Below are 55,057 nucleotides of genomic sequence, written 5' to 3'. Positions count from 1 at the left end.
CGTGCACCTCTCCCGCTTGCGGGGGAGGGTAGGGGTGGGGGTGTTTCCGCAGAGAAGGTCCTCGAGCGGAGAGAGCCCCCACCCGCCGCACGTGGGACGATGCTTCGCATCGCCCGGCGCGCGTCGACCTCCCCCGCAAGCGGGAGAGGTGCACCTTTTCCGTGGCTCGGACGGCAATCATTCGGCGAAAGCTACAGCACGAGAGATCAGACGCGAAGCGCCCGTCACTTGTCGAGCCATGCGTCCTTGAAGCCGTCATTGACCCCGATTCCCGTGGTGATCAGGTTCTTGACCTTGCACCGCATGATGGTCGGGAATTGCAGCTCGAGCATCCAGGCCACCGGCACGTCCTCGACCAGGATCTTCTGCGCCTTCTCGTAGATCTCCTTGCGCTTGGAGTCGGGGGTCGCGACCGCGCCGTCGGCGAACAGCTTGTCGATCTCGGGATTGGAATAGCCCTCGACGTTGTTGAACATCTGGCCCTTGGCGATGGCGCTGGAGACGTAGTTGCGGCCGACGCCGAGCGCGGGATCGCCATACTGGTAGAGATAGGTGAAAGCGATGTCGTAGTCCCAGTCGCCGATCTTCTGGTTGCCGCCGGCGACGTCGGTGGCGATGGTCTCGATATTCATGCCGACGTCCTGGAGGTTCTGCTTCACGGCTTCACCCCAGCGCTGCCAGGTCTCGCCATAGGCGAGCGGCAACAGGCGGATCTTCTCGCCCTTGTAGCCGGCTTCCTTCAAGAGCGCCTTGGCCTTGGCCGGATCGTACGGATATTTCTTCACGTCGTCGGTGTAGTATTTGATGGTGGAGGCGGACGGGCCGGTCGCGACCTTGCCGAGCCCGTTCCAGATCACGTCCTTGGCGAAGTCGCGGTCGATCGCATACATGATCGCCTGCCGCACCCGCTTGTCCGCGAGCGGACCCTGGCGGTTGTTCAGCCACAGCCAGGCCAGCGGCGAGAAGAACTCCCAGCCGGCGCCGGTGACGCAGGTGTCCTTCAGCTTGGACAGCCGCGGCACGTCGAAATTCTCCACCGAGCCGCCGGGCAGCACGTCGACCTTGCCGGTCTCATACGCCACCGAGCGCGCCGCGGCGTCGGGAATGATCTGCCAGTAGATCTCGTCGAGATAGGGTTTGCCCTTCTCGTGATAGTTCGGATTCTTGACCAGGCGGATGAACGAGCCCTTCTGCCATTCCCTGAACATGAAGGGGCCGGTGCCGACAGGGGCGTTGTTGTAGGGATTGGTCTTCCAGTCGGTGCCTTCATAGAGATGCTTGGGCACCATCGGCATCGAGCCGACCTCGAAGATGCCGAGGAACGGGCCGAACGGCTGCTTCAGCGTGAAGACGACAGTGTAATCGTCGGGCGCCTCCACCTTGTCGACCTGCGCGAGGTTGTTGCGAGCGCGCGCGTGGGTCTGCTTCAGCATCTCGACCGAGAACAGCACGTCGGCGGCGGTGAAAGGCTTGCCGTCGTGCCAGGTCACGCCCTTCCGGAGCTTGAACGTGTAGATCTTGGCGTCCTCGCTGACGCTCCAGCTCTCGGCGAGCTCCGGCTGCGGTTCGAGCTTCGGGCTGTAGCGCAGCAGGCCCTCGAAGATGTTGCCCGAGACCATCTGCACCGGGCCGTTCTGGACCATCGCCAGCATCAGGCCGGGCGGCTCGGGCTGGATCACCGCATTGATCACACCTCCGGTCTTCGGCTCTTGCGCCAGTGTCGGAGCCGTGAGGCCGCAAGCCAGGAGGAGACCAAGCAACACTCGTTTCGGCATGTCGTATCTTTCTCAAGCGAGACCAGCCGTCAACGCTTCGCACGCCATGGCGCGCAAAGCTACGGCCGGTCCATCCCAGTCCCCATCCGATATCGAGGCTCACATAGTCCCGTTCGGCGCCGCAAGATGAAAGTCGCGACAGTGCTCGCACAAAAAATGTACAGCGCGTCCTGTTTTCTGCATACCTTCGCGCACGGCGGATCGGCCCGCTCCGGGCGATCAGGCGGCCTTACTCCTGTCGAGAGACTGCGAAGGCGTTGCACAAGCCTGCGCCTGCGACCAAAAGCATCAGGCGGTCATGATGCGCTGAGAGCCCGTCGCCGCCCAACCGGCCAGGAATAAAGTGGATCGCCCTGCGATAGGTCAGAGGCGGCCCCGCTCTGGATTTGATCCGGATCAAAGCCAAGCCGCCGCTTTTGCGATCGAATAGCAACTGGCGACGCGGCGCTGTGCGTTCTGAGCCGTGAGACGCGTGAGACGATCGATGGGCTTCTAGGCCACGAATATCCCTGCGGTTGACGATAGCGGTCCTGATGTCGCCGGCCTCGAGCTGCCGCCCGATGCGGGCGTGCAGCATTGTCTGCAATTGCTCAGCGATGCCGGTCTGCGACCGACGCGCCAGCGCCTTGCGCTCGGCCAATTGCTGTTCCTGCGCGGCCATCGTCATGTCACCGCCGAGAGCCTGTTCGAAGAAGCGATGGCGGCGAGCGCCTATCTGTCGCTTGCGACCGTCTATAACACGCTGAACCAGTTCACCGAGGCCGGCCTCTTGCGCCGGATCGCGGCCGACGGCATCAAGTCGTTCTTCGACACCGACACATCGGTGCATCCACACTTCTATCTCGAGGGCGAGGATGTGCTGGTCGATGTTGCCGAAGGCCTCGCCTTCACCAAGATTCCGGAGGCGCTTCCCGGCCACGAGATCGCGCGGCTCGACGTCATCGTCCATTTGCGCCGCAAGCGCGCGTAGCGCCGGGGTAAGAGAAGCCGCCTAGCGCAGCCCCGCGCGCCGAAATCCTTCCAGATAGTGCTCGCGATCCCCGTCATTGGCCCACGGAAGTTGCGTCGCGATCCAGTGCAGCGAGATGTCGGGCTGGGTGCGGCGGAGCTCGCCCAGCGCCGTCTCCGCAAGCGTTCCGTCACCGGTCATGCCGGCGGAGACCGCGAGCACGCGGTAGGCGCCGGTGAGATCGCCGCGATGGCGGATCGCCTCGCGCGCCAGCGCGATGGCCTCGTCATAACGGTGTTCGGTGAAGCGCGCATAGCCCGCGATGCCGTGATAGATCGCCAGCGACGGATCGCGCGGTGACAGCCGGATCGCCCTTTGAGCAGCCTCGAACGAATCCTTGGGACGTCCGGCATAGGACAGCGCCAGCGCGTAATAACCCTGCGCCAGCGAGAAGTTCGGATTGAGCGCGAGCGCCTGCTCGAACTCGGACAGCGCGTCCGCGAGCCTGCGTGTCGAGAAGCAGACGCTGCCGAGCGCGACATGCGCCCAGGCATCTTCATGGTCGCAGCGCACCGCGGCCAGCGCGGCGGCTTCCGCCACCGGCGCCACGGTGGCCAGCTCGGCCCAGCCGAGATGCACGCCCAACATGTAATTCGCCGCCAGCACCGACAGCGCCTGGCCGTAATTCGGATCGATCCCGATCGCGCGTTCGAGCAGCGTCCGTGCGGTCTCGTGATCGCGCCGGGTCACGCGCCAATAATGCGACAACGCCCGCATCAGGAAATCCCAAGCGTCCAGGCTCGCAGGTCCCTTGCGGTGGGCGCGAAAACTCTCGGCCGCGTGAATCTGCGGTTCGATCGCCGCGGCGATCGCGTTGGTGATCTCGTCCTGGACGGCGAAGACGTCGACCAGCTCGCGGTCGTAGCGCTCGGCCCACAGATGGCTGCCTGACGTGGCATCGTTGAGCTGCGCGGTGATGCGCAGCCGATTGCCCACCTTGCGCACGCTGCCTTCGACGACGTAGCGGACGCCGAGCTCATCCGCGATCTGCCTGAGGTGGACTGCGCGTCCCTTGTAGGTGAAGGACGAGTTGCGGGCGATCACCATGAACCAGCGCTGCTTCGACAGCGCCGTGAGGATATCCTCGCTGATGCCGTCGCCGAAATAGTCCTGCGCGGGATCGCCGCTCATGTTCTCGAAGGCGAGCACCGCGATCGCCGGGCGGTCCCCCACGCGCGAGGGGGCGGGCCTGGCTTCGGCTGGCACGATCGACGCTGCCACATCTTCCCGGACCTCGCCGACGAAACGAAAGCCCTTGCGCGGAATGGTCTTGATCAGCCGCTGCGTCGCGCCGTCGTCACTGATCGCCTTGCGCGCGGCGTTGATGCGGCTGTTCAGCGCCGAATCCGAGATGATGCGGTCGCTCCAGATCTGGCTGATCAGGTCATCCTTGCTGACCACACGCGCGCGTTGCGCGACGAGATAGAGCAAGAGATCGAACACCTGCGGCTGCAACGGCACGGCTGTCCCGCCACAGGTCAGTTCCCGCAGGTCGCCGTCGAGCACGTTGTTTTCAAAGCGAAATCGCACGTTTCTGTCGTCTCAAGCAAAAATCAAAGTCGTCTCAGGCGAAAATCAACCGTCCGCGAAAGTCTGGGGGCGTCCGATCCGGCATGGTGCGAAGACCAAACAGTGCCGATGCCTCGGCACAACGGAGCGTTCTATGACCCAACTTGATCACCAGGTTCATTCTATCAGCCCGGAGGTTGCGGGCTCACGCATTTTCAGGTTCATCGCCTTTCTGTACGGAATTGCGGCATATCTCGTGTTTTTCGTCACCATTCTCTACGCCATCGGCTTCGTCATGGGGCTGGTGGTGCCCAAGACCATCGATACCGGAGCCGACACACCGATGGCCGAAGCCGTCATCGTCAATCTCCTCCTGATGTCGCTGTTCGCCCTTCAGCACAGCGTGATGGCGCGCAAGCAGTTCAAGGAGTGGTGGACGCAGTTCGTCCCCAAGCCGGTCGAGCGCTCGACATATGTGCTGTTCGCGAGTCTGTCATTGCTGCTCCTGTTCTGGCAGTGGCGTCCGTTGCCTGCGATCGTATGGAATGCCGAGAACCCGGATCTCGCCGTGACGTTGGTCACGCTGTCCTTCGCTGGGTGGATCCTGGTGTTCACCAGCACCTACCTGATCAATCATTTCGAATTGTTCGGATTGCATCAGGTGACCAACCATCTGGTCGGCAAGGAGATGACGCCGCCGCGCTTCAGGACGCCGCTGCTCTACAATTTCGTCCGCCATCCGATCTATCTCGGTTTCATCATTGCGTTCTGGGCGGCGCCGACCATGACCGCGGGACATCTGCTGTTTGCGGTCGTCACCACGCTCTACATCTTCGTCGGCATCGCGCTGGAGGAGCACGACCTCGTCGCTCTCTTCGGCGACGAGTACCGGCAGTACAAACAACGGGTGTCGATGCTTATTCCCTGGCGCCGGTCACTCTAGCCTCGTCGCGGCATTGCGCGCGTCCGCCGAACGGAGGACGCTTGGCCGCGCCGGCTGAGGTATGAGAGCATCTCACATACCCGTCCCCTCAACGTCCCGCGGGGTGATGTCCCCCTTCACCCCGACACCTCTCCCCGCATTCCCATCGGTCCCGACATATTGTGGACGAGGAGCGGGGAGAGGATTTCTTCCTCTTCATCAAACGGAGACGACCCAATGAAACATGTCGGAAACTGCTTCTGTGGCGCGGTCACGATCGAGGTCACGGGCGCACCGGAGGCGATGGGCTATTGCCATTGCCGTTCCTGCCGCTCCTGGTCGGGCGGCCCGGTCAACGCCTTCAGCCTGTGGAAGCCCGAGGCCGTGCGCGTCGCCGGAGGCGCCCAGAATGTCGAGACCTTTGCCAAGACGCCGCTCAGCGAGCGCAAATATTGCAAGAAGTGCGGCGGCCATCTCATGACCAACCATCCGCCGCTCGGCCTGGTCGACGTCTTCACCGCCACCATCCCGACGCTCGCCTTCGCGCCCGGCGTTCACGTCAACTATGCCGAGACCGTGCTGCCGATGCGCGACGGCCTGCCCAAGCTGAAGGATTTTCCGGCCGAGTTCGGCGGCAGCGGCGAGATGATGCAGGAGTAGCGGCGCCGGGTTTCGAGAGGGCGGCAGCACGCCGCTCCTCTCTTCTTCGCGGGAAAGGCGACGGATCAGCCGCCGCGCGATTCGACGACCTTGCGGCAGCTGTCCGAGAGCTTCGACTTGTTCACGCGCAGGCAGGCATTCATCTGCGGCGGCTTGCCGATATGTTCGGCGCAGAATTTGCTGGCATCGCCACGGCAGGCCATTTGCTCCTGGACCGATGGACCGGATTGCGCAGCAGCGGGCAGGGCGGAAGCGGCGAGCAGCAGCGCGGCAACAGCTGAAATCTTCATAAAGCACCTCTTTGGAATCGACGTTGGTCCCGACCGGGATCAATCGGGCCGGACCATCTCGCGAAGGCCGTGCATGGGTCCATGCCATGTTCATGGCGTCGGCCCGGTGTCCGGCCGCAGCGACCCCCATCTTCATGGCATGTATCCGCGCGCCGTCTTTTGTCATTCAGGCTGCACCTCGGCTGCGAAACCCGGTGATTGCATCGGGGCGCCGAACGGGAAGCAGGAGAGCAAAGGATGTCGAAGAGAGCTGGAGCGCTGAGTGCGGGGCTGACGGTCATGGCGCTGGCCGGCGCGGCGATGGTGTCGCTGGGCACGAGCCCGGCACAGGCGGTGGTCTATTGCAAGACGGTCGGCGTGCCCAAGGGCTGCGTGGTGCGGCCGACGGCGGCCGTGGTGGTCGCGCCGGGAGCGCCGGGAGCGCCGGGAGCGCCGGTCGCAAGGGCCGCGGTCGCAACGCGCGGCGTCGGCGCGCCCGGGGTCGGCGTGCGCGCGGGAACGCCGATGAATCGCGGCGGCCCGGTCAATCGCGTCGGCGTGCGCTGATATTTCCATTCGATTGAATTGATTGCATCGCCTCGGGCCCAGGGCGCCCTGCGGACGAACCCCCCGTCCTCCGCCGGCAAATCACCCGGCCCGTTCCCTCTCTCCGCGCGTCCCACACGTTTTGGAGAGGGGGCTTTTCAGCCCGCAGCCGCGTCGCTGTCGGGAAAATGCTGCGGCAATTGCAGCCGCACCCGCGTGCCGGAAGCATCGGAACTCAGGTCGAGCACCGCGCCGCAGCGCGCGGCGCGATTTCCCATGTTGCGCAAGCCGCGCGCGGTCTGGCCGGTGCGCCCGGCTTCGCCATTGCCGGCCAGCGAAAAGCCTTGGCCGTCGTCGGTCACGCTGATCAGGCCGTACGGCCCCTCGCTTGCATCGAGCGTCTCGATGGTGACCGCGATGCGGTGTGCCTGTGCGTGCTTGACCGCATTGGTCACGGCCTCGTCGAGGATGCGCACGATCTGGATGACGTGCCATGGCCTGAGTTCAGGGTGCAGCGGCAGGCCCTGCGGGGTCGCCACGCGCCAGTCGAGCGTGATGTCGTGCGGTCGCAATTGCGCGCTCGCGCGCTCGCGCCAGGAGCCGAGCGCGAGCATCAGGTCGCCACCGATGTCGTCCATGGAATCGATGACGAGACGCAGATCCTTCAACGCGGCACGGGCGGCTTCGGTGATGGTCGCGCCCTCATGGCCGCGCTCGGAGAGAGCGACGATGCTGACGAGCTGGCCGCCGAGGCCGTCATGCAGGTCACGCATCAGTCGCGTGCGCTCATTGGCGAGCGCGGCGGCGCGCGCGCGCTCCTCCTCGCGGACGAAGCTCGCCTTCAGCCGCTCCTCGGCTTCGCGAACGCGCGTCACCAGCTGGCCGGCGAAGCTGTCGACCTGGTTCAATGCGCGGGCAAAGCGCCAGGTCAACCCGGCCCCGATCGCGACCAGCATCGCCGAATAGGACAGGCGCGAGACGAAGATGCGATCGTTGCTCACGATCTCGAGCACCGTGAGCATGTCCTGGACCCAGCAGACCAGCACGATGGTGACGGCGCAGCCGATCGTGAAGCTTGCCGCATCCTGCCGCCGGACGACCGCAGTCGCGGTCACCCAGGCCATCAGAAACAGGCAAAGCCCGACGGTGGGGATGCCGAGCACCAGAAAGAGGATGCGCGGCAGCGGCGGGCCCCCGATCAGCCCGACCACGAACACGACGAGGCCTGGCACGAACAGCAGCATGCCGTAGCGCGGCCAGCGCCAGCCGAAGAACAGCACGCCGAACATGACGACCAACGCACTCTCGATCGGCGCGGACGCCAGCAGCACCGCGGCAAGCCGCGACGTGGCGGCCGGCGGAACCGGCGGCGGTACGTACGCCTGCACCACGCCGAGCACCATCGCAGCCGCCAGCACGCCGTAGACCGGCTCGCGGCGCCGCATCAGCCACATGATCGCGAGGATGACGGCGAGGATCGACTGCCAGGCCGAAAACACCACGGGGAGGGTGACAAACAGCAGCGTCCGCGTCTCATAGGCTGGCCGCAAGGCGGCATCCGGCCCGACATAGACAGTGTCGAGAAAACCCTTCAACGGGCCCCACACGAACAGGCGCACCGTGATCTCGTTGGCGCCCTCGCGCAGCAGCGAGGCGGGGATTGCTGCGATCTGCGGCGTGTTGCGGTCGGGCCGGTTGGCATTGGCGTCGCGCCGGGAATCGAGCACGACGACGCCGTCGACGGCGACCTCCACCGCGTTGCTGAAGCGCGGCAGATAGACCGACCATCCCGATGCCGCTTCGCCGCGCCGGAACGTGAAGCTGCCGGTGTAGAGCGGCGGGTCGTCCAGGGAATAGCGCGAAGCCGTGAAATGCGGCAGCGTTACGGGGCGCGCCACGCCGTCCTCCCGCAGCGAAAATCCGCTCAGCGCAAAATCGTCGGGGTCGTTCGGCTGCAGCAGCCGCAGCCCGAGAATGGTGGCGATCACGATCAGCGCCTGCAGCAGCAGATAGGGCACGAGGCGCGAGGCGATCAGCCGGCGCCGCGGCCGCGTGGGTGCTTTCGTAGCTGCCTTTGTAGGTGCTTTGGCCGCGATCTCGCTCACAGCTTGATCAGGCCCTGCTGCACCGCTTCGAACACCGCTTCGCTGCGCGTGTGCACCTCGAGCTTGCGATAGATGTTCTTGATATGGCCGGGCACGGTCTGCTTGGACAGGCCGAGATGGCTGGCGATCTCGGCATAGCTGAAGCCTTTTGCGATGCCCCAGAGGATGTCGATCTCGCGCGGCGTCAGCCTGGCGGTGTTGAGCGCCGGGCCGGGCGGCGGCTCCGCCGAATTTGGCGCGGCACCTTGGGTTCTTCGCACGATGAAGCGCGCGATCGAGGCCGAGATCGGCGAATGGCCGGCGACCAGATCGCGCACCGTGGTGGCGATGTCGGTGGGGAAGGCGTCCTTGAGCAGATAGCCGGTGGCGCCGACCGTGATCGCCGAGATCACGCTTTCCTCGTCGCCGAGGGCCGAGATCACCATGATCTCGGTGTCGGGGAAGCGCTGCCTCATCTCGCGGATCAGCTCGATGCCGTGGCCGTCGGGCAGGCGCAGATCGGTCAGCAGCACGCGGGGCGCGCCGCCGGCAAGGACGGAACGGGCTTCGCCGAGCGTGCCGGCGCTGCGCACCTCGTAGCCAGCCTTGACCAGCGCATCCTGCAGCCGCCAGCAGGTCGGCGCGTCGTCCTCGACGAGGAGGATGGTGATGGCTTCACCCGTCTCGCCCTGTTCAGTCATGATCATGGTCCCGCGACCCGCGTGTCCCCCGCGGCGCAAGGCAAGTTTAGCCGCCGGACGCGGGCAGCGACACCCATAATCATGGGGGCGGGGATGCCCCGTGTCCAAGTCGCGGCGCCGGAGAGCTCCGAGGCCTCAGTTGCTCGCCAGCGGTAATGCCGGCTTATCCGGCGGCATCGGTGGGGCCGGCAGGCGCTGGACCTTGATCTTCGCAGTGCCGCTATTGTTTCGGTAGAAGAGATCGTGCGGCCCCTGGATCGCATCGAGCCAGGACGGGATCCACGACTCCGGAAGCAGCCGCGGGAATATCTGGACGGCGTCATTGACGTAGAAGAACAGCTCGCCGGACTCGGGCGCCACGAATTCGGCGACGACGCGGCCTGTCAACAGCTGCTTCGTCCAGATCTGGCTTGCCTCGGCGAGCATGGCCGGTGGAATCGGTTCGAATTTGCCGAGTCCGTCGAGCCTCCCCTTGAACTCGGGCGTGTCGTCGAGCCGCACGGGGTACCTGTTGCGGCTCCTGCTGATGTCGTCCTCCGCGGGCAGGGTCGGCTTCATGCGGCGGGGAAATTCGTCGGCCGGCGTCACATTGACTGCCTTGAGCGGCAGGTCATTGATGCCTTTGCTGCCGACGCGCACCACGGGCTGGAACCAGTCCGCCGCGAACAGACGACGCTCCGGCAGCACAACGTAGTGGTGCGGCTCGTAGGTCGCAAATCCGTTCACGCCGCTCATGATGGTACGGTCGAACCATGGCTCTTTGATCTCGAGAAAGACGCGGTATTTGCGGCCCTTCTCGACGGCAAGCCCGCTCCACCAGCAAAAGTCCCGGGTGTCGAATAACGCGCGCGCGTCGACCGGCTCGTCCGTCACCGGCGTGCCGGTCTGCAACGCGGCAGAGCCCTTGACCACAGGCGGCGAGCAGACCGAGCCGAGCGCGAGACGTCCGGTGAACAGGCTGCCCGACACGATCAGCGCGGCCGAGCCGAAGATCGCGATCAGGAAGACCGCCGGCACCAGTCCCCTGGTGATGACGCGCTGCGCCGGGCTGGCGTTCAGGCGCATCCAGTGTCCGAACCGCATCAACGGCCCCGGCTTGTCGATGTGCTCCATGCTCGCCCTGCGGCGCGACGTGTTCCAGGCGAGACGCGCCCGCTCCTCGATGTCGTCACGCAACGTTCCGTTCTTGTGCCAGATCCACCAGGTGACGATCACCACGATCGAGGTCAGGAAGGGATAGTAGGTCGCGATGTTGAGCCAGGGGGCCGCATAGGACGGCAGCACGTCTCGCAGCAGATTGGTCAGCGGCGCCACCACTGCGCCCATCACCCAGTCGATATTGGTGATGAAGGACAGTGCGCCAGTGCCCTCCAGGGCGCGGTCTTCGGACCACTGCACCAGCGCGTGCGCGATCCACGGCCAGGCGGCGATCACGCCGGCCATGAACAATAGCGAGAAATAGGCGACGCGCCGCCACCACACGGTGTCGCGCGTGAGGCTCGACATGGTGGCGTCGGGCGTGCTCATCGCGGTAAAGGCTTTCGCCTCCTCCTCGCGTCGAGGGCCCGTCGCCTTTGCCAGATAGGCCGCTTTCAGAGCCTCGCGCGCATGCTGCTCGTCGAGATCCTTGGTCTCTCTCTCGGAACGCAGCGGCAACCTCGTTCCGTCCGGCAGCAGCACCAGGCAGTTCGCCGGAAGCATGATCGGCGCGTAATCGTCGCAGCCGAGCAGCATGCGCTCGATGACGGCGAAGTGCACCACCGGCAGCCCGCCATTCACGTCGCCGCCGAGGATCGGACGCGGCCCGTAGCGGTACAGCACCGCTGCGCCGCTGCGGGAATCATGCCGCGGCCCGAGCGCCGATTGATATTCCCCGAAATGCTCGATCTCGCCGTCCTGGAAGCGCAACCGGTCGCCGAGCTGCTCGACCATCCAGACCAGCGGCACGAAGGACAGCGTGGATTCCGGATAGCCGCCGCCGATATCGGAATGGACGCCCGTGAACCACACTTCCTTGACGATCTGCCCCTGCGCCAAATGGCTCTGGTCGATCCGCAGCGGATGGAAGGTGGTGCGTTCGTCGTCGAGCGCGAGCGCATGACAGGCGTGCCTGACCTTGTGCGACAGCCGGTGATTGCGGAACGAGATCGGCCAGATCGCCCAGTCGATGGCGAGGCGGAGCTCCTCGACCGGAACACCGAACGCCTCGACGGTGTCGAACAGGCCGAGGAATGCGATCTCGACCTCGCTGCGCCCGTTCATTTTGCCCCGCACCTCGGCATAGCTACGGTGCCCGCAAAGCCAGTGATAGACGAACAGCAGGAAGTCGCGGATCCAGCGCGTGACCCAGATCGTCGGCAGGCTCTTGGTCCAGGGCACGGTCTCGCGCCGGTACTCGCGCCAGGCGGCTTTGACGTTACGCCCCATCTCGGCATGCGACACCGGCGTGTCGTCGATCTCCGCCGGCACCAGGCCCTGGCTCGCGATCAGCGCCGCCAGCGTGCGCGCGGTAAAGGCGCCGCGGCTGAAGCCGAAGATGTAGATGTCGTCGCCGGGACGCCAGTTCCAGCACAGGAAGCGATAGAGCTTGCGGACGTTGCCGGGGACGCCGACGCCGGTGGCGCCGTCGAGCGCGGCAAGCGGTGCCCAGCCGGCAGTGCCGACACCCTTGATGTAATGCGCGATCTGATCCGGCTGGGTATGGTCCAGGGCTTCATAGAGACGCCAGACGCTGGATTCCTGCGTGGTGAACGCATTGCCGGTGCCGTCGGCGAACAGCACCAGCTTGCGCCTTGGCAGGCCCGCGCCCGCGCCGGCATTCCTGTCTTGATCGCTGGGCGCGCGTTCTGGCCTCGGAGAATCGGCGTTCCCCCCGACATCATGATGCGTCATGGGCCCCTCCGGCAATTCGACAAGGAAAGCGTCAGGCCAAACCGGGCATCATTTCTCGGAATCAATCAATGGTTGAAATATCTGAATCATGAAAATACAGGTGCATTCTGCGCACAGTCCCGTTGAGGTAGCAAGCGGGATCATGCGGCGTCGCTGCTTCCAGCGGGTCGTTGCGTGGCGACAGACTGTGCTGGATGTGCTGACGCCGTTACGAGAGATCCACCCGCGGCGGCGGGTAGCGCCGCGCCAACAGCGATAGCGACAGATCCCGCTCGTCCGCAGGCAGCTCAAGATAGGCCAGCACCAGCGGCCGCTTCCAGTCGCCGACGCCGAAATCCATCGCCATCCATTTCTGCGGCTCGGGGCCTTCGAGGCCCCGGACCCAGACGAAATAGCGGGGGAGGTCGTCGGCATCCGTCTTGCGTGTCCTGGCCATCAAACTGTCCGCTGCATCACATCTGCTGCCACAGGATATAGGGACTGGCGCGGCGAAGTGGAACGGGGCAGGGCAGCCGCTTATGGCCTGCTGGGCGTCTCGAAGGATGGCCGCAGGAAAATCATAGCCCAAACCTCAAGAGCCGGCCCAAAAGATTCTGGTTGACCGAAATTCGGAAATATCGTATGTGTCGCTCATCCCGGCCCAAGGATAAGGGGCGTTTCGCGATCGTCACGATGCGCGGGCCGGGTAGCGGTGGACGTGGAGTGCATCGGCGCGCCAGCAATCGCAGGGCGGGTTTGGCCCGTGAGCGGTTGAGCAGCGCGCACACGACCGGTGCGGTCCGCGTACGGCAAAAGCGTGTCGTCCTGACGCCCGGGGTCTGTGCGTCAAGGCTTGCGGTGATGTGAGCTGCCCGACCGGGCGTGCGCATCAGCCATCCGCAAGGCGACGGGGGCAATAGTGCATCGCTCCCCGGGGAGAGCGCGCCATAAGCCGTAAAACCATTGCGCAGGGAAAGGCCGGGATGTCCTGGGCTGCCCTGTATGCCGCTGTGCATTTGTCTTCGCAATTTGCGCGCAGCGGACCGCGGGTGCCAGCCGGCGCCCGGCCTTCCCTGCGCCCTTTCCAAGGAAGGGGCGTCAAGAGAAGCACAGGACTCGGGCGTCATGCGTCGCGAGGCCGAAGAGGCGTGTCCTGTTATCTAGAAATTGAAGTGGGCCCGCTGGTCCTGACGATCACCGCCACAACTCGCAGGTCGCCACGCGGTTGATGTCGGCGAGCCGGCGAGCGGCGTTTCCGTGCAGATCGAGGCTTTCGACCAGCGTCAGCAGGCGCCGATAGGCGACCTCGGCAATGTCGACCGGCAGCGGGGCCTCGTCAAAGGCCTCGACATAGCTGCCGATGACACCGCTGAGCAGGCGGCACAGGCCGCGCTGGGCGGGATCGTGCTGGCCGAGCGTCTCGAGCTTCTGCTGGAAGCTCTGGAAGGTCCGCAAACCGTGGTGTTGCTGCGAAAGCCACGCGTGCAGGTCGTTCATATGAGCTCCTTCGAGTGACGGAAGAAGCTACCGGTTTATACAGTGGAGATGCGGGGATGACTAGGGTGGGGAGAGCGAGTGTGTCGAGCTAGTCCGCCTTCGCCAAGGCTTCGGCGCGACAGCCTTTGGCCGCTTCGCATGGATATGGCTGCGCCCGGCTTGCCGAGCCATAGCTGCGAAGCAGCGAAGGCTGGTGCCCCTGGCCGGAATCGAACCAGCACTCCTTGCGGAACTCGATTTTGAGTCGAGCGCGTCTACCAGTTCCGCCACAGGGGCCCTCGGTCGGCCCTTGCAGGGAGCGTCGCGAAGCCGGCGGACTATAGCCATGGACAAAGCGGGGTCAACCCGCGCCAAAGTGATGTCAGCCGTTCTCGACAGCCGCATGGACCGGGGCTAGAGGCTTAAGGGCGCGACCTATCGGAAAGAGGCTGACGTGACGACCCAGAGTGCCGCCATACCTGCATTCAAGCCGGCTGCCAGCGGCTCCGCGCTGATGGCCTCGCTGCTCGTCACGCTGATTGCGGCCGCGACCATCGCGGGCGCCTGGTTCTTCCAACTCGTGCTGGAAATCCTGCCCTGTCCGCTGTGCCTGGAGCAGCGCTACGCCTATTACCTCGCGATTCCGCTCGGTGCGCTCACGGCGCTGGCGGCGCGGAGCGGCGCGCCGCGGCCGCTGCTGCTGGCGGGGCTGGCGATCCTCGCGCTGGCGACGCTCGCCAATGCCGGTCTCGGCACCTACCATTCCGGCGTCGAATGGGGTTTTTGGAAAGGGCCGACCGATTGCTCCGGTCCCGTCGTCAATCTCGGCAATGCCGGCGATCTCTTTTCAAAGCTCGACACCGTGAAGGTGGTGCGCTGCGACGAGGTGCAGTGGCGCTTCCTCGGCCTCTCGCTCGCCGGCTACAACGTCCTGATCTCGCTGCTCATGGCCGCGATTGCCGTGCGGGGATTTGCGAAGACGGCGAGAGGCTAGGCAAGCTGCCGTAAGGCGTGCCCACCATCTCGTAGTGATAAGGTCGAATGAGAACGTGGGCACGGCGCTATGCGCCTTTGCCCACCCTACGAGAGCGGAGTTCGCGAGGCGCACCGCGCTCTACTAATCATCCACATCGTCCTGCGTGCGTCCGAACAGATGCACGATGCCCGGCGTTGCGATCGTCACGAACACGAAACGCGACAGGTGGTGGGCCCCGACGAAGATCGGGTCGATGTGCAAGGTCAGCGCCAGCGCCAGCATGGCATCCATCGCGCCCGGCGCGAAGGCGACGACGGCGTCGGAGAATCTGACCTGGGTGGTCAGCGCGACGATGCCGACGAAAATGGCGGAGACGGCGATTGCGACCGTGAACGAGCCCAGCGCCGCGTTGAGGTGGCCGGCCAGCGTCTTGATCCGCATCCGCGCGAAACGGCTGCCGATCAGTGCGCCGATGCCGACCAGCGCCACGCCGCGCACCCAGTCCGGCAGGCCGCCCTCGACCCAGCCGGCGCCATGCAGCACGCTCGAGGCGATCATGGCGCCGAACATCCAGCTCGCCGGAAACCTGATCAGGCGCAGGACCAGCGCCATGGCCAGCGAGGCCGCGACCAGCTCGACGAGATCGAGCGGCGAGGCGATCGTCGTCGCCAGTGATGGCGCGGCAGAGGGGGCGACGCCCGCAAACGCGAGCACCATCGGCAGGGCCGCGGTGAGGATGATGACGCGCATGGTCTGCACCACCGCGATGCCCGGCAGGTCGGCGCCGCGCTCGACCGCCAGGATCGTGATCTGCGACAGCGCGCCGGGGCTGCCGGCCAGGAAGGCCGAGGTGCGGTCCCAGCCATGGATGCGCTGGAGGTAATAGCTCGAGCCGAAGGTCGAGCAGAAGGTCGCGAGCGCTAGCAGCCCGATGGTGAGGGGATATGCGCCGACCTGCTGAAGCAGATGGCGCGAGACCACCGAGCCCAGCGAAATGCCGAGCAGCACCAGCACGGTCTGGGTCAGGAGCGGCGGCAGCGCGAGCTGGCGCCCGGCAATCGCGGCGATTCCGACCGCGATCATCGAGCCGGAGATCAGCCCGCCGGGAAGGCCGGCGAGGAGAAACACAAGGCCGCCGGCGGTGCCGATGACGAGCGTCTCCGCCGTGCTCAAGATCTTGGCACGGCTCGGCCATTCAAACGACAGGGAGGCGGCGATTTGCTTCACGCCACCTTATCGCAAATCAGCGAGAGGCGCACAATTGCAGGCTCGTCATGCCGCAATGCGCGCGCCTCTCGCTGGAAGCTCGCCGAAGATCGTGTCGGAGGCTACTTCTTGTCCGCAGCCGGCGCGGCGGTGCCCGCCTTGGCGGTCTTGATGCATTCGGAGCGGAATTTCTTGCGCTCCTTGCCGTGCAGGCCCTTGGCGTCGGCCTGCTTGGAGCATTCGAGCGACTCGGCCGAGCGCTCCTTCGGGGCTTTCTTGTCGGCGGTAGCGGCAGGTTCGGTCTTGGTGGCCGGTGCAGCCGTCTGCGCGAAGGCGGTGCCGCCGGCGAGCAGGGAGGCGAGGGCGACGGCGGCGAGGCGAGAGGCGAGGGTCATGGTGTTGCACTCATCTTGCGAGAATTGCGAAGGACTGCGAACGTCGGCTCGCATTGCTGAACGCGACATGAATAATCTGAACGGCGCCGTTACTATATTTTGGCGGCCGGGAGCCATCGCTTCCTTGTCGCAAATGGCCGGCACGCTAGGATAGCAAGTCTTGTTTCACTTCCCCTCGGGGGAAGACCAAGGAGGAGACCTAAGGATGACCATTCAATCAAAAATGCTTTGCGCGATTGCGTTGTCGGGATTTGCTGCGTTGGCGGTATCGGCGCCAGCGCAGGCGCTGACGTCGCAGGAGTGCAGCGCCAAATACCAGGCGGCCAAGAAGGACGGCTCGCTCGGCACCATGAAGTGGAATGACTTCCGCAAGGCCCAGTGCGGCGCGGATGCAACGCCGGCTGCTGCCGCACCGGCTGCTCCTGCACCGACCGCGGCTGCGCCCGCTGCTCCCGCCGAGCCGAAGCAGGCCAAGAAGGAGGCGGCCCCGGCCGCCGCGCCGATCCTGCCGGCGGGACCTGCGATCTATCCGAACGCGATCGATCCGAAATATGCCAAGGAGACCCCGGGCAAGGGGCGCCTGCACACCTGCGTCGACCAGTACAACGCCAACAAGACCACCAACGGCAACGGCGGCATGAAGTGGATCCAGAAGGGCGGCGGCTACTACAGCGAATGCAACAAGAAGCTGAAGGGCGCCGCCTGAGCTTCGAGCTGATGCGAAGGCCGGAGCAACGCTCCGGCCTTTTTGCCTAATCCAGCAGTTTTTCGGCCGACTTCGCCACCAGTTGCGATCGCTTGCGCGGGCCGCGCTCGACGAACAACAGGCTCTGGCCGAAGATAAAGCAATAGAACAGGAAGGCCTGCGCCTCGGCCTCCTCGGGCGCAAGCCCGGTCGCGCGATAGAGCTCGGCCACGTGCTTGAGCCGCGCTGCGTCCACGCTCGCCACGGCGGCCGCGGCGTTCTCGTCGGAGCGGGCCCATTGTCGGATCGCGAGCTCGATCGCCATGGCTTCCGGATTGAGCCGCTCGGAATAGAGCTGGATCACCGCCTTCAGCCGTTCGCGGGGTTGTTGGCCATCGAGGCGCGTCTGCTGCGCGATCGACGCGGCCCGCCCCTCGCGCCAGCGCTGCAGCATGGCTTCGAGCAGCGCGGCGCGGTCGGCGAAGCGGCGGTAGAAGCCGCCCTTGGTGACGCCGAGATTCTTGGCGAGCACCTCGACCCTGACACCCTCGACCCCCGAGCGGGCGAGCTCGGCAAACCCCGCCTCGACCCAGACATCGCCCTTGCCGTCGCTCATGAAAGAAGCCTCCCGAACTCTTGATACGGTGCCGTATTGCTAACGCGTCTCGTGCCTGATACGCTACCGTATCAAGATCAATAAACAACGAGGGCGGAAAATGGCGATGGAGCAGGAGGCGACCTATCGCGGCACGGTCTATCCGTGGCAATGCGACCATGTCGGCCACATGAACATCATGTGGTATGTCGGCAAATTCGACGAAGCCAGCTGGAACCTGTTCGCCCGCCTCGGCCTGACGCCGAGCTATTTGCGCTCCTCCGGCCGCGGTATGGCCGCCGTGCAGCAGAACATCGCCTACAGGCGCGAGCTGCTCGCCGGCGACATCGTCGAGGTCCGCAGCCATCTGCTCGAGGTGCGCGACAAGTCGATCCGCTTCTGGCACGACATGACGAATGCCGAGACCGGCGAGATCGCCGCAACTTGCGAGATCACTGGCGTGCACATGGATCGGTGCCAGCGCAAATCGGCACCGTTCGCGGATGCCATCCGGGAGATCGCTCTGCACCATCTCGCCGATCCGGCCGAGGCCTGAACCATGGCCGCGTTCGAGCCGAAGAACCCGGGCTATCGCGCGGCGGCGATCGCAATGTTCGACGGCCAGCCGGCGATGCACACGCTCGGCATCGTGATCGTCCGCCTTGCACCGGGCGAGGCCGAGCTGGCGATGCTGCATTCGCCTGATCTCACGCAGCAGAACGGTTTTGTCCATGCCGGCATCATTACGGCAGGCCTCGACAATGCCTGCGGCGTTGCCGCCTTTACCCTGATGCCGCGCGAGGCCGACATCCTTACCGTCGAGTTCAAGACGACCCTGCTGGCACCCGCTCGCGGCGAACGGTTCGTGTTTAGGGCGGAGGTGGTCAAGCCCGGCCGCACGTTGACCTTCTGCGAGGCCAAGGCGTTTGCCGAGCACGAGGGCAACACCACGCTGATCGCCACGATGACCGGGACGTTGATGGCGATGGTGCCGCGCATTGCTGCTTCGCACGAGCCGCGCCCGTCTCGTGCATAGCTGCGATTGACAAGCCTGCCGGCGCATCCCTTGATGCGCTGGTCATGCTTGCGAGTCTCGGCCTCATCCTGCTGTGCCAATTGATCGGCGAAGCCGTCGTGCGCGGCCTCGGGCTGCCCTTGCCGGGACCTGTGCTCGGCCTGCTGCTGCTCCTCGTCCTGCTGCTTGCGCGGGATCGCTTCGCGATGCTTGCATACGGGCCGCTGCGCAACGACGGCGTGGAAACCGCAAGCAAGGGCCTGCTGGCACATCTGTCGCTGTTGTTCGTGCCGGCCGCCGTCGGCGTCGTGCAGAAGCTCGACCTGCTCGCCTCCCATGGCATCGCCATCGTCCTCGTGCTTGCGCTCTCCGTGGTCGTCACGCTGCTCGCGACGGTGCTGACCTTCCGCCTCGTCAGCCGCCTGTTGAAGCAGCAGGACGCGCGATGAACGACAATCCGTTCTCGCTCTGGGTCTATCTCTCGCAGTCGCCGCTGCTGTGGCTGACCGTGACGCTGCTGGTCTATGCGGCGACGGATGCGGTGTCGCTGGCGACGCGGCGCCATCCGCTCGCCAATCCCGTGCTGCACGCGATGTGGATCATCGGCGCGTTCCTGCTCGCAACCGGCACGTCCTATACGAGCTATTTCGCGGGCGCGCAGTTCGTGCACTTCCTGCTGGGGCCTGCCACCGTCGCGCTCGCGGTGCCGCTCTATGAGAACCGCAGGCGCGTCGTGTCATCCATCGTGCCGATGCTGGTGGCGCTGCTCGCGGGATCGGTCACGGCGGTGGTGTCGGTGGTGCTGCTGGCCGAGCTTGCCGGCCTGCCGCGCGACGTGGTGCTGTCGCTGGCGCCGAAATCGGTCACCGCCGGCGTCGCCATGGGCATCGCCGAATCCCTGCACGCCGATCCCTCGCTGGCGGCGGTGGCGGTGATCCTCACCGGCATCATGGGCGCGATCATCGTGACGCCGCTGATGAACCGCACCGGCATCACCGATTACCGGGCGCGCGGCTTCGCCGCCGGCCTTGCCGCGCATGGCATCGGCACCGCGCGCGCGTTCCAGGTCGACGAGATTGCCGGCGTCTTCTCCGGCATCGCCATGAGTCTCAACGCCTTGGTGACCTCGTTCCTGGTCCCCCTGGCGGTCACGCTGCTGGTGCGATGACATCGCCGCCGCGACACTCTATATGACGAGTAACAATTCCCGGTCCCGACCGTATTCAGGGAGATGGGACCGAAACGGGACGAGATATGGCTGGATTTGGGACTAAGGGCCTTGCGCCGACGCGGCGCGCGGCGTTGACGTTGATCGGGGCGGGCGCCCTCGCACTGACGGGCGCCTCGGCGCGCGCGGCGACCGACGACAACGAGGTGCTAACTGAAGCCAAGGTGCTGCGCGATCCCGACACGCCCGTCGCCGGCAATCCCAACGGCAACGTCACCATCGTCGAATGGTCCGACTACAATTGCCCCTATTGCCGCAAGCTCGAGCCCGAGCTGCGCCAGGTCGTCCAGGACGACGGCAAGGTGCGGCTGGTGATGAAGGATTGGCCGATCCTCGGGCCGGTCTCCGTCACCGCGGCGCGGACCGCTCTCGCGGCAAAATTCCAGGACAAATACCATCAGGCCCATGACGCCTTGATGGGCGTCAGCTCGCGCCTGACCGAGCCGCGCATCAACGAGCTGCTCGCCGCCGCCGGCGTCGACATGGATCGCCTGAAGCGCGATCTCGCCGGCCATGGCAGCGATATCGACGCCCTGCTCAAGCGCAACAACGAGCAGGCCGAAGCCTTCGGTTTCAGCGGAACCCCGTCTTTTATCGTCGGCAAGTACCGCGTCCCCGGCGTGCTCAGCATGACCGAGTTCGAGCAGGTCATCGCCGATGCCCGCAAGGCCAAGATGAACTGAGGCGCATCGGTCGTAGCCAACGCAAAGGCGCCGCCGCGGAGCTCGCGACGGCGCCTCGTTCATGATACGGCGTCGTTACTTCGACGAGATCCGGACCCAGTCCTTGTGCGCGCGGTCGCGCAGCGCGTCCCAATCCGCCTTCGCGACGTCCCAATTCACGATGGTGCGATTGGTGGTCGCGACCTCGCCATTGGCGACGGACGACGTCTGCATGGAGTCATAGACATACACGCCGCCGGCAAGCAGCAGCGCGCCAAGGATCATTCCGAAAAAAGTCTGCATTTGCGAACCTCCGGTGGGCCGGCAATAACGTCGGCCCGCAGTGATGGTTCCGCGGCAGTGCGGCGCGGATAAGGACGGGTTGTTCACTCCGCATTCAGCCACTGCGCCAGCTCCGCGTTGATCTCGCGCGGATAGGTGTGGCTGAGGTCGTCGATCTCGCGATAGGTGACATCAGCGCCAGCCGCTGCGAGCACGGCCTGGGTCTGGCGCGCGGTCTGCACCGGAAACATCCAGTCGAGCTTGCCGTGGGTGATGAAGATGGGCAGACCTTGCAAGCGCGCGGCGTCCGCCATCTCCGCCATCAGCGGATGGAAGGTTGCGGAGACCGGCGCCAGATGGGTGAAGGGCGAGGCGCCGTCGAGGCCAGTAACGTAGCCGAAGGTGCCGCCGTCGCTCATGCCGGTCAGCAGCATGCGCGAGGTGTCGATGCTCCAGCGGCTGCGCACGGTTTCGAGGATGCGCATGAGATTGGGCGTATCGGCATCATCGCCCATCAGCGCCCAGGTCGGTCCGGTCGCGGTTGGCGCCACCAGGATCGCGCCAAGGCTGCGGGCGTCGCGCAACCAGCTCCACAGGAAACCGCGTCCGTTGCCGCTGCCGCCATGCAGCGCCATCACCAGCGGCATGGCGCGCTCGGGCGTATAGTACTCAGGCACATAGACCGAGAAGCCGCCGCGGCTGCCGGGTTCGTTGTGATCGTGGAAGATGCCAGTATTTTCGCTTGCGCCGACTTCGAGCCGCGACAACAGATCCGCATTTTCGCGATTGGCGGTGTTGAGGAAGAAGCTGCTTACGGGAGGAAATTGCATCGCCAGGGGATAAAGCGCCTCCTGCGCGCGCGGCACGTGGCGCAGCGCGCGGAAGACAGCGACGAGATCGCCATTGCCGCGCTCGACCTCGCGGATCCCAGCAAAGGCGGCGAGCGTCTCGCCGCAGGCGCGATCGAGCCGCTCGCGGAGGCCCGCGAACTGCTCCGGCCACTCTCCAATAGCCGCGTGTGCCGTTTGCAGCGCCTCATCCGGTGCGCCGATCGCGTTCATCACGGTAGCGAACGCCGGCGGATGCAGATGGCGTTGGAAGAAGCCGAGCGCTTCCAGCGCATTGAGCAGCGGCGGCAGCACGGCCACGATGTCGTCGATCACGGCCTCGCTCATCGCGGCTTCCTTCAGCGTGGGATCAATGCAGCTTCGGTGCCTTCAAGAGCTTGAAGCGATCGGTGGAGGTCACCGTGACGTCGAAGGTGACGCCTTGGTGGTACACGGTCAGCGGCACGTCGACGCCGGCGGTGCCGAGCGCCCACATCTTCTTGTAGAAGGCGGTCTGGCTCGTGACCTTGTCCCCGTTCACGGCGAGGATGATATCGTCGGTCTTGAGTTCGGCGCGCGCGGCAGGACCGTTGGGGGAGATCCCGATCACGACCACGCGGTTGTCGATCTCGGTCGAGTAGAGCCCGAGCCAGGGGCGCGCCGGCTTGTTGACGCGACCGAACTTGCGCAGATCGTCCAGGATCGGCTTCAAGAGGTCGATCGGCACGACCATGTTGACGTGCTCGGCCTTGCCGTCGCGCTCGCGCTCCAGCTGAAGCGAGCCGATGCCGATCAGCTCGCCGCGCTCGTTGAGCAGCGCCGTGCCGCCCCAGTTCGGATGCGCGGGATAGGTGAAGACGGCTTCGTCCAGCAGATATTCCCAATAGCCGGCGAATTCCTGCTTGGCCACGATCTGGCTCGCGACCGAGCGCGTGCGACCGCCGGCGCCGCCGACCACGACGCGGTCGCCGATCGCGGTTTCCGCCGAACTGCCGAGCGGCAACGGCTCGACGTCGAGCTCACCGAGGGCTTGCACCAGGCCGAAGCCGGTTTCGGAATCGAAACCGAGCGCGTGGCCTTCGACCACCCGCCCATCGCCGAGGTGCAGCCACACCGATTCCGCCTCGGTGATGAGATAGCCGATGGTGAGCACCAGTCCGTGATCGATCACGACGCCGTTGCCGGCGCGTTCGGTGCCCAGCGTCTCGGCGCTGAAGGCGTCCGGCGGGACGATGGCGTGCAGGCCGACGACGGATGCGAGCGCGCGGTCAAGATCGAAACCGTAGTCGCTCGCACGCGGCTGATTGGCCGGCGGCACTCTCCATTCGGTCAAAGCGGGCATGGAGTTCTCCTGGCTGAGTGCATCGCTCCGAGATTGCTGCAGAGCGACGCGCGAAGCACGCATAATTTAGGCCGGGGCAGGCCGTCTTGAAAGCCTCGTTCCCAACTATTCGTGAGAACGCCGCGTGAAATCTTTGAAAGGCATGGAAACACCTCGTGCACGAACGGGACGCGCCCCTCAATCCGGCATGCGCCGCATGGCTGGTGTCCGGCGAGGTGCTAGGCGCCGTACCATGAAGCTGCTAACCATTACCGCTTCGTTTGACCAAGGGATCACGGATCGAAGCATGGACAACCGCAGCGATATCTGGCGTGGCGTCGACACGATCAAGGGGCGTTTCATCGACCTCAGCGACAAGGTCTGGGGCATGCCCGAGGTGTGCTACACCGAGGCACGGTCCGCCGCCGAGCATCTCGCCGAGCTGCGTCATCAGGGTTTCCGCATCGCAGAGAACGTCGCCGGCATTCCGACCGCGGTGATGGGCGAGTGGGGCGAGGGCGGTCCGGTCATCGCATTCATGGGCGAATATGACGCCCTTCCCGGTCTCAGCCAGGAAGCGGGTGTCGCCGAGCATCGTCCGATCGAAGCCGGCGGGCACGGCCATGGTTGTGGTCACAATCTGCTCGGTTCCGCCGCGCTGCTCGCCGCGACCGCGGTGAAGGACTGGCTTGCCGAAAACAAGGTGCCTGGTCGCGTGCGCTATTATGGCTGCCCGGCTGAAGAAGGCGGCGCCGCAAAGGCGTTCATGGTGCGCTCCGGCGCGTTCGGGGGCGCCGACATCGCCATCACCTGGCATCCGCACAGCTTCTGGGAGGTCGCGGTGACACCGTCGCTCGCCAACACGCGCGCGGATTTCATCTTCACCGGTCGCACCTCGCATGCCGCGGCCTCGCCGCATCTCGGCCGCTCCGCGCTCGATGCGGTGGAGTTGATGAATGTCGGCGTGAACTACATGCGCGAGCACATGCCGAGCGATGCGCGGGTGCATTACGCGCTGCTCGACACCGGCGGCATTGCGCCGAACGTGGTCCAGGCCCATGCGCGGGTGCGCTATTCGATCCGCGCCCGTGACCTTCCCGGCATGAACGAGCTGGTCGGACGTGTGAGCAAGATCGCCGAGGGCGCGGCGCTGATGACCGAGACCAAGGTCGAGATGAAGATCATCTCCGCGGTCTCCAACATCCTGCCGAACACGCCGCTGGAGCAGGCGCTGCACCGGGTCATGGAAGAGCTCGGACCGCCGCATTTCGACGATGCCGACAAGGGTTTTGCCAGCCAGATCCGCGCGACCTTGAGCGACAAGGATATCGCGTCGGTCTATTACGCGATCGGCATGGAGCAGACCGATCGGCCGCTGGCCGACTTCCTGGTGCCGCTCGATGCCAAGCGCAACCCGCTTGTCGGCTCGACCGACGTCGGCGACGTCAGCTGGGTGGTGCCGACCGCGCAGGTTCACGCCCCCACGGTTGCAATCGGCACGCCGTTCCACACCTGGCAGGTGGTGGCGCAGGGCAAGAGCCCGCATGCCCACAAGGCCATGGTGCAAGCCGCCAAGGCGATGGCCGGTCTCGGCATCAAGGCGCTGACCGATCCGGAACTGATCAAGTCGGCCAAGGCCGACCTGAAGAAGCGGACGGCCAAGACGCCGTATGTCTGCCCGCTGCCGGATCACGTCGAGCCGCCGCTGGACATGTCCGTCGCATAGAATTTCGCCTCCATACTTCGTCTGATGCTGCGAACAAATTTTCCGCAGTGCAGCGTGCAATCCAGCATGTTTTGATGCTGGATTGCCGAACGGATGGGCTGCAGAACACAGTTTTGCCCAACAGACAGCCAGAAGACCGTTTGCATACACACGGTCCCAGTTGACGCGCCCCCCATTCGGTGTGCCATCTACTGCCAGCCAATTGGGCGGCCAGCTTTCACGGCCGTCCTCATCACGATGGGAACCAGACGGGGGACAACCATGCTGGATAAAGAACTGCGTTCGATGATCGGCGAGGTGAAGGATGGGCGGATGGATCGCCGCGCTTTCATCACGCGCATGGCCGCGGTCGGTCTCACCGCCCCGCTGGCCAACCAGATCCTCGCGCTCGGCGGCGTCGCCATGGCCGAGGGTGCCTCGACCTACAAGCCGACCAAGCGTGGTGGCGGTGGTGCGCTGAAGCTGCTGTGGTGGCAGGGCCCGACCTTGCTCAATCCGCATTTCGCCACCGGCACCAAGGACCAGGACGGTGCGCGCTTGTTCTATGAGCCGCTCGCCTGTTGGGATCCCGACGGCAACATGAAGCTGGTTCTCGCCGCCGAAATTCCCTCGATCCAGAACGGCGGCCTGGCCGCCGACGGCAAGTCGGTGACCTGGAAGCTCAAGCCCGGCGTGAAATGGCACGACGGCACGCCGTTCACGGCCGACGACGTCGTGTTCAATTGGGAATACGCCAAGGATCCGGCGACCTCCGCCCTGACGATCGCGACGCTCCGCGACATCACCGTCGAGAAGGTAGATAACCTCACGGTCCGCATCCTCTTCAACAAGCCGACGCCGTTCTGGGCCGACGCCTTCGTCGGGGCGCCCAACACCATCATCCCGAAACATCTGTTCAAGGACTACATGGGGTCCAAATCGCGGGAGGCGCCGACCAACCTCTCGCCGGTCGGCACCGGCCCCTACAAGTTCGTCGAGTTCAAGCCGGGCGATCTCGTCCGCGGCGTGCTCAACCCCGATTATCACATGCCGAACCGCCCCTATTTCGACAGCGTCGAGATGAAGGGCGGCGGCGATGCCGTCTCGGCCGCACGCGCGGTGATCCAGACCGGCGAGTACGATTTCGGCTGGAACATCCAGGTCGAGGACGACGTGCTGTTGCGCCTGGAAAAGGGCGGCAAGGGCAAGACCGTCTATGCGGTCGGTGGCGACACCGAGTTCATCGCACTGAACTTCACCGATCCCAACACCGAGGTCGATGGTGAACGCTCTTCGATCAAGACCAAGCACCCGCTGTTCTCGGATCCGGCGGTGCGCAAGGCGCTGTCGCTGCTGATCGATCGCGAGTCGGTCAAGAAGGCGATCTACGGTCGCGCCGGCCGCACCACGGCCAACTTCCTCAACGGTCCCGAAAAGTTCGTCTCCAAGAACACCACGTGGGAGTTCAGCATCGAGAAGGCCTCGAAGATCCTCGACGAGGCCGGCTGGAAGCCGGGCGCCGACGGCATCCGCGAGAAGGACGGCAAGAAGCTGAAGCTGCTGTACCAGACCGCGATCAACGGTCCGCGCCAGAAGACCCAGGCGATCGTCAAGCAGGCCTGCCAGAAGGCCGGCATCGACGTCGAGCTGAAATCGGTCGTCGCCTCCGTGTTCTTCTCGTCCGACGTTGGCAATCCCGATACCTATTCCAAGTTCTACGCCGACATGGAGATGTTCCAGATCCCGCTGAGCCAGCCCGATCCGTCGCAACATATGCGCCGCTATCTCTCGACGCTCGTCGCCACCAAGGAGAACAAGTGGCAGGGCACCAACTTCCCGCGTTGGGTCAACAAGGAGTACGACGCAACCATCCAGGCTGCGGACGGCGAGATGGATCCGGTCAAGCGCGCTGCGCTCTACATCAAGGCCAACGACCTGATGTACCAGGACACCGTGTTCATCCCGGTGCAGCATCGCCTCAAGGTCGAGGCGGCGGCCAACAATCTGCGCCCGGTCGTGTCCGGCTGGGCCAACGAAACCGACAATCTGTTCGACTGGTACCGCGAGGAATGATCCCCCAACTCTAGACGGGGCCTTCCCTCATGAGCCAATACGTCCTGCGTCGCCTGATGATCGCGATTCCGAGCCTGCTCGGAATCTCGGTCGTGCTGTTCGTCGTGCTCGCGCTCGCGCCCGGTGATCCGTTCTCCGAGTTGGCGACCAACCCGAACGTGCCGCCCGAGGTACAGGCGGCGCTCCGGGCCAAGTTCGGCCTCGACGATCCGATCCACCTTCGTTACCTGCACTGGCTCAACGCCATGCTGCACGGCGACTGGGGCTTCTCCTTCGTCAGCCGGATGAACGTCGACACGCTCATCCTGCAGCGCCTGCCGGCCACGCTCTACGTGATCGGCTCGGCGCAGATCCTGGCGCTGCTGATCGCGATTCCGGTCGGCGTCTATGCGGCCACGAAGCCGTATTCGCTGTTCGACCAGATCGCCAACACGCTCGCCTTCGTCGGCTTCTCGCTGCCGACGTTCTTCACAGGCATCCTGTTCATCCTGATCTTCTCGGTCACGCTGGACTGGCTGCCGTTCGTCTACACCACCGACATCAAGGGCACCGGCATCCACTGGGTGCTGGAGATGATCCGTCAGGCGATCATGCCGGTGGCGGTGCTCGGCCTGTTCCAGGCGGCGTCGATGACGCGTTTCGTGCGCTCGGCGATGCTGGATGTGATCCGGCTCGACTACGTCACCACCGCCCGCGCCAAGGGGCTCGGGCAGGCCAAGGTCATCGTCAAGCATGTCATGCGCAACGCCATGATTCCGGTCGTGACGTTGATCGCGCTGCAGATGCCCGCGGTGTTCGGCGGCGCCATCGTCACCGAGCAGATATTCCGCATTCCCGGCATCGGCTCGCTGCTGATCTCCTCCATCCTTTCGAACGACACGCCGGTGGTGATGGCCGTCACCTTCGTCTTTGCGTGTCTCGTCGTGCTGTTCAATCTCATCGCGGACGTGCTTTATGGCTGGCTTGACCCTCGCATCTCCCTCCGCTGAGCGGCGCGTCTACTCGCCCTGGCGCGAGACGTGGCGGCGCTATAGCCGCCACAAGCTTGCCGTGGTCAGCGCGTTCCTGCTGCTCGTTCTGATCCTGGCAGTCGTGCTCGGCCCCTTCATCTGGCGGGTCAAGATCGACGACATCGACATCGTCGCAGGCATGCAGGGGCCCTCGCCGGCGCATCCCTTCGGCACCGACGATCTCGGACAGGACATCCTCGCCCGCATGATCTATGGCGGGCGCATCTCGCTCGCGGTCGGCCTCGCCGCGATGCTGGTCTCGGTCTTCGTCGGTGTGCTGATCGGCGCGCTCGCCGGCATGTCGCGCGGTGCGCTCGGTCACGGGTTGATGTGGCTTACCGATCTGTTCCTGTCGCTGCCGCAATTGCCGCTGCTGCTGCTGCTGATCTATCTCTTCCGCGACGGTCTGAAGGCCGCGTTCGGTCCGGAGGGCGGCATCTTCATCCTGATTGTGCTCGTGATCGGCGGCCTCCGCTGGATGCCGGTGGCGCGGCTCGTGCGCGCCCAGTTCCTGTCGATCCGCGAGAAGGAATTCGTCGAGGCCGCGCGAGCGCTCGGGGCGAGCCCGGTGCGGCAGGTGGTGCGTCACATCCTGCCCAATGCGCTCGGTCCGGTGATCATCGCCGGCACCATCGACGTCGCCGCCGCCATCATCGCGGAATCGACGCTGTCCTTCCTCGGCCTCGGCTTCCCGCCCGACACGCCGACCTGGGGCCGGCTGCTGTATGATGCAAAGGACTTTCTCGATATCGGCCCGCACTGGGCGCTGTTTCCGGGCGGCGCGATCTTCATCGCGGTGGTCGCCATCAACTTCATCGGCGACGGCCTGCGTGACGCGCTCGATGCGCGACGGGTGATCTGATGGCGCCGCTGCTCGAGATCAAGGGACTGAAGACCCACTTCTCCACGGACGACGGCATCCTCCAGGCCGTCGACGGCGTCGACATCTCCATCAACCGGGGCGAGACGCTCTGCGTGGTCGGCGAATCCGGCTGCGGCAAGACCGTCACCGCGATGTCGATCCTGAAGCTGATCGCGATGCCGCCGGGCCGCATCGCGGCGGGTCAGATCATCTTTGAGGGTCGCGACCTCGTGCCGCTGACCAGCAACGAGCTCGACGAGATCAGGGCCAAGGAGATCGGCTTCATCTTCCAGGAGCCGATGACCTCGCTCAACCCGGTGCTCACCGTCGGCGAGCAGATCGCCGAGAGCCTGCGCCGCCACGAGGCCGTGACCAGGAAGCAGGCGCTCGATCGCACCATCGAGATGCTGAAGCTGGTGCAGATCCCCAACGCCGAAGGCCGCGTGCACAATTATCCGCACCAGTTCTCCGGCGGCATGCGCCAGCGCGTGATGATCGCGATGGCGCTCGCCTGCAAGCCGAAGCTGATCATCGCCGACGAGCCCACCACTGCGCTCGACGTGACCATCCAGGCCCAGATCCTGGACCTGCTCCAGGACATGAAGGAGCGCTTCGGCATGGCGGTGATGCTGATCACCCATGCCATGGGCGTCGTCGCCGAAACCGCGCAGCGCGTCGTCGTGATGTATGCCGGCAAGGTGGTCGAAGAAGCGCCGGTCGATGATCTCTTCGGCAATCCCGGCCATCCCTATACGCAAGGGTTGATTCGCTCGATCCCGCGCATCGACCTCGACAGCGAGCACAAGACGCGGCTCGAGGCGATCGGCGGCTCGGTGCCGATCCTGATCAATCCGCCGGTCGGCTGCCGCTTTGCGCCGCGCTGCAAGTTCGCCATGAACGTCTGCACCGAGAAGGAGCCGCTGCTGCGCGAGATCGCACCTGGCCATCGCATGGCCTGTCATCTCGGCGATACAAACCTGGGAGGCGCGGCATGAGCGAACCCTTGCTGCAAGTCTCCAACCTGAAGAAGCACTTCCCCGTGTTCGGCGGCCTGCTGTCGCGCCAGGTTGGCACCGTCTATGCGGTCGACGGCGTGTCGTTCTCGGTCAATCGCGGCGAGACGCTCGGTCTTGTCGGCGAATCCGGCTGCGGCAAGTCGACGACGGGGCGCTGCGTGCTGCGCCTGATCGAGCCGACCGACGGCGAGGTCACTTTCGACGGCCAGGACGTGCGCAGCCTCGGCGGCAACGATCTGCGCGCGATGCGGCGCAACATGCAGCTGGTGTTCCAGGATCCGTTCGCCTCGCTCAATCCGCGCATGACGGTCGGCGCGATCCTCGGCGAGGCCTTCACCATCCATAACCTTGCGACCTCCGCCAAAGAGCGCGAGGAGCGCGTCGCGGGCCTGCTGGTCAAGGTCGGGCTCAAGGCGGAGCATATGCGGCGCTATCCGCACGAGTTCTCCGGCGGCCAGCGCCAGCGCATCGTGATCGCGCGCGCGCTGGCAGTCGAGCCGAAGCTGATCGTCTGCGACGAGCCGGTATCGGCGCTCGACGTGTCGATCCAGGCCCAGGTCATCAACCTGCTGGAAGACCTCCAGGCCGAGCTGAACCTCACCTATCTCTTCGTCGCGCACGACCTCTCGGTGGTCGAGCACATTTCCGATCGCGTCGCGGTGATGTATCTCGGCCGGATCGTCGAGCTGGCGAAAGCGAGCGATCTCTATCGCAACCCGCAGCATCCCTACACCAGGGCGTTGCTGTCGGCGGTGCCGGTGCCCGATCCAAAACTCAAGCGCGAGCGCATCCGCCTCAAGGGCGACGTGCCGAGCCCGATGAAGCCGCCATCGGGTTGCCACTTCCACACCCGTTGCCCGATCGCACAGCCGCGCTGCGCGGAAAGCGCGCCCGTGCTGAAGGAAGGGGCGGGCGGGCATTTCGTGGCGTGTCATCTGGCTTGAGGCTCCGAAAGCGAGTTCAGAACCTGTAGGGTGGGCGAAGCGAAGCGTGCCCACGATTCTGAAGACGTGGGCACGGCGCTGTCGCGCCTTTGCCCACCCTAGTCGAGATGCACGCCGTACTCCGACAGGGCCTGCCTGAAGGTCTCCACGGAGTTGTGCTGATGCGCGAACAGGCCCGCCTCACGCGCGCCGGCGACGTTGGCTGCGAGATCGTCGACGAACAGGGCGGTCTGCGGCCTCACGCCGAGCTCCGAGAGGCAGAGGCGATAGCAGTGCGGGTCCGGCTTGGCCGTCTTGAATTGCGCCGAGGTGTAGATCCGGGCGCCGAACAGCGGGCGCAATTCCGGCAGCAGCGTGTCGATGTGGTCGGCAACCAGCGTGGTATTGTTGGTCAGCACCGCGATATCGACGGTGTTTCGCAGGCTTCCGGCAATGTTCAGCATCGCGCGATCGGCCTGCATTGATCGACGCCGGGCCTCCACCCACTCATCGAGCGAGAGGGGATAGCCGATGCGTTCGCCAAAACCTCGCAGATAGTCGGCGGCCTCGAGCGCGCCGGAATCGCCGAGCAGCTCGAATCCGCTGTCCCAGATCGCCTCATGGATGAACGCGCTGGTCGTCCCCGCGAGCTCCGCCAGATAGGCGACGCGCGTCGCCCTGTCGTAGTCGCAGAGGACATTGTCCATGTCGAAGAGGACGAGCTTGATGGCATCAGTCACGGCGACGCTCGCGCATTGGCCGAACATCCGGCCCTGGCGTGAGTCATATCCCGCCGGAACGCGGGCGACAAATCAGGTGCTGGCTAGGGCTGCGATGCGCGCCGCCGCGCCAGTTGATGCAGCACCGTGTCGACGGCCGGCACCGCTCCGGTCTCGCGCAGCCACGTGTCGGCCAATTCCCTCAATTCGCCCGGCGTCAGGCCGAACTTGCGACGGAACGCGCGGATGAAGGTGGAATCGCTGCTGAAGCGCATGTCGACGGCGAGATCGATCAGACGGCCGTCCTGCGCGGATGGCGATATCAAGCGCCGAAACGCGAGATTGAGCCGCTGCTCCCGCACATAATGCGCAAGCCCGCCCTCGGCCTCGAACAGCCGGTAGAGGGTCGCGCGCGAGATATGGAAGTGGCGGCAGAGCTCTTCGCTGGTGAGCGCATCGGTTTCGAGATTGTTCGCGATGCGGCGCTTGATCATCGTGAGGTAGAGGTGCCGCTCGGCGCGCTCGAGGCCCGCGACGATCTCGGCCGTCCCGCCGGCGGCGGCCGCCACGAGATCGGCGATCGCCTCGACGGTGGCTTCGGCATGGCCGGACGCGGTGTCCGTCCCGGGCTCGGACGGCAGGGCAAGCGCGGCGTAGTGGCTGGCGAGCAGGCGTGCATGAGGGTGATCCGACGGCAGCAGGGTTGCCGTCGCCGCATCCGGATGGGCAAGCCGAGGCGCCAAAATCGCGCGTTGCAGCACGATCGACATCAGATGGGTGCGGCCGCCCGCGGCGCGCAGCGCGGTTCGGTTTGGCTGCGCCATGTCGATGAGAACGATGTCGCCGGGCCGCAGCGTGACCTCGCGCCGGCCCGAGCTGAACTGCATCTCGCCCTCGACGCAGAGGGTGATCTGAAAATGATCCATGACGCCGCGGGCGACGTGCGCGGGCGTGCGGTCATAGTCCTGGTCGGTGGCACGCGTGTCGATCAGCAGGGCGTTGCGGGTCATCCTCGTCACCGTAGTGACATGGAAGTCGTCCTCCGCGGTGCGCGGAATGACCTCACAAATGTCGACCGTCATGGCCCGCAACTGCGCGAGCGCCTCCGGACCGCGCCCGGGATTGTCCGCCGCCGTGCTTCCGTTCAACGCAGTCCCGTCCACATCCCCTCGCGATGCGGAAGACCGCATGCAACTGATTTCTCGAGATCGGCGGCTAGCCAATGTCGGGTCTGGATGTAGGCATTCGGAAATCGGTGCGCAAGCGAGGTCGAGGTGGATTCCGTCACGCGGTCTTCGCGGGCCAAGGCACGACCTGTCCGGACATCACCAGCCGATCGCGGCCGCTGTCCTTCGCGGCATAGAGCGCACGGTCGGCCGCGGCGACCAGCGTGCTGAAGTCCGTGGAGGTCAGAGACGGAAGTCCGGTTGCGGCGCCGACGCTTACCGTGACCAGCCGGGAGGGCGGATTCTGCGCATGCAGCATGGCAAGATCGTGCAGCGCCTGGCGAACCGCTTCCGCGACCTCCACGCAGCCATCCGGACCTGTGTTCGGCAACAACACGGCGAATTCCTCGCCGCCGTAGCGCGCCGCGAGGTCGGCGGGACGCCTGGCCTGGGTGGACAGGATCCGGCCCAGCGCGCGCAGGCACCCGTCGCCCGCCAGATGTCCGTAATGGTCGTTGAATTTCTTGAAATGATCGACGTCGATCAGCAAGAGCGAAAGCTGCGTGCCGTCGCGCCGGGCGCGCGCCCATTCGTCGGCAAGGCGTTCGTCGAATGCGCGCCGGTTGGCAAGGCCGGTGAGACCGTCGGTCCTCGCAAGCGAAGCGAGCTTGTCCTGAAGATCCTTCTGCTCGGTTATGTCGCGCACGACCGCGACGACGCCGTCGATCGCGCCGCTGTCCGATGCCACCGTCACGTGCAGCGCCGCCTCCGCCCAGATCTCCCCTTTTTCGCGATGACGCTGGCGATAGACGAACCGCGCTTCCTCGGCCTCTCCGCTCTTCAGCGCGGTGATGGCCTGAGCGACCCGTTCCATGTCGTCGGCGTGAATGCCGGCCAGGGCCGACGTGTTCAGCAGTTCCTCGGCGGTCCAGCCGGTGATGCGCACGCATGACGGAGAGACATAGAGCAGCCGGTTATCCAGCCCGATCCGGGTTACCATGTCACTGGATTGCTCGGCCAGCAGCCGGAAATTTGCCTCCTTGGCGACCAGGGCCTGCGCCATGCGCTGTCGCTGCCAGAGCTGACGGACCAGGTAGGAGCCGATCACCGCGATCAGCAGGACGAGGCCGACGACGAAGGTGATGCGCGTGGCGGCGGCGCGTCGCCAGGGAGCCAGCACGTCGTCTTGGGACTTGCTCGCCAGCACCATCAGGGGATAGCGGCTGCTGCGCTGGTAGTAGCTCAGGCGCTGCACGCCATCGAGCGGCGACTTGAAATAATAGACCGCTTCGGCGGGGCGGCTTTTCCAGCCTTTGAACAAGGGCGCATTGGACAGGTCGCGTCCGATGAAGGCGCCGCTCTCGTCTCGGCTGCGTGCCAGCATGATGCCGCCATTGTTGAGCAGCGATGCCGAGCCGTTCGGCCCTAGGTCGAACCGCTCGTAGAATTTGACGAAATAGCTGACGTCGATCGTGAGCAGGGCAACGCCGGCGAAGCCGCCGTCGGGATCGTTGATCCGCCGGGACGCCGTGATGATCCACTGGCCCCCGGAGCGGCTCTTGATGGGCGGTCCGATCAGCGTGCCCGTCTCCGTGGAGTCGCGATGGCGCTGAAAATATTCCCGGTCGCTGTTGTTGAGCTTGGAAAAGTCGAGGCGCTCGGTCGTGGCAAGCCACCGGCCCGTCGCGTCATAGACGAAGATGCCCCGGATGCGGTCCGACGATTTGCGCGTCGGCAGATAGGCCTGGAGCTTCGTGATCGTGTCGGGGCCGGTCCCGTCGAGTTCGAGCCGGTGGACCAGTCCGACCAGGAGCGTATCGACCAGCTCGAACGTATCGTCCGCGTGCTGGATCAGTGAATGTGCGAGGTTGGTGACGTCGATCTCGGCGTTCCTGAGGTCGACATTGCGAGCTTCCCATTCGCGCCAGGCGCTGAGGCCCAGGATCGTCACGCAGATCAGCCCAACGAAGCCCGCCGCCCAGAGCGGAAGGCGCGTCTTGCCGAATTCGCGGCTCGTGACCATCGGGCTTGCTCCAAATCGGGGCAAACCTCTCACTTTCGTCTTAACGGCCTCTTGCAAAATCTGCAATGATTGTGCGGGGTCCGTAATCAACCGGAAGGATTGGTGACATCGTTGGGGCCGATCGGCGGGGCCACGCTACCGCAGTGCGACAATTCCGTTCTGCCGCCTGCCGTCTCATCCCTCCAGGGTGAAGCCGACGCGCAGCGTCACCTGATAGTGGCGCACGGCGCCGTTCTCGATGTGGCCGCGCGTCTGAACCACCTCGAACCACTTCATCTCGCGGATGGTCTTGGACGCGCGGCTGATCGCGTTCTTGATCGCGTCCTCGATCGAGGTTTCGGACGATCCGACGAGGTCCAGGATCTTGTAGACATGATCACTCTCGGTTGCGGCCATGGGTCTTCCCTTGTTTCATCTTGCAGCGGACAAACGCGCTCGATGGAACGTGCATGCGAGCGCATGGCGTTGACTCTGAACGGGCGTGGGCGCTTCGGGTTCCCAGTGCCCGATGGCCCCGGCGCGGAGGCGAGAAGAATGGTTTTCAAATCGCCCGCCGGCGTCGGATGCCGCGGTTGCCCGCGCGAAGACGGATGAGCTAACCTCTGCGCATGTCGTGGCATCTTCGAGTGCGGTGATGATCGGCCGTTGGACGAGGGGCACTCTGGTTGCGATCGGCCTCGGCGTGCTGCCTGCGCCTTGTATTGCGCAGGATGAGCTCGATCGCGCGCCGGCGAGCATGGCCCTGCAGGTGACGACCGATCCTTCCACCATCGAGTGTCGCCGCCTGGACACGGTCAATCCAGCCTCGCTGGTGTTCCTGCCGCTGCGCCGGACCTTCAGCGAGGATTTTGACGAGCATCCGCTGTCGAACGGACGCTGGGTCCCGCATTATGCCGGCGGCGCGGCCTGGCCGGAGGCACGCTATTGGGGCGGCGACGGCTCCGACTTCAAGCGCAAGACCAGCGCCAATGGCGAGCAGCAGATCTACGTCGATCCGCGCTATGCCGGCCGTGCGGCCGCGCCGCTCGGGCTCGATCCGTTCAGGGTGAAGGACGGCGTGCTGTCGATCATCGCCAGCCGAACGCCGCCGGAATTGAAACAGCTGCTGTTCAACAACGAGTACATCTCGGGCATCCTGACGACCCAGGGCACGTTCGCCCAGAAGCACGGCTATTTCGAAATTCGTGCCAAGGTGCCGGTCGGCCATGCGGTGTGGCCGGCGTTCTGGATGCTGGCGGACGATGGCGGCTGGCCGCCGGAGGTCGACGTGCTGGAAGGCCGCGGCGAACGGCCAGGCGATCTCGTGATGACGACCCATTGGCGGATTCCCTCGACCCAGAAGATCCAGTCCTGCGGCTTCGATTTCGCGGTCGGCGACGCCTCGAGCGTATTCCACAATTACGGTGTGCTGTGGCAGGAGGATCGGCTGGTCTATTTCATCGACCGCAGGCCGGTCTCCGACATCAAGGTGCCGATCGGCTTCGACGATCCCATGTACATGATCGTCAATCTGGCGATCGGGTCGAAGTTCTTTCTCGGCGTCGGTCCGGTCGACGCGGAATCGCCTCCGAGCGTCGCATTCGAGATCGACCGGATTTCGGCCTATCAGATCGATCTGGAGCTGGCACGGAGATAGCGATGTCAGCCGATCTCTCGCGGCGCCGTTTTGCCAAGCTCACGGGCCTCGCCGCGCTGGGCGTAGCCGCAGGTGCCGGGGCCGCGGAAAATGAGAAGTCCGCATCGACCGACCGTCACCGGCCGGCGCCGTTCCCGAAGGATTTTCTGTGGGGTACGGCGACCTCGTCCTACCAGATCGAGGGCGCGGTCAACGAGGACGGTCGCGGCAAATCGATCTGGGATATTTTCAGCCACACCCCCGGCAAGATCGAGGACGGCTCGACCGGCGACCGCGCCAACGAGCACTATCATCGCTACAAGGAAGACGTCGCGCTGATCAAGGCGCTCGGCGTCAAGGCCTACCGTTTCTCGATCGCATGGCCGCGCGTGTTTCCGGATGGGACGGGCCAGCCCAATCCTGAGGGCCTCGACTTCTACGACCGCCTCGTCGACGAACTGCTCGCGAACGGCATCGAGCCTTACGCGACGCTCTACCATTGGGACTTGCCGCAGGCACTCCAGGACCGCGTCGGGGGCTGGTCGTCGAGCGACACGTCGAAGGCTTTTGCCGATTACGCTGCGCATGTCGCCGCGCGTCTGGCCGATCGGGTGAAGAACATCTTCACCGTGAACGAGGTCGGGCGTTTCGTGAATTTCGGCTATGGCTGGGGGATCGATGCGCCCGGTCTCAAGCTGGCGGCCGCGCAACTCAACCAGGCGCGCCATCACGTCGCGCTGGCGCACGGGCTCGCGGTGCAGGCGATCCGCGCCTCCGGCCGCACCGGCACCCGTGTCGGCCCGGCCGAGAACATCGCCGCCTGCGTGCCGGCGATCGCGACGCCGGAAAACATCCGCGCCGCCGAGATCGCGACGCGCGAGCTCAACGCCGGCTTCCTCGGCGTGGTGCTGGAGGGCAGATACACCGACGGTTTCCTCGCTTATGCCGGCGCGGACGCGCCGAAATTCACTGCCGAGGAATTGAAGATCATCGGCGCGCCGAACGATTTCGTCGGCCTCAATATCTACGCGCCGCAATATTACGTCACGGCTTCCGACCGCGCGCCCGGCTTCCACGTGCTGCCGTTCCCCACCTCGTTCCCGCACATGAATTCGGAATGGCTGCGGGTCGGCCCCGAAGTGATCTACTGGGCGCCGCGCCTTGCGGCAAAGATCTGGAACATCGACAATATCTACATCAGCGAGAACGGCACCTCGTCCGAGGACAAAGTCTCTGCCGACGGCCAGGTCTACGACCTCGACCGCATCATGTTCCTGCGCAATTACCTGTCCCAGATGCAGCGCGCGACCGCCGAGGGCGTGCCGATCCGCGGCTACTTCCTCTGGAGCCTGATGGACAATTTCGAGTGGATCTTCGGCTACGGCAAGCGCTTCGGCCTCTACCGGGTCGATTTCGAGACCCAGGCAAGGGTGCCGAAGCTGAGCGCGGCGTTCTATCGCGACGTGGTGGCACGGAACGCGATCGGGGGGTGAGACTGCACCCTACGGATCCAGCTCCGTATCCCAGTACAGATAGTCGAGCCAACTATCGTGCAGATAGTTCGGCGGGAACAGGCGGCCGTTGCGGTGAAGCTGGTGCACGGTCGGGGCGAAGGCGTGCTGGCGCGGAAACATTTTTGCCTGCACCGGCGTGAGATTGCCCTTGCGCAGGTTGCACGGCGAGCATGCCGCGACCACGTTCTCCCAGGTGGTCTGGCCGCCTTTGCTGCGCGGGATGATGTGATCGAAGGTCAGGTCTTCGGGCGAGCCGCAATACTGGCAGGCGAAACGATCGCGCAGGAAGACGTTGAACCGGGTGAAGGCCGGATGGGTGGTCGGCTTCACGAAGGATTTGAGCGAGACGACGCTCGGCAGCTGCATTTGCAGCGTGGGGCTATGAACCGCCTGATCGTAATGTGCGACGATGTTGACGCGATCGAGGAACACCGCCTTGATCGCGTCTTGCCACGACCAAAGAGACAGCGGGTAGTAACTCAGCGGCCGGAAGTCCGCATTCAGCACCAACACCGGCCAACTGCCTTGCGAGACATGTGCGTTCAAGTAACGCTCCCGGCCTCCAATATACGCTGCGAAGCAGCATGTACTGACATACTACATGCAGCGTGACGGGATTGTGAAGCCCGCTGAGCGACTTATTCAGGTGCAAGCAATGCGGCGCCGGGGTGGCGAAAGCGCTCAAAAAGCCGCGATTTGGGGGAGGTGCGCGGCTGGCGCGGAACTGCCGTGACCAGCGCGTCGCGGCCTGCCGCGGCAGCTACTCCCGTACCCGTTCCAGCTTCTGCAAGCACCGCGTCGCGCGCACTGCGGCCGGCATCTCCTCGTCGGGAAAGCTGGTGTCCCAGTTGGTGACGCCGACCTCGCCGACATAGATGTCGCCCCTGGAATCCAGCGCGATGCCGTGGGGCGCCAGGAACTTTCCGCTTGCAATACCCGGCCCTTCCTCGCCGCCGAGGCGTGCGATGCGCTTGCCCTTGGCGTCCACGATCGACAGCCGCGGGCCGAGATTGGGCACATTGCGGTTGATGGCAAGGCCCGGGCCGAGCTCGCCGATCACGAAAGTCGGGCTCTTGGTCCCACCGCAACAGCACAGCGCGCAGGGCCGATGCAGGTTGTTCCACTGCGTCTCGTATTTGCCCTCGCCATTGAACACCTGCACGCGGTGGTTCTCGCGGTCGGCGACATAGACCCAGCCATCTGCATCGGTGGCAATATTGTGCACGATGTTGAACTGGCCGGGATCGGTGCCGGGCTCGCCCCAGCTCTTGAGCAGCTTGCCGTCCGGCGTGAATTTGTGCACGCGCGCATTGCCATAACCGTCGGAGACGTAGATCTCGCCCTTCGGCGACAGCGCGGTGTGGGTGCAGCGGTGGAAGGGATCGCCGCTCATGAACGGCGCTGGTTTCTCGGGGATGCCGATCGTCAGCAGCACCTTGCCGTCGGTGGTGCATTTGCGCACGGTGTGGTCGCCGTCATCGGTGCAGTAGAGATTGTCGTCGGCGTCGATGTGCAGGCCGTGCGCGCGCGAGAACAGCCCTTCGCCCCAACTGCGCAGGAAACTGCCGTCGCGGTCGAGCACCACCATCGGGTGAGCACCGCGGTTGAAGACGTAGACACGGTCCTTGCTGTCGACCGCGACGGAGGCGACGTCGGTGAGCTGCCAGCCGTCGGGCAGTTTCGCGAAATTGTCGACGACGCGGTAGCGGTGCTCGCCGCTGCCGAGAATGGCTGGCATGGGTTCCCTTCCTTCAGTTGTTCCTGTCGTGCTCGTTGCATCCGCGCAATGACGAGGGGCTCAAGCAGTGCCCACCTCACGCCCCAAAATCCCTTCCTCGATCGCCTTGATCTGCAGCGCGAGATATTTCGAGTTGATCCGGCACTGCGCGAGGCTGCCGGCGATGAACCAGAGCCCGCGCTGCCTGGTGCGCGCATACATGTTGCGCAGCTCAAAACCGTCGCCAAAGCCCCAGATCGGGCCGACGCGGTCGGCGATGGCCTCGCCGAACAGCTTTCGCACCAGATATTCCTGCGGCTTGTAGCCGGTCGACAAGACGACGAGATCGGCGGGAAGGAGGGTGCCGTCCTTCATCCGTGCGCCCTCGGTGACGAAGCCCTCAATGTCGACAAACTGCCTGAGCCTGATCTTGCCCTCGACGATCAGGTTGGAGCAGCCGACGTTGAAATAATAGCCGCCGCCGCGGGTGAGATATTTGAACTGCCAGCCGGTGCCGGCCTCGCCGAAGTCGAGCTTGAAGCCGACGCGCGAGAGGCCGTCGAGCAGCTCCTTGTCGAGCTGCTTCGATTGCTCGGTCAGCATCACATGCGTCTTCTTCGCGAGCGGCGTCGGCATCGAGGCCGCGATCAAATCATTATCCTCGAGCGTACCTTCGTTGTAAGTCGCATAAGCGAGCTGCGCCGACGGCTCGATATTGGTGACCAGCGTGGCTGCGCGCTGCACCAGCGTCACCTCGGCGCCGCTGGAATACAGATCCTGCGCGATGTCGTGGCCGCTGTTGCCGGTGCCGATGACGATCGCGCGCTTGCCGGTCCAGCTCTCGCCATCCTCATAGCGGCTGGAATGAAGCAGCGTTCCCTTGAAATTGTCGAGCGTCGGAATATCAGGAATATTGGCGATGCCGCTGACGCCGGTCGCCATGATGACATGGCGCGGATGCATGGTGCGCGTGCTGCCGTCGACGCGCCGCAGGGTGACCGTCCAGCGCCCGTTCGCCTCGTCATAGGCGCCGCCTGCGAATTCGGTGCCGGTCCAGAAGTTCAGCTCCATGGCCTCGACGTAAGCCTCGAACCAATTGGCGAGCTTGTCCTTGGGGATATAGACCGGCCAGTTCGGCGGGAACGGCATGTAGGGGAGGTGATTGACCTGCACCTGGTTGTGCAGGGTGAGCGCGTGATAACGCTTGCGCCAATTGTCGCCGATCCGCATCTCGCGATCGACGATCAGCGCATCGACCTTGAGCTGCTTCAGCCGGGCTGCGATCGCGAGCCCGGCCTGGCCGCCGCCGACCACCAGCACGGCCGGATCGCGATCGGCATAGTCGCGCGAGGCGCTGCGCAAATCGAGCCAGTTCGGCCCGCGGAAATCGCGGGAATAGGCCTGGCCGCGCGGCCGCGACGTGCCGAGCTGCTCCTCGAATCCCTTGAGCTCGTCGAGCGCGGTGAGCAACGTCCAGGCCTTCGGGCGGTCGCCGTCGGCGGTGTCGGGAATCAGCCGCAGGATACCGCTGCCACGGCCGGTCGCGGTTTCGAACGTGAAGATCGTTTCGATGGTGTTGGTGCCGGCACGCGTCACCCAGCGCGGCGGCGCACGGTTCGGCGCGATCCTAAAATTGACTGGTGCCGCCTCGGGCGCGAGCGCGTCGAGCGCTTGCACAATCATCTCGCGGCCGGCGATCGTCTGCAGGTTCCAGCTCAGCGCCAACACGTCGCGCCAGAAGCTGTCGGCGAGGAAGAGGCGGTCCAGCGTGGCGGGATCGGGCCTGCCCAGCGCGCGCTCGAATTCATCGAGCCAGGCCTGGGCGCACGCGGATAGATCCTTGGTCTTGTCGAGCATGCGCGACCTCTTGGCCGTCTTTCGCGGCGTTTCCTCTGAGATCGAACGCTATACGGTTTCCTCGCCCGCCAAAAGCTGTGGACCCGAGCGAGGCAGGCATGCAGCCCTGCTCGGGCGGAATATGGCCTGGCATTCCACTCGCGCGGACGCCGGCCGGAGAAGGTCTAAGCGCCGCCCGGACCGCGGCCGGTCCAATAGGGATCGCGCAGCTTGCGCTTGAAGATCTTTCCGGTCGCCTCCCGGGGCAGCGCATCCAGGAACCGGACCTCCTTCGGCACCTTGAAGTTCGCCAGCCGCTCGCGCAGAAAAGCTTGCACTGCGGCGGCCGAGAGCTGCTCGCCGGTGTCGGGCTCGATGCAGGCACATAGCCCCTCGCCATATTCCGGGTCGGGAATGCCGAACACGGCGCAATCGCGCACGCCGGGCATGCCGATCAGCGCGTTCTCGATCTCGGCGGGATAGATGTTGACGCCGCCTGATATCACCATGTCGCGCTTGCGGTCACACAGAAACAGATAGCTGTCTTCGTCGAGATAGCCGACGTCGCCGACGCTGACGAGGCCGTCGCGCCCCGCCTCGGCGCGCGCCTGTGCCTTGCCGTGATAATCGAAATCGGGCACCGCCGTCTGGCGCATGTAGATTTCGCCGACCTCGTTGGCGTTGCACGGGCTGCCGTCGTCGCGGAAGATCCTGACGATGCCGCCTTCGATGGCGCGGCCGACGGTGCCGGGCTTCTTCAGCGCCTCCTCGGCAGAGTGCCACACCGGGATCCCGGTCTCGGTCGAGCCGAAATACTCGTTGATGACCGGTCCCCACCAATCGATCATCGCCTTCTTCACCTCGGGCGGGCAGGGCGCAGCCCCGTGCACGACGAAGCGCAGCGACGAGAGGTCGTAGCGCCGCCTGACCGCCTCGGGCAGCCGCAGCAGCCGCACGAACATCGTCGGGACCATGTGGATGTGCGTCACGCGGTGACGCTCGATCAGGGCCAGCAGCTCCTCCGCGTCGAACCGCGGCTGGAGGATGACGGTACAGCCGTTGCGGAACGCCATCATGCCGTACGAATGCGGCGCCGAGTGATACATCGGCCCGTTGATCAGCACGATTTGGTTGTCCCGCGGCTTGATGCCATAGGCGATCGCTCCGACGCGTTCGGAAGCGGCCGCCTGCTCAGGCTGCATCGGCATGCGCCGCACGCCTTTCGGCATCCCGGTCGTGCCCGACGTGTAGATCATTGCCGCGGCCCGGCGCGGCGGTTCCTGGGCTTCAGGATGGCCGTCGCGCCAGCGCTCCCAATCGGTCAGTCCGGCCGGGACCGCGGTCAGCTCCGGGGCAATGGCGAAGGTCGCCGCCAGCTCGGGCGGCGTCGCGACCACGAGGAGGCGGACATCCGGCGCCACGCCGTCGCGAATCTGCGGCAGCAGGTCGGCGTGGCAGACCAGTATCTTCGCGCCGCTGTCGGTCAGGATGTAGCGGACCTCCTCGGCCTTCAGATGCCAGTTGATCGGCACCACCGGGCTACCGAGTGCGGCGGAGGCCGCAACCACCTCGAACAGGGCGAATTCGTTGCGCAGCATCATCGCAACCGGCGCGGCCTCGGCCAGGCCCAGGGCGCGGAATCCGCTCGCCGCCCGCCTGATGCGTGACTGGATCTCGTCATAGCTGATCCGGCGCTCGCCGCTGATGATCATGGCGTGTCCTTTCCCGCGCGAGCCTAGCGATCGTCCAGCACGTCGCCGAAGCCGACCCAGCTCTTGCCGTTGAAGCGGCGGAGCTGAAGCTGCTGGAACGGCAGATAATCGTCGGCGCCGGTCGTAACCGATATTCCCGGCAGCAGCAGCGGCAGCTTCACCTCTTTCAGCGAGGCCGCCTGGCGCATGATGTTGTCGCGGCTGACATCATCTTTGCACGCCTTCAGCACCGTCATCAGCAGCGTCGCATAGTGGTAGCCGGCCGCGTAGTTGGAATTGGAAAGGTCGGCGTTCGGCATGTATTGCTTCATGAAGGCAAAATACTCCTTCACGCCGGGATCGTCGGCCCATTGCGGGTCCATCGTGTCCTTCTGGTTGCTCGACGAGATCAGGCCGACGGCGTTGTCGAGCCCGGCCGGCTCCAGGAACGAAATCGACGAAGCCGAGGTCGGCACGAAGAACAGCTCGGGCTTCCAGCCGATTTCGGCCACGCCCTTGACCATCTGCGAGGTGAACTTTCCGAGCACGACGCCGAACAGCACGTTGGCGCCCGAGGCCTTCAGGGTCGAGAGCTGCGAGCTGATCGTCGGCGCGCTGGTCTCGTAGGTCTGCTCGGCGATGATCATGCCGGCCGCCTTGGCTCCGAGCGCGCGCTTGAAGCCTGCGACATAGTCGCGACCGAAATCGTCATTCTGCGCCAGGATCGCGATCCTGGCGTCGGGCTTGGTCTGCAGAATGTATTTGGCATAGACCACGCCCTCGGATTCGTAGGCCGCCATCCCCGGCATCGTCCACGGATTCTTCTGCGGCTCGGCCCATTTGGTGGCGCCCGAGAGCACGAACAGCTGCGGCACCTTCTTGGCGTTGAGATAACGCTGCACGGCGCTGTTGGTGGCGGTGCCGAGCGAGCCGAACATCATCAGCACCTCGTCCTGCTCGACCAGCTTGCGGGTCTGCTCGACCGTCTTCGGCGGCGAATAGGCGTCGTCCAGCGTGATGAACTTGACCTTGCGGCCGTTGATGCCGCCTTCGGCATTGATCTTCTCGAAGAACGCCTCCTGCGTCCGCCCGATCGCGCCGAAGCCAGAGGCCGGGCCGCTATAGGGCAGGGTCTGCCCGATGCGGATCTCGGCGCTGCCTTCGGCGTGGGCGCTGCCGGCGCCGAGCGTCAGCAACGACATGCCGATCAATGCGGCTGCGAGCTTCATGGTGTCCTCCCGTTTTTTCTTGTCAGTCCGAGACGTCAGGCGCTGGCGCGCAGGAAATCCTGCCGGGCCCGATCGAACTCCGCTTTCATCCGGTCGACCAGGTCGGCGACGGCAGGCGCGTCGGTGATCTGGCCGATGCCCTGGCCCGAGCCCCAGATGTCGCGCCAGGCCTTTGATTTGGTGTTGCCGCCTGAGCCGAAATTCATCTTCGTCTTGTCGGCCACCGGCAGATTGTCCGGATCGAGTCCTGCGGCGGCGATGGAGGGGCCGAGATAGTTGCCGTGCACGCCGGTGAACAGGTTCGTGTAGACGATGTCGTGCGCGGCATGCTGCGTCAGCGCGGACTTGTAGGCTTCGTCGGCGTTGGCTTCCTTGGTCGCGATGAAACGCGTGCCCATATAAGCGAGGTCGGCGCCCAGTGTCAGCGCGGAGGCGATGCCGAAGCCGTCGCTGATCGCGCCCGACAGCAGGATCGTGCCCTTGAACCATTGCTTGACCTCGCGCACGAGCGCGAAGGGCGAGAGCGTTCCGGCATGCCCGCCGGCGCCCGCGCAGACCAGGATCAAGCCGTCGACGCCGTGCTCGGCCGCTTTCCGCGCATGCTTGACGTTGATGACGTCGTGGAACACCAGCCCGCCATAGGAATGCGCGGCCTCGACGATCTCCGCTGGCGGCCGCAGCGAGGTGATGATGATGGGGACGCGATGTTTCACGCAGGTCTCCATGTCCTTCATCAGGCGGTCGTTGGAGGCGTGGCAGATCTGGTTGACCGCGTAGGGCGCGACCTTCTTGCCCGGATTGAGCGATTTGTATTGCCCGAGCTCGTCCTCGATGCGGCTCAACCACTCGTCCAGCTTCTCGACCGGACGGGCATTGAGCGCCGGAAACGAGCCGACGACGCCCGCCTTGCACTGGGCGATCACGAGCTCCGGTCCAGAGACGATGAAGAGCGGCGAGCCCACCACGGGCAGCGCGAGCGAATCCTTCAAGAGAGCGGGCAGCGCCATCATATCCTCCCTGGAAAAGCGGGCCCTGCCGGCGGCGGAGGACGAGGCGTTTCCCTGTTGATTGTCGCGCGGGCGATTGCCGCCCGTGTTGCGGATTTGAACCCACTATAAGGTTGGACGGCGCGCTCCGGTCGTTCAATAATGAACGGATAGCCATTCAGATATGAACAGGGGTGCCGATTGGACTGGGATCTTTGCAAGACCTTCGTCGCGGTCGCTGATACCGGAAGCTTCACCGCCGCCGCCCGCCGGCTGCACACCAGCCATCCCACCGTCAGCCGCAAGATCGCGGCGCTGGAAGCTCAGCTCGGCACCAGGTTGGTGGCCCGCGCCGCCGACGGCCTGGCGCTGACGGCGGATGGACGGACATTGCGCGAGCACGCCGAGGCCATGGCGGCGGCGGCGCTGCGGGCCGAGACCGCGGTCGCGGCCGGAGGACATAAGGCGCGCGGCATCGTCAAGCTTTCGATCGGCGCGACGCTGGCCTCGCATTGGCTGATGCCGCGCCTGCCTGCCTTCCTGCGTGCGCACGATCATGTCCAGCTCGAGATCATCACCCACCCGTTTCCGGCGAGCGTGCGCCGGCGTGAGGCGGACGTGGTGCTGCGGCCTTTTGACAGCGGCGAGGAAAACCTGGTCGGCCGCAAGATCGGCCGCCTTGGGACCGGATTCTATGCCTCGCGCGATTATGCCGCGGGGCGGTCCTTGCCTGAACGGCGCGGCGAGTGGAAGGAGCATAGCGTCGTCGGCTTCGCCGACCAGGCGTCCAATGCACAGCTTGCGCGCTGGAGCGACGTCGTCACGCGGCAGGCCAGGGTGGTGATGCGCTGCTCTTCCCAGGGCGACATGCTGGCGGCGGTCCGCGCCGGGATTGGGATCTCGGCGCTCTCCTGTTTCGTCGCGGAAAGCTATCCCGACCTCGTGCGCGTCGCCCCGCAAAAGCTCGCCAGCGTGGCGGACCTGTGGCTGCTGGCCCATCCCGACCTCGTCGAGCTCCCGGCGGTGCGCGCCGTCGTGGATTTCGTCGCCGAATGCGCCCGGGCCGACCGCGCGAGGCTGCGGGGCTAAAGCATGATCCGGAAAAGTGCGCAGCGGTTTTCCGAAAAGATCATGCTTAAACAACAACCTAAAGCGCGATGACGTTTCATCCTGATCGCGTCGCGCTTTAGCCCGAGCCGGCGAGCACGCCCTCGCGCTTCTTCACCGCGCGATAATAGCTCCACCACAGATGCGCTGCCGCGCCGCGCAGGGGACGCCAGGATTCGGCGAGTGGCGCCATCTGTTTCTCCGTCGGGCGCGCCTTCAGGCCGAGCCCGACGCGGATGGCCTCCTGCACGGCGAGGTCGCCGGCCGGCCAGGCATCGCCATGACCGAGGCAGAACAGGAGATAGACGTCCGCGGTCCAGGGGCCGATGCCGGGCAGCGCGATCAGCGTGTGATGCGCGGCGTCGGCATCCTCCTCGGCGAGCACGTCGAGGTTCAGCCGCTGCGCGCCGATCTCGCGCGCGAGATGCTTCAGCGTCTTGATCTTGGCGGCCGACAGGCCGAGCCGCCCCAGCCGGTCAGCGCGGGCGCGGCGCACCGCGTCATGGTCGAACGGATCGAAGGCCGCCGACAGCCGTCCCCAGATCGCCGCGGCGCTCGCCGTCGACAGCTGCTGCCCGCAGACGATGTGGGCAAGCCCCGCAAAGCCCGGCTCGCGCCGCCGCAAGGCTGGCATGCCCGCGATCTCGAACACGGGTTTGAGGCGGGGATCCCGCTTGATCAGCGCTTGGACGGCCTCTTCGAGATCGGATTGGGTTTCGAGGTGGATGGTCATGGTGACACTGGCTTGCGGCGATGCGGGTTTCGCGTCCTGTGGACGGTTCCGGACGATGAGATTAAGACCATACTATCGCGATCCCGGAAGTGCCGAATGACTTTGAGAAGTATTCCTGTGGAGATGGACGTCGAGAAGGTCGCCCTGATCGATGTCATGCTCGATCGTGTCGTCGACGAGCATCGCGTCTTCTTGCCGCTGGCGATCGAGAGCGGAAGCCGGGCCTGGGGCTTTGCCTCTCCGGACAGCGACTATGATTGCCGTTTTGTCTATGTGCGCCGTGCAGTCGATCATATTACGCCTTGGGTGAGTCGCGATGTCATCGAGCTTCCGTTCGAGGCGGATCTCGACGCTAATGGATGGGATTTGCGCAAGGCTCTGCAGCTCCTGCTGAAGGGCAATGCGGTGATCGTGGAATGGCTGTGCTCTCCGGTCGTGTACCGGGGACAAGCATGGTTTCGCGACGAGTTTCTGGCATTTGCCAGAGAGGCGGCGAGCCGGGAGGCCGTCTGCCGTCACTACCTTCATCTGGGCGAGCGGCAGCGACGGGTCTATTTCGGCGACGGGACGAGCGTTCCGCAAAAGAAGATCTTCTATGCACTTCGACCTGCTGCCGCCTTGCGATGGCTGCGCATGCGTCCCGCGGAAGCCGTCGCGCCGATGCATTTCCCGACCCTCATGGAGGAGTGTGATCCGCCGGGCGAATTGAGGGCGGAGATCGCCGGTCTCATGGAACGGAAGGCGGTGACGCACGAACTCGGCTCGGCACCCTTGCCGTCTGCAGTAGCCGGCTTCATCGATTCGGAATTCGAGCTTGCGCGCGGGACGTTCGAGGCAGGTGCAGCAGGTGCTTCGGAAGAGATGGTCCTTCGGGCCGATCAGTTTTATCGCGGCGTCGTGGAGCGCCTCGAGCGGGAGAACGGCACCACCCTTCCGTTCCGGCTCGGCTGATGCCACCCGTTTTCCGATTCGCTCCGAGCCCGAACGGCCACCTCCATCTCGGCCACGCCTATTCGGCGCTCCTTAATTTCGACCGCGCGCGCGAGTCGGGCGGTCGGTTGTTGCTGCGGATCGAGGACATCGACACGACGCGCTGCCGGCCGGAATTCGAGGCGGCGATCTACGAGGATCTGGCCTGGCTCGGAATCGATTGGGAGACCCCGGTGCGGCGGCAGTCGGAGCATCTCGCTGATTATCGCGCCGCGCTGGACAAGCTGTCGGCGCTCGGGCTCGTCTATCCCGCCTTCGAAAGCCGCGCCGAGATCGCAAAGCTGGTTTCCGCGCGCGAGGCTGACGGGCCGTGGCCGCGCGATCCCGACGGCGCGCCGCTTTATCCCGGCGAGTCCAAATCGCTGCCTGCCGACGCGGGGGCGCGCCTGATCGCTTCGGGCGTGCCCTACGCGCTGCGGCTCGACGTGACGGCGGCCTGCCGGCGCGTTGCCGGCCTGACCTGGAATGAGCTGGGCGAGGGGCCTGATGGCGAGCGCAGCACGGTCCCGGCGCGGCCCGAGGCCTGGGGTGACGTCATCCTGGCGCGCAAGGAGACGCCGACCAGCTACCACCTGTCCGTCGTCGTCGATGACGCGCTCCAGGGCGTCAGCGAGATCGTGCGGGGCCAGGACCTGTTTCACGCCACCGCCGTCCACCGCCTGCTCCAGGTCCTGCTCGGCCTGCCCGAACCCGCCTACCGCCATCACCGGCTGATTTGCGACAGCGAGGGGCGGAAGCTGTCGAAATCGAGCGGCTCGACCGGTCTGCGCGCCTTGCGCGCGGCCGGCATGGCGCCTGCCGACATCCGTCAGCTGGTGGGATTAGGTTAAGTTTCTCTGGGGGTTAGCCAAACGCCGCCGTGACTCCGGGGGTTCCGCCGTGCCATGCTTGGCCGACAGCCCGGGGTTCGAAGGGGATACTTCGAAGGGGATTTATGGCGGCGAAAAAGCGCCCAGCGCGCACCACGCGGACGTCCAGGCGACCGCCTCGGAAGCGGTCCGGGACGACCGGCGGGTTGCGCAAGCGCAGCACCAAGGCGGTCGCGCCGGACGTGGTCCAGGCCGCGCTCGCCGCCTTTGCCCATGAGGTCCGCACCCCCCTGACCGGCATTCTGGCGATCAGCGACCTGCTCGCGACCTCCGATCTCGGCGAGCGGGAACGGCGCTGGGCCGACACCATCAAGGCCGGTGCCGAGCATCTGGCGAGCCTTGCTACGCTGTTCGTGGATGCCGCCAGAACCGGCAAGGGGGCCAGCAAGGCCGGAAGTACGCTGCGGCAGGACCTGTTCGATCTCCGCACGCTCGCCCGCAGCGCCGGCGATTCACTGGCCGGCCGTGCCGCGGCCAAAGGTCTCCAGGCCCAGGTCGAGATCTCCGACAAGCTCCCCGGCCTCGTGGTCGGCGATCCCGTCCGCCTGCGCGCCGCGCTCGAGAACCTGATCGACAATGCCGTGAAGTTCACCGACCAGGGCGGCGTGGCACTCGAGGTCGCGCCCTGGCGTCCTGCCAAAGGCAAAACGAAAGGCAAGCCAAAAGAGAAGCCAAAAGAGAAGGGCAGGGTCGGCGTCGCCTTCGCAGTGTCCGACAGCGGCATCGGTCTCACCATGGCCGAGATCAAGCGGCTGTTCCGCCCGTTCACTCAGGCCAATGTCACCATCGCCTCGCGCTTCGGCGGCGCCGGCTTGGGTCTGTCCTCGGTCAAGCAATTGGCGCGCGCGATGGGCGGCGACATCACCGTCGCACCGCGCCGCGGCGGTGGTGCTACCTTCACGCTGACGGTGTCGCTCGATGCGGCGGGACCGCGCAAATCCCGCAAGGCGAAGGGTGAAGCCGAGGCAGATGCGGTCGCGGCGCTGCGCGTCCTCAGCGTCGAGGACAATCCGTTTGGCCGCGTCGTGCTCAACACGATTCTGACCGAGCTCGGCCATCATGCCGAGTTCATCGGGCGCGGCGAGGACGCCGTCGGCCGGCTGGCGCAAGGGGCGTTCGATGCGGTGCTGATGGATATGGTGCTGCCGGGCATCGACGGCGTCGAGGCCATCAGGCGGATCCGCACCATGGAGGCGCCGCTGGCTCAGATCCCGATCATCGGGGTGTCCGGCCGCGGCGAGGACGAGGCGGCCTCGCGCGAGGCCGGCGCCGACGCCTTCCTGGTTAAGCCTGTGTCTCCGCGGGCGCTAGCGACTGCGCTGCTTGAAGCGACACGCCGTGAGGAAGCCGCGACTTGATGATCGCGGCATTGAGCTCGCCGCCGTAAACGAAGATCGCGGCGATGAAATAAAGGAACACCAGCGCGATGATCACCGAGGCGAGCCCCGCATACATGGTCACGTAATTGTTGGCGAAGCGCGCCAGATATTGTCCGAACACGATGCCTGATATCAGCGAGGCCACGATGGTGAAGACGATGCCGGGCAGGATCTGGAGGAAGCCGCGCCGTCCCGCCGGCAGCCAGACGTGCAGGATGATCAGCGCCACCACCAGCGCACCGATCGTGATGCCGTAGCGCAGCCAGGTGAGGATGCTTTCGTTGGACTCGACGAACAGCGGGATATGGCGTCGCGCCGCCTCGATCAAGAGCGGACCGAGCACGATCAGGAACGCCATGGCGAGCGCGGTGAAGGCCGCAATCAGCGTGTAGACAATCGATTCCAGACGCAGCCAGTACCAGCGCCGCATCTCCACCACCGCATAGGCGCGATTGAGTGCGACCCGGAGGGCCTCGACGCCGTTGGAGGCGAAATAGACCGACAGCGCCGCGCCGATCGTCAGAATGCCGGTGCGGGTCGTGGTCAGCACGTCGTGCACCTCGCCCGAGATCGAATCGGCGACCTGCTTGGGCCAGATCTGCAGCATCAGGCTGGCGGCCTGGTCGGCGAGTTCCTTGGAGCCGAAGAAGCCCGCGAGTGAGGTCAGCACGATCAGGAACGGGAACAACGCCATCAGGGTCGACAGCGCGATATGGCTCGCGATCGCCCATCCGTCATCGGCCAGGAACGTATAGAACGCATCCTCCAAGACGCAGTAAATGTAGCGGATGGCTTTCACGTGGCACCTACACCGCTGCTCGCTCTCCCCGCACGAAGGGAGAGGTCAGGAGAATAGGCAATGGGCGCAAATCGGAAATCATCGCGCTACCATCTGATATTCTTGCCCCAAAAGCCAGTTCGCGAAGCGCCTCGCTGTCATTCCGGGGCGCGCGCAGCGCGAGCCCGGAATCCATTTCGCCGCAGTAGGGGTGACCCGATGGATTCCGGGCTCGACGCTTCGCATCGCCCGGAACGACGCCGGAGGCTGCCGCGGCACCATGGCGGACCGGCGCGCACGGTGTTATCACCCCCCAATGGCATCTCTCCTGACGACTTTCATCCTGCCGGCGGCAGCCGGCGCCGTGGCGTTGGTGCTGCTGCTTGGGCTCATCAACATGATGCGCGGCGGCTCGCCCAACATTTCGCAGAAGCTGATGCGCTGGCGCGTGCTGCTTCAGTTCGTGGCGATCGTCATCGCAATGCTCGCGGTCTGGGCGATGGGGCGGTAATCATGGTCGTACTGAATCGCATCTACACGAAGACCGGTGACGACGGCACGACGGCCCTCGGCTCGGGCGAGCGCCGCCCAAAATACGATCTGCGTATCGAGGCCTATGGCACGGTCGACGAAACCAATGCCGCGATCGGCGTGGTGCGGCTCCATACCCAGGATGCCCCCGAGCTCGACGCGATGCTGGGCCGTATCCAGAACGATCTGTTCGATCTCGGCGCCGACCTTGCGGTTCCGGATCGTGACGGCAAAGCCGAGCGCCTGCGGGTGGTGACGAGCCAGGTCGAACGGCTCGAGCGCGACATCGATGCGCTCAACGACAAGCTCGCGCCGCTGACCTCCTTCGTGCTTCCCGGCGGCACGCCGACTGCTGCCCATCTCCATGTGGCGCGCACGATATGCCGCAGGGCGGAACGGGTGATCGTGGAACTGGCGGCCCGACCCGGGGAGCAGGTCAGCGCAGCTGGCATTCAATATATGAACCGCCTGTCGGACTTCCTGTTCGTGGCCAGCCGGGCCGCCAACGCGAATGGCGCCGGCGACGTGCTCTGGGTTCCGGGCCAGAACCGCTGACCCATCGAGCTCTCGCATTTCAGAGGGCTAAAATTAGGCTCGTTCGCGCGTTGACCGGGGCAGATCAGGCCTTTAGGTTCCGCGCCAGTTGATAACCCCCCTCCCAAATTGAGTGAAAGAGGATCGATGAAGGTCTTAGTGCCGGTAAAGCGGGTGGTCGATTACAACGTCAAGGTCCGCGTCAAGGGCGATGGATCGGGCGTTGAACTCGCCAACGTCAAGATGTCGATGAACCCGTTCGACGAAATCGCAGTCGAAGAAGCGCTGCGCCTGAAGGAAGCCGGCAAGGCGACCGAAGTCGTGGTGGTCTCCATTGGACCGGCGCAGGCGTCGGAGACGATCCGCACGGGTCTTGCCATGGGCGCCGATCGCGGCATCCTGGTGAAGGCCGAGGGCACCGTCGAGCCGCTCGCGGTCGCCAAGATCCTGAAGAAGATTGCTGACGAAGAGCAGCCCGGCCTGATCATTCTCGGCAAGCAGGCGATCGACGACGACAGCAATCAGACCGGCCAGATGCTGGCTGCGCTGCTCGGCTGGTCGCAGGCGACCTTCGCTTCGAAGCTCGAGGTCGAAGGTTCTGACTTCAAGGTCACCCGCGAAGTCGATGGTGGTCTCCAGACCGTGAAGCTGAAGGGACCGACGATCGTCACCACCGATCTGCGTCTCAACGAGCCGCGCTATGCCTCGCTGCCGAACATCATGAAGGCCAAGAAGAAGCCGATCGCGGACAAGACCGTCGCCGATTACGGCGTCGACGTCGCTCCGCGTCTCGAGGTCGTCAAGACGACGGAGCCGGCCGGCCGCAAGGCGGGCGTCAAGGTCAAGGACGTCGCCGAGCTGGTGTCGAAACTCAAGAACGAAGCCGGGGTGCTCTGATGACGACGCTGCTGATTGCCGAACACGACAATGCGTCGCTCAAGGATGCGACCAACAAGGCCCTGACCGCGGCCGCCGCGCTCGGCGCGGACGTCGAGGTCCTCGTTGCCGGCCAGAACGCCAAGGCCGCGGCGGATGCCGCTGCCAAGCTTGCCGGCGTCAAGAAGGTGCTGCTCGCCGACGGCGAGCTCTACGCCCACGATCTCGCCGAGCCGCTGGCCGCGCTGATCGTTTCGCTGGCCTCCGGCTATGATGCGATCGTCGCGCCCGCGACCTCGCGCTTCAAGAACGTGATGCCGCGCGTCGCCGCCCTGCTCGACGTCATGCAGGTCTCGGAGATCATCAAGGTGGTCGCTCCCGACACCTATGAGCGCCCGATCTATGCCGGCAACGCGATCCAGACGGTGAAGTCCAAGGACGCCAAGAAGGTCATCACGGTCCGCACCTCCACCTTCGCCGCAGCCGGCGAGGGCGGCAGCGCGGCGATCGAGACCGTCGCGGCGGCGGCCGATCCGGCCCTGTCGTCCTTCATCGGCGAGGAGGTCGCCAAGAGCGACCGTCCCGAGCTGACCTCGGCCAAGATCATCGTCTCCGGTGGCCGCGCCATGCAGAGCCGCGAGAATTTTGCCAAGTACATCGAGCCGCTCGCCGACAAGCTCGGCGCCGGTGTCGGTGCCTCGCGTGCGGCGGTCGACGCCGGCTATGCGCCGAACGACTGGCAGGTCGGCCAGACCGGCAAGGTCGTGGCCCCCGAGCTCTATGTCGCCGTCGGCATTTCCGGCGCCATCCAGCATTTGGCCGGCATGAAGGACTCCAAGGTAATCGTCGCGATCAACAAGGATGAGGACGCGCCGATCTTCCAGGTTGCGGATTACGGCCTGGTCGCCGATCTCTACCAGGCGGTTCCGGAGCTGACGGCCGAACTCGGCAAGCTCGGCAAATAAAAGACGCCAAAAACACCGGCCGGAGGCATAAACTCCGGCCGGTGTTTCATTTCTGAAGCGTTTTCTTTGGCGTGGGGCACGCCGGGGAAGCGATCCAATCTAGGTTTCGAGCCCGGGTTCTGATTAAATCAAGCTTCTGATCAAATCAGACCTCCCGGCTCGGGGGATAGGCAGGTGCGCTCGTCGCGCGCCGTTCCGGTGGATGACAAGATGGCGGCAGTGATCAAGAAGGTCGGCGTGATCGGCGCGGGTCAGATGGGCAATGGCATCGCGCATGTTGCGGCGCTGGCCGGCTTCGACGTGGTGCTCAACGACGTTTCGGTTGATCGCCTCAAGTCGGGCATGGCCACCATCAACGGTAATCTGGCGCGCCAGGTCTCCAAGAAGGCCGTCTCCGAGGACGACAAGGCCAAGGCGATGGCGCGCATCACGTCCGCCGAGAAGCTGGACGACCTCGCCGATTGCGACCTCGTGATCGAGACCGCGGTCGAGAAGGAAGAGGTCAAGCGCAAGATCTTCCACGAGCTCTGCGCCGTGTTGAAGCCCGAGGCAATCGTCGCCTCCGATACGTCCTCGATCTCAATCACCCGGCTTGCCGCCGCCACCGACCGGCCCGAGCGCTTCATCGGCATTCACTTCATGAATCCGGTGCCGCTGATGGAGCTGGTGGAGCTGATCCGCGGCATCGCCACCGACGACCAGACCTTCGAGGCGTCCAAGGAATTCGTTGCCAAGCTCGGCAAGCAGGTCGCGGTCTCCGAGGATTTCCCGGCCTTCATCGTCAACCGCATCCTGCTGCCGATGATCAACGAGGCGATCTACACGCTGTATGAAGGCGTCGGCAATGTCGAGGCGATCGACGCGGCCATGAAGCTCGGCGCCCACCATCCGATGGGCCCGCTGGAGCTGGCCGATTTCATCGGCCTCGATACCTGCCTCTCCATCATGCAGGTGCTGCATGAAGGGCTGGCCGATTCCAAGTACCGCCCGTGCCCGCTGCTGGTGAAATATGTCGAGGCCGGCTGGCTCGGCCGCAAGACCCAGCGCGGCTTCTACGACTACCGCGGCGCCAAGCCGGTTCCGACGCGATAAGGCGGCGGTGCCGTAGGGTGGGCAAAGGCGCACTTGCGCCGTGCCACCATCTCTCTCGGTCGCAAAAATTGCGTGGGCACGCTTCGCTTTGCCCACCCTACGGC

The 55,057-nt window shown here is 65.2% G+C and carries 55 protein-coding genes and 1 tRNA gene; 28 read left to right on the top strand and 28 right to left on the bottom strand.

Annotated features, from left to right (window positions below; all coding sequences use genetic code 11):
- Positions 1–224 precede the first annotated feature (224 nt).
- Both CV770_RS25130 and CV770_RS42750 read right to left on the bottom strand, forming a co-directional pair.
- Entirely contained in the window at positions 225–1,775 is a 1,551-nt protein-coding gene (locus tag CV770_RS25130; protein WP_104464260.1) for an ABC transporter substrate-binding protein, read from the bottom strand.
- A 229-nt stretch (positions 1,776–2,004) separates the two neighbouring features.
- A complete protein-coding gene (locus CV770_RS42750) occupies positions 2,005–2,436 on the bottom strand; it encodes a hypothetical protein (protein WP_201760027.1) in 432 nt (143 codons plus the stop codon).
- Here CV770_RS42750 and irr point away from each other — a divergent pair.
- Positions 2,326–2,745: a Fur family transcriptional regulator Irr gene (irr, locus tag CV770_RS25125; RefSeq protein WP_283811363.1), complete on the top strand. Its 420-nt coding sequence runs from the start codon at positions 2,326–2,328 to the stop codon at positions 2,743–2,745. The genes CV770_RS42750 and irr overlap by 111 nt on opposite strands.
- Before the next feature lie 21 nt (positions 2,746–2,766).
- Here irr and CV770_RS25120 read toward each other — a convergent pair whose 3' ends face one another.
- Positions 2,767–4,314, bottom strand: coding sequence for a winged helix-turn-helix domain-containing tetratricopeptide repeat protein (locus tag CV770_RS25120; protein WP_104464259.1), 1,548 nt, complete (start codon positions 4,312–4,314; stop codon positions 2,767–2,769).
- Positions 4,315–4,447: 133 nt separating this feature from the next.
- On the opposite strand from CV770_RS25120, the gene mddA reads away from it, so the two are divergent.
- Both mddA and CV770_RS25110 read left to right on the top strand, forming a co-directional pair.
- On the top strand, positions 4,448–5,236 hold the full coding sequence (mddA, locus tag CV770_RS25115; protein ID WP_201760025.1) for a methanethiol S-methyltransferase: 789 nt from the start codon (positions 4,448–4,450) through the stop codon (positions 5,234–5,236).
- Positions 5,237–5,452: 216 nt separating this feature from the next.
- Entirely contained in the window at positions 5,453–5,875 is a 423-nt protein-coding gene (locus CV770_RS25110) for a GFA family protein (RefSeq protein WP_091960133.1), read from the top strand.
- Positions 5,876–5,940: 65 nt separating this feature from the next.
- Here the strand turns inward: CV770_RS25110 and CV770_RS25105 are convergent, their stop codons facing one another.
- A complete protein-coding gene (locus CV770_RS25105) occupies positions 5,941–6,165 on the bottom strand; it encodes a hypothetical protein (RefSeq protein WP_104464258.1) in 225 nt (74 codons plus the stop codon).
- A 237-nt stretch (positions 6,166–6,402) separates the two neighbouring features.
- Here CV770_RS25105 and CV770_RS25100 point away from each other — a divergent pair, with 237 nt between their 5' ends.
- Positions 6,403–6,711: a hypothetical protein gene (locus CV770_RS25100; protein WP_104464257.1), complete on the top strand. Its 309-nt coding sequence runs from the start codon at positions 6,403–6,405 to the stop codon at positions 6,709–6,711.
- Positions 6,712–6,848: 137 nt separating this feature from the next.
- Here the strand turns inward: CV770_RS25100 and CV770_RS25095 are convergent, their stop codons facing one another.
- From CV770_RS25095 to CV770_RS25065, 6 genes are all read right to left on the bottom strand, one after another.
- Entirely contained in the window at positions 6,849–8,795 is a 1,947-nt protein-coding gene (locus CV770_RS25095) for a sensor histidine kinase (RefSeq protein WP_104464256.1), read from the bottom strand.
- Positions 8,792–9,475 (bottom strand): response regulator transcription factor, encoded by a 684-nt coding sequence (locus tag CV770_RS25090; RefSeq protein WP_165637496.1) that lies wholly within the window; start codon positions 9,473–9,475, stop codon positions 8,792–8,794. The genes CV770_RS25095 and CV770_RS25090 overlap by 4 nt, the downstream gene beginning before the upstream one ends.
- Before the next feature lie 135 nt (positions 9,476–9,610).
- Entirely contained in the window at positions 9,611–12,367 is a 2,757-nt protein-coding gene (locus CV770_RS25085) for a T6SS phospholipase effector Tle1-like catalytic domain-containing protein (RefSeq protein WP_104464255.1), read from the bottom strand.
- A gap of 208 nt (positions 12,368–12,575) precedes the next feature.
- Positions 12,576–12,803, bottom strand: a complete 228-nt coding sequence (locus CV770_RS25080) for a hypothetical protein (protein WP_104464254.1) — start codon at positions 12,801–12,803, stop codon at positions 12,576–12,578.
- 737 nt (positions 12,804–13,540) lie between these two features.
- Positions 13,541–13,843 (bottom strand): hypothetical protein, encoded by a 303-nt coding sequence (locus tag CV770_RS25070; RefSeq protein ID WP_104464253.1) that lies wholly within the window; start codon positions 13,841–13,843, stop codon positions 13,541–13,543.
- A gap of 191 nt (positions 13,844–14,034) precedes the next feature.
- Positions 14,035–14,119: transfer RNA gene (locus tag CV770_RS25065), tRNA-Leu, on the bottom strand.
- Between the two features lie 157 nt (positions 14,120–14,276).
- Between CV770_RS25065 and CV770_RS25060 the strand changes: the two genes are divergently transcribed.
- On the top strand, positions 14,277–14,816 hold the full coding sequence (locus CV770_RS25060) for a disulfide bond formation protein B (RefSeq protein WP_104464252.1): 540 nt from the start codon (positions 14,277–14,279) through the stop codon (positions 14,814–14,816).
- 123 nt (positions 14,817–14,939) lie between these two features.
- Here CV770_RS25060 and CV770_RS25055 read toward each other — a convergent pair whose 3' ends face one another.
- Both CV770_RS25055 and CV770_RS25050 read right to left on the bottom strand, forming a co-directional pair.
- Positions 14,940–16,025 carry an AbrB family transcriptional regulator gene (locus tag CV770_RS25055; protein WP_018316301.1) on the bottom strand — a complete coding sequence of 362 codons (1,086 nt, stop codon included), beginning with the start codon at positions 16,023–16,025 and terminating at the stop codon, positions 14,940–14,942.
- 101 nt (positions 16,026–16,126) lie between these two features.
- A complete protein-coding gene (locus tag CV770_RS25050) occupies positions 16,127–16,399 on the bottom strand; it encodes a PsiF family protein (protein ID WP_091960159.1) in 273 nt (90 codons plus the stop codon).
- Between the two features lie 205 nt (positions 16,400–16,604).
- Between CV770_RS25050 and CV770_RS25045 the strand changes: the two genes are divergently transcribed.
- Positions 16,605–17,105, top strand: a complete 501-nt coding sequence (locus tag CV770_RS25045; RefSeq protein WP_104464251.1) for a hypothetical protein — start codon at positions 16,605–16,607, stop codon at positions 17,103–17,105.
- Positions 17,106–17,151: 46 nt separating this feature from the next.
- On the opposite strand, the gene CV770_RS25040 is transcribed toward CV770_RS25045, so the two are convergent.
- Entirely contained in the window at positions 17,152–17,700 is a 549-nt protein-coding gene (locus CV770_RS25040; RefSeq protein WP_104464250.1) for a TetR/AcrR family transcriptional regulator, read from the bottom strand.
- A gap of 106 nt (positions 17,701–17,806) precedes the next feature.
- On the opposite strand from CV770_RS25040, the gene CV770_RS25035 reads away from it, so the two are divergent.
- The 5 genes from CV770_RS25035 to CV770_RS25015 all read left to right on the top strand — a co-directional run bounded on the left by CV770_RS25035 (position 17,807) and on the right by CV770_RS25015 (position 20,605).
- Positions 17,807–18,235 carry an acyl-CoA thioesterase gene (locus CV770_RS25035; protein ID WP_104464264.1) on the top strand — a complete coding sequence of 143 codons (429 nt, stop codon included), beginning with the start codon at positions 17,807–17,809 and terminating at the stop codon, positions 18,233–18,235.
- 3 nt (positions 18,236–18,238) lie between these two features.
- Complete coding sequence (locus tag CV770_RS25030) at positions 18,239–18,715, top strand: PaaI family thioesterase (RefSeq protein WP_091960171.1); 477 nt, start codon at positions 18,239–18,241, stop codon at positions 18,713–18,715.
- 44 nt (positions 18,716–18,759) lie between these two features.
- Entirely contained in the window at positions 18,760–19,143 is a 384-nt protein-coding gene (locus CV770_RS25025; protein ID WP_091960174.1) for a CidA/LrgA family protein, read from the top strand.
- Complete coding sequence (locus CV770_RS25020) at positions 19,140–19,862, top strand: LrgB family protein (RefSeq protein ID WP_104464249.1); 723 nt, start codon at positions 19,140–19,142, stop codon at positions 19,860–19,862. The genes CV770_RS25025 and CV770_RS25020 overlap by 4 nt, the downstream gene beginning before the upstream one ends.
- Positions 19,863–19,948: 86 nt before the next feature.
- On the top strand, positions 19,949–20,605 hold the full coding sequence (locus tag CV770_RS25015; RefSeq protein WP_201760024.1) for a DsbA family protein: 657 nt from the start codon (positions 19,949–19,951) through the stop codon (positions 20,603–20,605).
- Between the two features lie 75 nt (positions 20,606–20,680).
- Here the strand turns inward: CV770_RS25015 and CV770_RS25010 are convergent, their stop codons facing one another.
- The 3 genes from CV770_RS25010 to CV770_RS25000 form a co-directional block, all read right to left on the bottom strand.
- A complete protein-coding gene (locus CV770_RS25010; protein ID WP_018316294.1) occupies positions 20,681–20,887 on the bottom strand; it encodes a hypothetical protein in 207 nt (68 codons plus the stop codon).
- A gap of 83 nt (positions 20,888–20,970) precedes the next feature.
- Positions 20,971–22,041: a carboxylesterase family protein gene (locus tag CV770_RS25005; RefSeq protein WP_104464247.1), complete on the bottom strand. Its 1,071-nt coding sequence runs from the start codon at positions 22,039–22,041 to the stop codon at positions 20,971–20,973.
- A gap of 22 nt (positions 22,042–22,063) precedes the next feature.
- The gene (locus tag CV770_RS25000) at positions 22,064–23,035 is read right to left on the bottom strand and encodes a S1C family serine protease (RefSeq protein ID WP_104464246.1); all 972 of its coding nucleotides are present in this window, start codon (positions 23,033–23,035) and stop codon (positions 22,064–22,066) included.
- Positions 23,036–23,321: 286 nt separating this feature from the next.
- Between CV770_RS25000 and CV770_RS24995 the strand changes: the two genes are divergently transcribed.
- From CV770_RS24995 to CV770_RS24970, 6 genes are all read left to right on the top strand, one after another.
- Complete coding sequence (locus CV770_RS24995) at positions 23,322–24,740, top strand: M20 family metallopeptidase (protein WP_201760023.1); 1,419 nt, start codon at positions 23,322–23,324, stop codon at positions 24,738–24,740.
- A 261-nt stretch (positions 24,741–25,001) separates the two neighbouring features.
- Positions 25,002–26,792, top strand: a complete 1,791-nt coding sequence (locus tag CV770_RS24990) for a peptide ABC transporter substrate-binding protein (RefSeq protein WP_091960189.1) — start codon at positions 25,002–25,004, stop codon at positions 26,790–26,792.
- A gap of 29 nt (positions 26,793–26,821) precedes the next feature.
- Positions 26,822–27,781, top strand: a complete 960-nt coding sequence (locus tag CV770_RS24985; protein WP_018316290.1) for an ABC transporter permease — start codon at positions 26,822–26,824, stop codon at positions 27,779–27,781.
- A complete protein-coding gene (locus CV770_RS24980) occupies positions 27,747–28,664 on the top strand; it encodes an ABC transporter permease (RefSeq protein WP_018316289.1) in 918 nt (305 codons plus the stop codon). Before CV770_RS24985 ends, CV770_RS24980 begins: the two co-directional genes overlap by 35 nt.
- A complete protein-coding gene (locus CV770_RS24975; protein WP_092255726.1) occupies positions 28,664–29,659 on the top strand; it encodes an ABC transporter ATP-binding protein in 996 nt (331 codons plus the stop codon). The genes CV770_RS24980 and CV770_RS24975 overlap by 1 nt, the downstream gene beginning before the upstream one ends.
- Entirely contained in the window at positions 29,656–30,624 is a 969-nt protein-coding gene (locus tag CV770_RS24970; RefSeq protein WP_104464245.1) for an ABC transporter ATP-binding protein, read from the top strand. Before CV770_RS24975 ends, CV770_RS24970 begins: the two co-directional genes overlap by 4 nt.
- Positions 30,625–30,722: 98 nt before the next feature.
- On the opposite strand, the gene CV770_RS24965 is transcribed toward CV770_RS24970, so the two are convergent.
- From CV770_RS24965 to CV770_RS24950, 4 genes are all read right to left on the bottom strand, one after another.
- Complete coding sequence (locus CV770_RS24965) at positions 30,723–31,370, bottom strand: HAD family hydrolase (protein WP_104464244.1); 648 nt, start codon at positions 31,368–31,370, stop codon at positions 30,723–30,725.
- A gap of 56 nt (positions 31,371–31,426) precedes the next feature.
- The gene (locus CV770_RS24960) at positions 31,427–32,470 is read right to left on the bottom strand and encodes a helix-turn-helix domain-containing protein (protein ID WP_104464243.1); all 1,044 of its coding nucleotides are present in this window, start codon (positions 32,468–32,470) and stop codon (positions 31,427–31,429) included.
- Between the two features lie 136 nt (positions 32,471–32,606).
- Entirely contained in the window at positions 32,607–34,511 is a 1,905-nt protein-coding gene (locus CV770_RS24955; protein WP_201760022.1) for a sensor domain-containing diguanylate cyclase, read from the bottom strand.
- A gap of 174 nt (positions 34,512–34,685) precedes the next feature.
- Positions 34,686–34,907: a dodecin gene (locus CV770_RS24950; protein ID WP_018316283.1), complete on the bottom strand. Its 222-nt coding sequence runs from the start codon at positions 34,905–34,907 to the stop codon at positions 34,686–34,688.
- Between the two features lie 238 nt (positions 34,908–35,145).
- On the opposite strand from CV770_RS24950, the gene CV770_RS24945 reads away from it, so the two are divergent.
- Positions 35,146–36,147, top strand: a complete 1,002-nt coding sequence (locus CV770_RS24945; protein ID WP_104464242.1) for a glycoside hydrolase family 16 protein — start codon at positions 35,146–35,148, stop codon at positions 36,145–36,147.
- Between the two features lie 2 nt (positions 36,148–36,149).
- The gene (locus CV770_RS24940) at positions 36,150–37,619 is read left to right on the top strand and encodes a GH1 family beta-glucosidase (RefSeq protein ID WP_104464241.1); all 1,470 of its coding nucleotides are present in this window, start codon (positions 36,150–36,152) and stop codon (positions 37,617–37,619) included.
- A 9-nt stretch (positions 37,620–37,628) separates the two neighbouring features.
- Here CV770_RS24940 and CV770_RS24935 read toward each other — a convergent pair whose 3' ends face one another.
- The 6 genes from CV770_RS24935 to CV770_RS24910 form a co-directional block, all read right to left on the bottom strand.
- Positions 37,629–38,186, bottom strand: coding sequence for an HNH endonuclease (locus CV770_RS24935; RefSeq protein WP_018316280.1), 558 nt, complete (start codon positions 38,184–38,186; stop codon positions 37,629–37,631).
- 214 nt (positions 38,187–38,400) lie between these two features.
- A complete protein-coding gene (locus tag CV770_RS24930; RefSeq protein ID WP_104464240.1) occupies positions 38,401–39,378 on the bottom strand; it encodes a peptidyl-alpha-hydroxyglycine alpha-amidating lyase family protein in 978 nt (325 codons plus the stop codon).
- A gap of 60 nt (positions 39,379–39,438) precedes the next feature.
- Positions 39,439–41,214: a flavin-containing monooxygenase gene (locus tag CV770_RS24925; RefSeq protein ID WP_104464239.1), complete on the bottom strand. Its 1,776-nt coding sequence runs from the start codon at positions 41,212–41,214 to the stop codon at positions 39,439–39,441.
- Between the two features lie 164 nt (positions 41,215–41,378).
- Positions 41,379–42,905, bottom strand: a complete 1,527-nt coding sequence (locus CV770_RS24920; RefSeq protein ID WP_104464238.1) for an acyl-CoA synthetase — start codon at positions 42,903–42,905, stop codon at positions 41,379–41,381.
- A 23-nt stretch (positions 42,906–42,928) separates the two neighbouring features.
- Positions 42,929–44,113 (bottom strand): ABC transporter substrate-binding protein, encoded by a 1,185-nt coding sequence (locus CV770_RS24915; RefSeq protein ID WP_104464237.1) that lies wholly within the window; start codon positions 44,111–44,113, stop codon positions 42,929–42,931.
- A gap of 35 nt (positions 44,114–44,148) precedes the next feature.
- Complete coding sequence (locus CV770_RS24910; RefSeq protein WP_104464261.1) at positions 44,149–45,120, bottom strand: NAD(P)H-dependent flavin oxidoreductase; 972 nt, start codon at positions 45,118–45,120, stop codon at positions 44,149–44,151.
- A 180-nt stretch (positions 45,121–45,300) separates the two neighbouring features.
- Here CV770_RS24910 and CV770_RS24905 point away from each other — a divergent pair, with 180 nt between their 5' ends.
- Positions 45,301–46,188, top strand: coding sequence for a LysR family transcriptional regulator (locus CV770_RS24905; protein WP_091960223.1), 888 nt, complete (start codon positions 45,301–45,303; stop codon positions 46,186–46,188).
- Positions 46,189–46,285: 97 nt separating this feature from the next.
- On the opposite strand, the gene CV770_RS24900 is transcribed toward CV770_RS24905, so the two are convergent.
- Positions 46,286–46,939, bottom strand: a complete 654-nt coding sequence (locus CV770_RS24900) for a DNA-3-methyladenine glycosylase family protein (protein WP_104464236.1) — start codon at positions 46,937–46,939, stop codon at positions 46,286–46,288.
- A 123-nt stretch (positions 46,940–47,062) separates the two neighbouring features.
- Between CV770_RS24900 and CV770_RS24895 the strand changes: the two genes are divergently transcribed.
- The 3 genes from CV770_RS24895 (at position 47,063) to CV770_RS24885 (ending at position 50,156) form a co-directional block, all read left to right on the top strand.
- Positions 47,063–47,890 carry a nucleotidyltransferase domain-containing protein gene (locus CV770_RS24895; RefSeq protein WP_245453856.1) on the top strand — a complete coding sequence of 276 codons (828 nt, stop codon included), beginning with the start codon at positions 47,063–47,065 and terminating at the stop codon, positions 47,888–47,890.
- Positions 47,890–48,759, top strand: a complete 870-nt coding sequence (gene gluQRS, locus CV770_RS24890) for a tRNA glutamyl-Q(34) synthetase GluQRS (RefSeq protein ID WP_201760021.1) — start codon at positions 47,890–47,892, stop codon at positions 48,757–48,759. Before CV770_RS24895 ends, gluQRS begins: the two co-directional genes overlap by 1 nt.
- A 104-nt stretch (positions 48,760–48,863) precedes the next feature.
- On the top strand, positions 48,864–50,156 hold the full coding sequence (locus tag CV770_RS24885; protein ID WP_104464233.1) for an ATP-binding protein: 1,293 nt from the start codon (positions 48,864–48,866) through the stop codon (positions 50,154–50,156).
- Here CV770_RS24885 and CV770_RS24880 read toward each other — a convergent pair.
- Complete coding sequence (locus tag CV770_RS24880; protein WP_091960235.1) at positions 50,083–50,976, bottom strand: YihY/virulence factor BrkB family protein; 894 nt, start codon at positions 50,974–50,976, stop codon at positions 50,083–50,085. The genes CV770_RS24885 and CV770_RS24880 overlap by 74 nt on opposite strands.
- 295 nt (positions 50,977–51,271) lie before the next feature.
- Here CV770_RS24880 and CV770_RS24875 point away from each other — a divergent pair, with 295 nt between their 5' ends.
- The 5 genes from CV770_RS24875 to CV770_RS24855 all read left to right on the top strand — a co-directional run bounded on the left by CV770_RS24875 (position 51,272) and on the right by CV770_RS24855 (position 54,953).
- Positions 51,272–51,466 (top strand): twin transmembrane helix small protein, encoded by a 195-nt coding sequence (locus tag CV770_RS24875; RefSeq protein ID WP_091960239.1) that lies wholly within the window; start codon positions 51,272–51,274, stop codon positions 51,464–51,466.
- A 2-nt stretch (positions 51,467–51,468) separates the two neighbouring features.
- A complete protein-coding gene (locus CV770_RS24870) occupies positions 51,469–52,041 on the top strand; it encodes a cob(I)yrinic acid a,c-diamide adenosyltransferase (RefSeq protein ID WP_104464232.1) in 573 nt (190 codons plus the stop codon).
- A 126-nt stretch (positions 52,042–52,167) separates the two neighbouring features.
- On the top strand, positions 52,168–52,917 hold the full coding sequence (locus CV770_RS24865; RefSeq protein ID WP_104464231.1) for an electron transfer flavoprotein subunit beta/FixA family protein: 750 nt from the start codon (positions 52,168–52,170) through the stop codon (positions 52,915–52,917).
- Complete coding sequence (locus CV770_RS24860; RefSeq protein ID WP_104464230.1) at positions 52,917–53,861, top strand: electron transfer flavoprotein subunit alpha/FixB family protein; 945 nt, start codon at positions 52,917–52,919, stop codon at positions 53,859–53,861. The genes CV770_RS24865 and CV770_RS24860 overlap by 1 nt, the downstream gene beginning before the upstream one ends.
- Positions 53,862–54,071: 210 nt before the next feature.
- Positions 54,072–54,953 (top strand): 3-hydroxybutyryl-CoA dehydrogenase, encoded by an 882-nt coding sequence (locus tag CV770_RS24855; protein ID WP_026201637.1) that lies wholly within the window; start codon positions 54,072–54,074, stop codon positions 54,951–54,953.
- The last annotated feature ends 104 nt before the right edge of the window (positions 54,954–55,057 follow it).

Origin of the sequence: Bradyrhizobium sp. AC87j1 (assembly GCF_002936975.1) — a bacterium.
In the GTDB taxonomy this organism is placed as follows: domain Bacteria; phylum Pseudomonadota; class Alphaproteobacteria; order Rhizobiales; family Xanthobacteraceae; genus Bradyrhizobium; species Bradyrhizobium shewense.
This window is presented reverse-complemented; position numbering and strand designations above follow the sequence as displayed.

Coding starts and splice junctions, on each gene's coding strand:
- CV770_RS24930 (WP_104464240.1), bottom strand. CDS start 39,378: ATGCCAGCCATTCTCGGCAGCGGCGAGCACCGCTACCGCGTCGTCGAC.
- CV770_RS24980 (WP_018316289.1), top strand. CDS start 27,747: ATGGCTGGCTTGACCCTCGCATCTCCCTCCGCTGAGCGGCGCGTCTAC.
- CV770_RS24910 (WP_104464261.1), bottom strand. CDS start 45,120: ATGGCGCTGCCCGCTCTCTTGAAGGATTCGCTCGCGCTGCCCGTGGTG.
- CV770_RS24900 (WP_104464236.1), bottom strand. CDS start 46,939: ATGACCATCCACCTCGAAACCCAATCCGATCTCGAAGAGGCCGTCCAA.
- CV770_RS24885 (WP_104464233.1), top strand. CDS start 48,864: ATGGCGGCGAAAAAGCGCCCAGCGCGCACCACGCGGACGTCCAGGCGA.
- CV770_RS24870 (WP_104464232.1), top strand. CDS start 51,469: ATGGTCGTACTGAATCGCATCTACACGAAGACCGGTGACGACGGCACG.
- CV770_RS24915 (WP_104464237.1), bottom strand. CDS start 44,113: ATGAAGCTCGCAGCCGCATTGATCGGCATGTCGTTGCTGACGCTCGGC.
- CV770_RS24855 (WP_026201637.1), top strand. CDS start 54,072: ATGGCGGCAGTGATCAAGAAGGTCGGCGTGATCGGCGCGGGTCAGATG.
- CV770_RS24920 (WP_104464238.1), bottom strand. CDS start 42,905: ATGATCATCAGCGGCGAGCGCCGGATCAGCTATGACGAGATCCAGTCA.
- CV770_RS24990 (WP_091960189.1), top strand. CDS start 25,002: ATGCTGGATAAAGAACTGCGTTCGATGATCGGCGAGGTGAAGGATGGG.
- CV770_RS24925 (WP_104464239.1), bottom strand. CDS start 41,214: ATGCTCGACAAGACCAAGGATCTATCCGCGTGCGCCCAGGCCTGGCTC.
- CV770_RS25070 (WP_104464253.1), bottom strand. CDS start 13,843: ATGAACGACCTGCACGCGTGGCTTTCGCAGCAACACCACGGTTTGCGG.
- CV770_RS24895 (WP_245453856.1), top strand. CDS start 47,063: ATGGACGTCGAGAAGGTCGCCCTGATCGATGTCATGCTCGATCGTGTC.
- CV770_RS24955 (WP_201760022.1), bottom strand. CDS start 34,511: ATGGTCACGAGCCGCGAATTCGGCAAGACGCGCCTTCCGCTCTGGGCG.
- CV770_RS42750 (WP_201760027.1), bottom strand. CDS start 2,436: ATGGCCGCGCAGGAACAGCAATTGGCCGAGCGCAAGGCGCTGGCGCGT.
- CV770_RS25085 (WP_104464255.1), bottom strand. CDS start 12,367: ATGACGCATCATGATGTCGGGGGGAACGCCGATTCTCCGAGGCCAGAA.
- CV770_RS25035 (WP_104464264.1), top strand. CDS start 17,807: ATGGAGCAGGAGGCGACCTATCGCGGCACGGTCTATCCGTGGCAATGC.
- CV770_RS24985 (WP_018316290.1), top strand. CDS start 26,822: ATGAGCCAATACGTCCTGCGTCGCCTGATGATCGCGATTCCGAGCCTG.
- CV770_RS25000 (WP_104464246.1), bottom strand. CDS start 23,035: ATGCCCGCTTTGACCGAATGGAGAGTGCCGCCGGCCAATCAGCCGCGT.
- CV770_RS25015 (WP_201760024.1), top strand. CDS start 19,949: ATGGCTGGATTTGGGACTAAGGGCCTTGCGCCGACGCGGCGCGCGGCG.
- CV770_RS24995 (WP_201760023.1), top strand. CDS start 23,322: ATGGACAACCGCAGCGATATCTGGCGTGGCGTCGACACGATCAAGGGG.
- CV770_RS24970 (WP_104464245.1), top strand. CDS start 29,656: ATGAGCGAACCCTTGCTGCAAGTCTCCAACCTGAAGAAGCACTTCCCC.
- CV770_RS24975 (WP_092255726.1), top strand. CDS start 28,664: ATGGCGCCGCTGCTCGAGATCAAGGGACTGAAGACCCACTTCTCCACG.
- CV770_RS25050 (WP_091960159.1), bottom strand. CDS start 16,399: ATGACCCTCGCCTCTCGCCTCGCCGCCGTCGCCCTCGCCTCCCTGCTC.
- CV770_RS24945 (WP_104464242.1), top strand. CDS start 35,146: ATGATCGGCCGTTGGACGAGGGGCACTCTGGTTGCGATCGGCCTCGGC.
- CV770_RS25105 (WP_104464258.1), bottom strand. CDS start 6,165: ATGAAGATTTCAGCTGTTGCCGCGCTGCTGCTCGCCGCTTCCGCCCTG.
- gluQRS (WP_201760021.1), top strand. CDS start 47,890: ATGCCACCCGTTTTCCGATTCGCTCCGAGCCCGAACGGCCACCTCCAT.
- CV770_RS25025 (WP_091960174.1), top strand. CDS start 18,760: ATGCTTGCGAGTCTCGGCCTCATCCTGCTGTGCCAATTGATCGGCGAA.
- CV770_RS25045 (WP_104464251.1), top strand. CDS start 16,605: ATGACCATTCAATCAAAAATGCTTTGCGCGATTGCGTTGTCGGGATTT.
- CV770_RS24965 (WP_104464244.1), bottom strand. CDS start 31,370: ATGTTCGGCCAATGCGCGAGCGTCGCCGTGACTGATGCCATCAAGCTC.
- CV770_RS24865 (WP_104464231.1), top strand. CDS start 52,168: ATGAAGGTCTTAGTGCCGGTAAAGCGGGTGGTCGATTACAACGTCAAG.
- CV770_RS25030 (WP_091960171.1), top strand. CDS start 18,239: ATGGCCGCGTTCGAGCCGAAGAACCCGGGCTATCGCGCGGCGGCGATC.
- CV770_RS24875 (WP_091960239.1), top strand. CDS start 51,272: ATGGCATCTCTCCTGACGACTTTCATCCTGCCGGCGGCAGCCGGCGCC.
- CV770_RS25110 (WP_091960133.1), top strand. CDS start 5,453: ATGAAACATGTCGGAAACTGCTTCTGTGGCGCGGTCACGATCGAGGTC.
- CV770_RS25040 (WP_104464250.1), bottom strand. CDS start 17,700: ATGAGCGACGGCAAGGGCGATGTCTGGGTCGAGGCGGGGTTTGCCGAG.
- CV770_RS25090 (WP_165637496.1), bottom strand. CDS start 9,475: ATGACTGAACAGGGCGAGACGGGTGAAGCCATCACCATCCTCCTCGTC.
- CV770_RS25100 (WP_104464257.1), top strand. CDS start 6,403: ATGTCGAAGAGAGCTGGAGCGCTGAGTGCGGGGCTGACGGTCATGGCG.
- CV770_RS25010 (WP_018316294.1), bottom strand. CDS start 20,887: ATGCAGACTTTTTTCGGAATGATCCTTGGCGCGCTGCTGCTTGCCGGC.
- mddA (WP_201760025.1), top strand. CDS start 4,448: ATGACCCAACTTGATCACCAGGTTCATTCTATCAGCCCGGAGGTTGCG.
- CV770_RS24940 (WP_104464241.1), top strand. CDS start 36,150: ATGTCAGCCGATCTCTCGCGGCGCCGTTTTGCCAAGCTCACGGGCCTC.
- CV770_RS24860 (WP_104464230.1), top strand. CDS start 52,917: ATGACGACGCTGCTGATTGCCGAACACGACAATGCGTCGCTCAAGGAT.
- CV770_RS25005 (WP_104464247.1), bottom strand. CDS start 22,041: ATGAGCGAGGCCGTGATCGACGACATCGTGGCCGTGCTGCCGCCGCTG.
- CV770_RS25020 (WP_104464249.1), top strand. CDS start 19,140: ATGAACGACAATCCGTTCTCGCTCTGGGTCTATCTCTCGCAGTCGCCG.
- CV770_RS25080 (WP_104464254.1), bottom strand. CDS start 12,803: ATGGCCAGGACACGCAAGACGGATGCCGACGACCTCCCCCGCTATTTC.
- CV770_RS25130 (WP_104464260.1), bottom strand. CDS start 1,775: ATGCCGAAACGAGTGTTGCTTGGTCTCCTCCTGGCTTGCGGCCTCACG.
- CV770_RS24950 (WP_018316283.1), bottom strand. CDS start 34,907: ATGGCCGCAACCGAGAGTGATCATGTCTACAAGATCCTGGACCTCGTC.